46 protein-coding genes (1 of these 46 running past the window's edge) are annotated in these 57,671 nt (G+C 65.7%); 13 read left to right on the top strand and 33 right to left on the bottom strand.

The window, feature by feature from the left end:
- Both NN4_RS24135 and NN4_RS24140 read left to right on the top strand, forming a co-directional pair.
- On the top strand, positions 1-3,358 hold a 3,358-nt coding region (locus tag NN4_RS24135; protein ID WP_147135602.1), incomplete at its 5' end, for a hybrid sensor histidine kinase/response regulator.
- Positions 3,358-5,736, top strand: coding sequence for a SpoIIE family protein phosphatase (locus NN4_RS24140; RefSeq protein WP_147135605.1), 2,379 nt, complete (start codon positions 3,358-3,360; stop codon positions 5,734-5,736). The genes NN4_RS24135 and NN4_RS24140, both read left to right, overlap by 1 nt.
- Here NN4_RS24140 and NN4_RS24145 read toward each other — a convergent pair.
- From NN4_RS24145 to NN4_RS24215, 15 genes are all read right to left on the bottom strand, one after another.
- Positions 5,697-6,413 (bottom strand): TetR/AcrR family transcriptional regulator, encoded by a 717-nt coding sequence (locus tag NN4_RS24145; RefSeq protein ID WP_147135608.1) that lies wholly within the window; start codon positions 6,411-6,413, stop codon positions 5,697-5,699. The two genes, NN4_RS24140 and NN4_RS24145, sit on opposite strands and share 40 nt — an antisense overlap.
- Complete coding sequence (locus NN4_RS24150; protein ID WP_147135611.1) at positions 6,410-7,918, bottom strand: FAD-dependent monooxygenase; 1,509 nt, start codon at positions 7,916-7,918, stop codon at positions 6,410-6,412. The genes NN4_RS24145 and NN4_RS24150 overlap by 4 nt, the downstream gene beginning before the upstream one ends.
- A 241-nt stretch (positions 7,919-8,159) precedes the next feature.
- Entirely contained in the window at positions 8,160-8,873 is a 714-nt protein-coding gene (locus tag NN4_RS24155; protein ID WP_147135613.1) for a choice-of-anchor P family protein, read from the bottom strand.
- A 436-nt stretch (positions 8,874-9,309) separates the two neighbouring features.
- Entirely contained in the window at positions 9,310-10,479 is a 1,170-nt protein-coding gene (locus NN4_RS24160; RefSeq protein ID WP_147135616.1) for a glycosyltransferase, read from the bottom strand.
- A gap of 11 nt (positions 10,480-10,490) precedes the next feature.
- On the bottom strand, positions 10,491-11,834 hold the full coding sequence (locus NN4_RS24165) for a glutamate-1-semialdehyde 2,1-aminomutase (RefSeq protein ID WP_371865695.1): 1,344 nt from the start codon (positions 11,832-11,834) through the stop codon (positions 10,491-10,493).
- A gap of 17 nt (positions 11,835-11,851) precedes the next feature.
- Positions 11,852-12,442, bottom strand: a complete 591-nt coding sequence (locus NN4_RS24170) for a YdcF family protein (protein ID WP_147135622.1) — start codon at positions 12,440-12,442, stop codon at positions 11,852-11,854.
- A 4-nt stretch (positions 12,443-12,446) separates the two neighbouring features.
- Entirely contained in the window at positions 12,447-13,817 is a 1,371-nt protein-coding gene (locus NN4_RS24175) for a glycosyl hydrolase family 28-related protein (protein WP_147135626.1), read from the bottom strand.
- On the bottom strand, positions 13,814-15,148 hold the full coding sequence (locus NN4_RS24180) for a polysaccharide biosynthesis tyrosine autokinase (RefSeq protein WP_147135629.1): 1,335 nt from the start codon (positions 15,146-15,148) through the stop codon (positions 13,814-13,816). Before NN4_RS24180 ends, NN4_RS24175 begins: the two co-directional genes overlap by 4 nt.
- Positions 15,139-16,524: a hypothetical protein gene (locus NN4_RS24185; protein ID WP_147135632.1), complete on the bottom strand. Its 1,386-nt coding sequence runs from the start codon at positions 16,522-16,524 to the stop codon at positions 15,139-15,141. The genes NN4_RS24180 and NN4_RS24185 overlap by 10 nt, the downstream gene beginning before the upstream one ends.
- Before the next feature lie 63 nt (positions 16,525-16,587).
- Complete coding sequence (locus NN4_RS24190) at positions 16,588-17,592, bottom strand: CgeB family protein (protein ID WP_147135635.1); 1,005 nt, start codon at positions 17,590-17,592, stop codon at positions 16,588-16,590.
- Positions 17,589-18,836, bottom strand: coding sequence for a lipopolysaccharide biosynthesis protein (locus NN4_RS24195; RefSeq protein ID WP_186818612.1), 1,248 nt, complete (start codon positions 18,834-18,836; stop codon positions 17,589-17,591). The genes NN4_RS24190 and NN4_RS24195 overlap by 4 nt, the downstream gene beginning before the upstream one ends.
- Positions 18,837-18,903: 67 nt before the next feature.
- Entirely contained in the window at positions 18,904-20,049 is a 1,146-nt protein-coding gene (locus NN4_RS24200; RefSeq protein WP_147135638.1) for a glycosyltransferase family 4 protein, read from the bottom strand.
- Positions 20,046-21,128, bottom strand: a complete 1,083-nt coding sequence (locus NN4_RS24205; protein WP_147135780.1) for a glycosyltransferase family 4 protein — start codon at positions 21,126-21,128, stop codon at positions 20,046-20,048. Before NN4_RS24205 ends, NN4_RS24200 begins: the two co-directional genes overlap by 4 nt.
- A gap of 20 nt (positions 21,129-21,148) precedes the next feature.
- Positions 21,149-22,003 carry a glycosyltransferase family 2 protein gene (locus NN4_RS24210; protein ID WP_147135641.1) on the bottom strand — a complete coding sequence of 285 codons (855 nt, stop codon included), beginning with the start codon at positions 22,001-22,003 and terminating at the stop codon, positions 21,149-21,151.
- On the bottom strand, positions 22,000-23,097 hold the full coding sequence (locus NN4_RS24215) for a class I SAM-dependent methyltransferase (protein ID WP_147135645.1): 1,098 nt from the start codon (positions 23,095-23,097) through the stop codon (positions 22,000-22,002). Before NN4_RS24215 ends, NN4_RS24210 begins: the two co-directional genes overlap by 4 nt.
- A 74-nt stretch (positions 23,098-23,171) precedes the next feature.
- Between NN4_RS24215 and NN4_RS24220 the strand changes: the two genes are divergently transcribed.
- Positions 23,172-23,744, top strand: a complete 573-nt coding sequence (locus tag NN4_RS24220; protein WP_147135648.1) for a dTDP-4-dehydrorhamnose 3,5-epimerase family protein — start codon at positions 23,172-23,174, stop codon at positions 23,742-23,744.
- On the opposite strand, the gene NN4_RS24225 is transcribed toward NN4_RS24220, so the two are convergent.
- Genes NN4_RS24225 through NN4_RS24240 form a run of 4 tightly spaced genes read right to left on the bottom strand, consistent with a single transcriptional unit; the run spans position 23,728 to position 27,423 of the window.
- Complete coding sequence (locus NN4_RS24225; RefSeq protein ID WP_147135650.1) at positions 23,728-24,756, bottom strand: NAD-dependent epimerase/dehydratase family protein; 1,029 nt, start codon at positions 24,754-24,756, stop codon at positions 23,728-23,730. The two genes, NN4_RS24220 and NN4_RS24225, sit on opposite strands and share 17 nt — an antisense overlap.
- Positions 24,757-24,758: 2 nt before the next feature.
- Complete coding sequence (locus NN4_RS24230; protein ID WP_147135652.1) at positions 24,759-25,409, bottom strand: PIG-L deacetylase family protein; 651 nt, start codon at positions 25,407-25,409, stop codon at positions 24,759-24,761.
- Positions 25,406-26,203, bottom strand: a complete 798-nt coding sequence (locus tag NN4_RS24235; protein WP_147135655.1) for a sugar phosphate nucleotidyltransferase — start codon at positions 26,201-26,203, stop codon at positions 25,406-25,408. Before NN4_RS24235 ends, NN4_RS24230 begins: the two co-directional genes overlap by 4 nt.
- On the bottom strand, positions 26,200-27,423 hold the full coding sequence (locus tag NN4_RS24240; protein ID WP_147135658.1) for a class I SAM-dependent methyltransferase: 1,224 nt from the start codon (positions 27,421-27,423) through the stop codon (positions 26,200-26,202). Before NN4_RS24240 ends, NN4_RS24235 begins: the two co-directional genes overlap by 4 nt.
- A gap of 584 nt (positions 27,424-28,007) precedes the next feature.
- Between NN4_RS24240 and NN4_RS24245 the strand changes: the two genes are divergently transcribed.
- The 3 genes from NN4_RS24245 to NN4_RS24255 all read left to right on the top strand — a co-directional run bounded on the left by NN4_RS24245 (position 28,008) and on the right by NN4_RS24255 (position 31,337).
- Positions 28,008-29,504: a sugar transferase gene (locus NN4_RS24245; protein ID WP_246181055.1), complete on the top strand. Its 1,497-nt coding sequence runs from the start codon at positions 28,008-28,010 to the stop codon at positions 29,502-29,504.
- A gap of 66 nt (positions 29,505-29,570) precedes the next feature.
- Entirely contained in the window at positions 29,571-30,905 is a 1,335-nt protein-coding gene (locus NN4_RS24250) for a polysaccharide pyruvyl transferase family protein (RefSeq protein WP_246181056.1), read from the top strand.
- A gap of 120 nt (positions 30,906-31,025) precedes the next feature.
- Positions 31,026-31,337 (top strand): hypothetical protein, encoded by a 312-nt coding sequence (locus tag NN4_RS24255; RefSeq protein WP_147135661.1) that lies wholly within the window; start codon positions 31,026-31,028, stop codon positions 31,335-31,337.
- A gap of 271 nt (positions 31,338-31,608) precedes the next feature.
- Here the strand turns inward: NN4_RS24255 and NN4_RS45150 are convergent, their stop codons facing one another.
- The 4 genes from NN4_RS45150 to NN4_RS24275 all read right to left on the bottom strand — a co-directional run bounded on the left by NN4_RS45150 (position 31,609) and on the right by NN4_RS24275 (position 37,227).
- Positions 31,609-32,328: a hypothetical protein gene (locus NN4_RS45150; RefSeq protein WP_186818604.1), complete on the bottom strand. Its 720-nt coding sequence runs from the start codon at positions 32,326-32,328 to the stop codon at positions 31,609-31,611.
- Between the two features lie 1,285 nt (positions 32,329-33,613).
- A complete protein-coding gene (locus NN4_RS24265; protein ID WP_186818605.1) occupies positions 33,614-34,027 on the bottom strand; it encodes a GNAT family N-acetyltransferase in 414 nt (137 codons plus the stop codon).
- Positions 34,028-34,336: 309 nt separating this feature from the next.
- Complete coding sequence (locus NN4_RS24270) at positions 34,337-36,559, bottom strand: sensor histidine kinase (protein ID WP_147135668.1); 2,223 nt, start codon at positions 36,557-36,559, stop codon at positions 34,337-34,339.
- Entirely contained in the window at positions 36,541-37,227 is a 687-nt protein-coding gene (locus NN4_RS24275) for a response regulator transcription factor (protein ID WP_246181057.1), read from the bottom strand. The genes NN4_RS24270 and NN4_RS24275 overlap by 19 nt, the downstream gene beginning before the upstream one ends.
- Positions 37,228-37,634: 407 nt before the next feature.
- Here NN4_RS24275 and NN4_RS24280 point away from each other — a divergent pair, with 407 nt between their 5' ends.
- Both NN4_RS24280 and NN4_RS24285 read left to right on the top strand, forming a co-directional pair.
- The gene (locus NN4_RS24280) at positions 37,635-38,198 is read left to right on the top strand and encodes a hypothetical protein (protein WP_147135671.1); all 564 of its coding nucleotides are present in this window, start codon (positions 37,635-37,637) and stop codon (positions 38,196-38,198) included.
- A gap of 482 nt (positions 38,199-38,680) precedes the next feature.
- The gene (locus tag NN4_RS24285) at positions 38,681-38,962 is read left to right on the top strand and encodes a DUF262 domain-containing protein (RefSeq protein ID WP_186818606.1); all 282 of its coding nucleotides are present in this window, start codon (positions 38,681-38,683) and stop codon (positions 38,960-38,962) included.
- A gap of 5 nt (positions 38,963-38,967) precedes the next feature.
- Here the strand turns inward: NN4_RS24285 and NN4_RS24290 are convergent, their stop codons facing one another.
- The 5 genes from NN4_RS24290 to NN4_RS24310 all read right to left on the bottom strand — a co-directional run bounded on the left by NN4_RS24290 (position 38,968) and on the right by NN4_RS24310 (position 43,929).
- Positions 38,968-40,152: an SNIPE associated domain-containing protein gene (locus NN4_RS24290; protein ID WP_147135676.1), complete on the bottom strand. Its 1,185-nt coding sequence runs from the start codon at positions 40,150-40,152 to the stop codon at positions 38,968-38,970.
- Positions 40,149-41,312 (bottom strand): hypothetical protein, encoded by a 1,164-nt coding sequence (locus tag NN4_RS46250; RefSeq protein ID WP_147135679.1) that lies wholly within the window; start codon positions 41,310-41,312, stop codon positions 40,149-40,151. Before NN4_RS46250 ends, NN4_RS24290 begins: the two co-directional genes overlap by 4 nt.
- Before the next feature lie 355 nt (positions 41,313-41,667).
- Positions 41,668-41,805 carry a GNAT family N-acetyltransferase gene (locus tag NN4_RS24300; protein ID WP_147135682.1) on the bottom strand — a complete coding sequence of 46 codons (138 nt, stop codon included), beginning with the start codon at positions 41,803-41,805 and terminating at the stop codon, positions 41,668-41,670.
- Between the two features lie 241 nt (positions 41,806-42,046).
- Complete coding sequence (locus NN4_RS24305; RefSeq protein ID WP_147135684.1) at positions 42,047-43,258, bottom strand: cutinase family protein; 1,212 nt, start codon at positions 43,256-43,258, stop codon at positions 42,047-42,049.
- Between the two features lie 221 nt (positions 43,259-43,479).
- Positions 43,480-43,929, bottom strand: a complete 450-nt coding sequence (locus tag NN4_RS24310; protein WP_147135687.1) for a hypothetical protein — start codon at positions 43,927-43,929, stop codon at positions 43,480-43,482.
- 403 nt (positions 43,930-44,332) lie between these two features.
- Between NN4_RS24310 and NN4_RS24315 the strand changes: the two genes are divergently transcribed.
- Together NN4_RS24315 and NN4_RS24320 are read left to right on the top strand one after the other, a co-directional pair.
- Positions 44,333-46,495: an outer membrane protein assembly factor BamB family protein gene (locus NN4_RS24315; protein WP_186818607.1), complete on the top strand. Its 2,163-nt coding sequence runs from the start codon at positions 44,333-44,335 to the stop codon at positions 46,493-46,495.
- Between the two features lie 19 nt (positions 46,496-46,514).
- Positions 46,515-48,533, top strand: a complete 2,019-nt coding sequence (locus NN4_RS24320) for a DUF7937 domain-containing protein (RefSeq protein WP_147135693.1) — start codon at positions 46,515-46,517, stop codon at positions 48,531-48,533.
- A 112-nt stretch (positions 48,534-48,645) separates the two neighbouring features.
- Here the strand turns inward: NN4_RS24320 and NN4_RS24325 are convergent, their stop codons facing one another.
- The gene (locus NN4_RS24325; protein WP_147135696.1) at positions 48,646-49,485 is read right to left on the bottom strand and encodes an EamA family transporter; all 840 of its coding nucleotides are present in this window, start codon (positions 49,483-49,485) and stop codon (positions 48,646-48,648) included.
- 32 nt (positions 49,486-49,517) lie between these two features.
- Positions 49,518-50,381, bottom strand: coding sequence for an alpha/beta fold hydrolase (locus NN4_RS24330; RefSeq protein ID WP_147135699.1), 864 nt, complete (start codon positions 50,379-50,381; stop codon positions 49,518-49,520).
- An 85-nt stretch (positions 50,382-50,466) separates the two neighbouring features.
- Here NN4_RS24330 and NN4_RS24335 point away from each other — a divergent pair, with 85 nt between their 5' ends.
- Complete coding sequence (locus NN4_RS24335; protein ID WP_147135702.1) at positions 50,467-50,928, top strand: MarR family winged helix-turn-helix transcriptional regulator; 462 nt, start codon at positions 50,467-50,469, stop codon at positions 50,926-50,928.
- Between the two features lie 932 nt (positions 50,929-51,860).
- Positions 51,861-52,607, top strand: a complete 747-nt coding sequence (locus NN4_RS24340; protein WP_147135705.1) for a methyltransferase domain-containing protein — start codon at positions 51,861-51,863, stop codon at positions 52,605-52,607.
- 66 nt (positions 52,608-52,673) lie between these two features.
- Here the strand turns inward: NN4_RS24340 and NN4_RS45800 are convergent, their stop codons facing one another.
- Positions 52,674-53,681 carry a hypothetical protein gene (locus NN4_RS45800; protein ID WP_222595154.1) on the bottom strand — a complete coding sequence of 336 codons (1,008 nt, stop codon included), beginning with the start codon at positions 53,679-53,681 and terminating at the stop codon, positions 52,674-52,676.
- Between the two features lie 270 nt (positions 53,682-53,951).
- Between NN4_RS45800 and NN4_RS24350 the strand changes: the two genes are divergently transcribed.
- Positions 53,952-54,449, top strand: coding sequence for an HAD domain-containing protein (locus NN4_RS24350; protein WP_147135708.1), 498 nt, complete (start codon positions 53,952-53,954; stop codon positions 54,447-54,449).
- Positions 54,450-54,706: 257 nt separating this feature from the next.
- Here the strand turns inward: NN4_RS24350 and NN4_RS24355 are convergent, their stop codons facing one another.
- A complete protein-coding gene (locus NN4_RS24355; protein ID WP_147135711.1) occupies positions 54,707-56,086 on the bottom strand; it encodes an MFS transporter in 1,380 nt (459 codons plus the stop codon).
- 79 nt (positions 56,087-56,165) lie between these two features.
- A protein-coding gene (locus tag NN4_RS24360) for an acetoacetate--CoA ligase (protein ID WP_147135714.1) crosses the window boundary here: on the bottom strand, positions 56,166-57,671 show its 3' portion. It continues 513 nt past the right edge of the window; the window shows 1,506 of its 2,019 coding nt (coding positions 514-2,019); its start codon lies beyond the right edge, outside the window — the gene reads right to left on this strand; the stop codon is at positions 56,166-56,168.

The raw sequence follows: 57,671 nt of genomic DNA on the forward strand, positions 1-57,671 counted from the left end.
GGTGCGTTCGATCGCGCAGGTCACCACCGCGGTCGCCGGTGGGGATCTGAGCCAGAAGATCCGGGTCGACGCACGCGGAGAAATCCTGGAACTCAAGGAGACCATCAACACGATGGTCGATCAGCTGTCCGCCTTTGCCGACGAGGTCACCCGTGTCGCCCGCGAGGTCGGCACCGAGGGCAACCTCGGTGGTCAGGCGACCGTACGCGGCGCCTCGGGTACCTGGAAGGACCTGACCGACAACGTCAACGTCATGGCGTCCAACCTGACCAATCAGGTGCGGTCGATCTCTCAGGTCGCGACGGCGGTGGCCCGCGGCGACCTGAGCCAGAAGATCAACGTGGAGGCGAAGGGCGAGGTCGCCGCGCTCGCCGGCGTCATCAATACGATGGTCGACACGTTGTCCGCGTTCGCCGACGAGGTCACCCGCGTCGCCCGCGAGGTGGGCACCGAAGGCATGCTCGGCGGGCAGGCTCGGGTGCCGAACGTGGCGGGCACCTGGAAGGACCTGACCGACAACGTCAACTCGATGGCGAACAACCTGACCAATCAGGTCCGCAACATCGCCCAGGTCACGACCGCGGTCGCGCAGGGTGATCTGACCCGCAAGATCGATGTGGACGCGCGCGGCGAGATCCTCGAGCTGAAGACCACGATCAACACGATGGTCGATCAGCTCTCCGCGTTCGCCGCCGAGGTGACCCGGGTGGCCAGGGAGGTGGGGTCGGAGGGCCGTCTCGGTGGGCAAGCCGAAGTCGAAGGCGTATCGGGGACGTGGAAGCGGCTGACCGAGAACGTGAACGAGTTGGCAGGCAACCTGACCCGCCAGGTTCGCGCCATCGCGGGGGTCACCAGTGCCGTCGCGGAGGGCGACCTGACCCGGTCCATCACCGTCGAGGCGTCCGGCGAGGTCGCGGAGTTGAAGGACAACATCAACTCGATGGTGGAGTCGCTGCGCGAGACCACCAAGGCCAACCAGGACCAGGACTGGCTCAAGACCAACTTGGCCCGCATTTCGAGCCTGATGCAAGGGCAACGGGACCTGCACGTGGTGGCCGAGCTGATCATGGACGAACTGGCACCGCTGGTTTCCGCACAGTTCGGCGCGTTCTATTTGGCCGACGACACCGCCGCGCCGCCGGAGCTGCGTCTGATCGGCTCCTACGGCAGCCCGGAGGAGCCGGACAGTCCCACCCGCTTCACTTTCGGCCAATCTCTGGTCGGCCAGGCCGCGCGCAGCCGCCGCACGATCGCGGTGGACTCCGTCCCCGGCGACTACGTCACGATCTCCTCCGGGCTGGGGCAGACCGCCCCAGTCAACCTGCTGGTGCTGCCGATCGTGGTGGAGGACCAGGTGCTCGGCGTGATCGAGCTGGGCTCGCTGCACCGCTTCACCCGCATTCACCAGGACTTCCTCGACCAGCTGATGGAGACGGTCGGCGTCAACGTCAACACGATCGTCGCCAACGCCCGCACCGACGAGCTGCTGGGTGAGTCGCAGCGGCTGACCTCGGAGTTGCAGGCCCGTTCGCAGGAGTTGCAGGTTCGCCAGGAGGAACTGCAGCGGTCCAACGCCGAGCTGGAAGAGAAGGCGGAGCTGCTTGCCATGCAGAACCGCGACATCGAGGCCAAGAATCTCGAGATCGAGCAGGCTCGCCAAGAGCTGGAGACCCGCGCCCAGCAGCTCGCCCTCGCCTCGAAGTACAAGTCGGAGTTCCTGGCCAACATGAGCCACGAGCTGCGCACACCACTGAACAGCCTGTTGATTCTCGCTCAGCTGCTGGCGCAGAACCCGGCTCGCAACCTCACGCCCAAGCAGGTGGAGTACGCAGGCATCATCCACTCGGCCGGTTCGGATCTGCTGCAGCTGATCAACGACATCCTCGACCTGTCGAAGGTGGAGGCGGGCAAGATGGACCTGACCCCCGAGCGAGTGCCGTTGCGCAAACTGCTGGACTACGTCGAGGCCACCTTCCGGCCGATGACCACTCAGAAGGGTCTGGGATTCCGGGTGAGCACCGCGCCCGAGTTGCCGCTCGAGTTGCTCACCGACGATTCCCGACTGCGCCAGGTGCTGGGCAATCTGCTGTCCAATGCGGTGAAGTTCACCGAGACCGGGTCGGTGCAGCTGCGCATCAAACCAACGCAAGCCGACGACGTGCCCCCCGTCGCGCGCCGCCACGGCCCGACCCTCGCGTTCGAAGTGATCGACACCGGCATCGGCATCGCCGAACATCAGCTCGAGTCGATCTTCGGTGCGTTTCAGCAAGCCGACGGAACGACCAGCCGCAAATACGGCGGCACCGGACTCGGCCTGTCGATCAGCCGGGAGATCGCCTATCTACTCGGCGGTGCCATCACCGCCGACAGCACCCTCGGTCAGGGCAGCACCTTCACCCTGTACCTGCCGATCGCCCGACCGGATTTCCAGCAGGCGCCACACCACGACGAAGACACCCGGCAGCTCCAGGACGGCACCCCGCAGCAGGCTGTCCTCGCGACCTCCCCGCGGCAGCGCAGGCTGCTGATCGTTGAGGAACGTCCGCAGGGACTGTTGTCCCTGGTCGCACAGAGTGCGGTCGCTGATCTCACCGACGGCAACGACCCGCGCGGTCCGGTGCAGATCGTCGCCGCGGTCGGCGCGGAGGAGGCGGTAGCGGCGCTGGCCGTCGACGCGTTTCACTGCGTGGTCTTGGAGTTGGATATGCCCGACTGTGCCGCACTGCGATTCCTGGAGACCATGGACGGGGATGCCGCGATGCGCGGTGTGCCGGTACTGGCCCACAATCGCCGGCTCGACGCCGAGCAAGAGCGGCTGCTGCAGCAGCTCACCGCGAACCGGCCGTTGGAGCTGCTGTCCAGCCTGGACGAACTGCGCGAGCGGATCGTCCTGCACGTCACCGCCGCCGCACCGGAAGATGTGCTGCCCCTGGTGCGCCGCGAGGACGCCGTTGCCGCGGCGCCACAACGCCCGGAGGGCAAACTCACCGGCCGTACGGTGCTCATCGTCGACGACGACGCCCGAAACCTGTTCGCGCTCAGCAGCATTCTCGAACTGCACGGCATCAACGTGCTGCACGCCGAGAACGGGCGGGAGGGAATCGACACCCTGCTCGCCCGCGCGGAGACGGACCTAGTCCTGATGGACGTCATGATGCCCGAGATGGACGGCTACGCCGCGACGGCGGCGATCCGCCGGATGCCGCAGTACGAGGATCTGCCGATCATCGCCGTGACGGCCAAGGCCATGCTGGGCGACCGGGAGAAGTGCCTCGCCGCGGGCGCCAACGATTACGTCACCAAACCGGTCGACGCGGACGCTCTGCTCGCCTGCATCCAGCACTGGCTCGACGCCTGATGACCGCCTCGAACACCGCTGACGACACGACTCCCGGCAACAGTCCAGCCGAAGGGCCTGCGGTCAACCGCCTCGCGGCCACCGTCGAGCGGCTGCGCAACGAGATTCAACAGGCCCAGGCCACCGCCGACGGCCGTGCGCTGATCGAAATGGCCAAGGGCGTCCTGGTCGAACGGTTGCGGTGCGGGCCGACCCAGGCGGCGCAACAACTCGAGGTGCTTGCCGCGCAAGCGGGTGTCACGCCGTTGGAGCTGGCCGCGGAGGTGGTGAACCAGGCCGCACAAGACAAGGTCAGTGCGGCAGCGGGCGAATTCCTGCTACGTGCCGCCGCACCGGGCGATTTGTCGGCCGCGGTACGGCTGCGCACGGCGGAGAGCGGGTTGCTCGCCGCCGGTGATACCCAGCGGGTGGCCGAGGCGCTGCTCAACCACGCGCTTGCCCCGCTCGGTGCCTCGGCGGCGGCGATTTGGGCCGCAGGTACCGACGGATCGCTCTCGCTGCGCGGTTTCGTCGGTATCAGTGCGCACGAGGCTCAGCGGTGGCGATATGTGCCACCCGGGGTGGCCACCCCGGCTCGGCAGGCGCTGACGGAACGAAACACGCTATGGATCGAGGACATGGGCTCGTCCCGGTTGCCCTCGATCGGCGACCGCGATGGTGGCCGGGTAGCGATCCCGGCGGGCACCAGCGGCAAACTGCTCGGCGTGCTCGAGGTGTGCTGGCCGCAACCGCTCGAACCGCAACGGCCGCAAATACAACGGCAGCTGGAGGCGTTGGCCGAATTGTGCGCCCACACCTTGGAATCGGACCTGGCCGGTGCGCCGGTACCCAACGGGCCCGACGTCGCCGACCTCGTCCGGCTGGCGGAGGCGCTGTTCGACTCGGTCCTGGTACTACTGCCCCATTTCGACCACGACGGTGCCGTCAGCGACTTCCGCATTCATCACGTCAATTCCCGCTTCGTCGATTTGGCGGGCCGCCCCCGCAGCCGGATAAACGGCGCCCTGCTGCTTGAGGCGTACCCGATGGCGGCAGGCGCAGGCCAGATATTCGAATTGATCGAGTATGTCTTCGCCACCGGAGAGACTTACCGCGCCGACCGGGCGGTGCTGACCGAACTGGTCGACCAGATACCACTGACCGTCTCCGCGGCACTCAGTATCAGCCGCCACGGTGACGCAGTGCTCATGGTGTGGCAGGTCGAAGACGAAACAGTGCGGCTCGCGGCGCTGCTCCAGCACGCGCAACGCCTCGGCCGCGTCGGCGGATTCGAGGAAAACCCCGACATCGGTGAAATCACCTGGAGCAGCCAGCTATTCGACCTCTACGGGCTGGCACAGACCGCCAACCCGATCCCGCTGCGCCAACTACCCGACCACGCGCACACCGACGACGCCGACGCGGTCCGACGGTTCCTGCGCACCGTCCTCCGCTACGGCAACGCCGCCTCCACCGCGTTCCGCCTGATCCGTCCGGACGGCGTAACTCGCCATATTCGGATCATCGCCGAGCCGGTACTCGACGCGGTAGGGCATCTGCTCGCCATCCGCGGTGCCTACCAAGACATTTCGGCACAGCACTGGACCGAGGTCGCGCTGTCGGCCACCCGGGATCAGCTCGCCCACACCGAGCAACACGCCGCCGAGCAGAGCCGCCTGGCGCGCCAACTCCAGCAGGCGATCATGCCCGCCGCGCAGCCGTCCATCGACGCATTCGGGCTGCACATCGCGGTGCGCTACCAGCCGACCGAACAGGACCACCTCGTCGGCGGCGACTGGTATGACGCAATCGTATTGCCCTCCAAGCAGATTCTGGTCTCGGTCGGCGACATCACCGGCCACGGCATCACCGCGGCCACCGACATGGTCGTGCTGCGCAACGCGCTACGCGGTCTCGCCGCCACCGGAGCGGGCCCCGGCCAACTGCTCACCTGGCTGAACCTGGTAGCCCACCACCTGACCACCGATATCTATGCCACCGCCATCTGCGGCCTCTACGACCCGCAGACGCGCGTACTGAGCTGGGCCCGCGCAGGCCACCTTCCCCCCGTGCTGGTCCGCGGCGGGGAGGCGACCGCCTTGCCGCTGCTCAACGGAATAATCCTCGGCGCGCTGGCCGAAACCACCTATGAAGAAGGCGAACTCCAACTGGAGCCCGACGACGTCCTGCTGCTCTACACCGACGGCCTGATCGAACGCCGCGGGCGGCACCTCGACGACTGCGTGGAACGCCTACTCGCAGCGTCGGCTCGCTTCAGCGGCAGCCTCGACGACCGCCTCGACGACCTGCTCCACAACAGCGACTCCGACACCGACGACGACACCTGTGTGGTGGGGATTCAGGTGGGACCAGGTCTCGCACCTCCGAGCGGCTCGTAACCTGGAAGCCCGGGGTGAACTTTTCCCAGGTCTGAATGGTTGGTGTCGGGCAACGCGAAGCCGGTTTGGCGCAGCAGTCTGCGCAGGTATGCGGTCAGCTCTACAGGTTGTAGGCCGTCGGTTGCGTCAGATGCAGCGGGTTCCATCAGCAGGTGGTGGATGATGGCGCCGTTGAGCATGTCGAGCAGTATCTCGAGGTCGGCGGTCTGGGAGAGGATGCCGGCATCCTGGGCTTGTTGGAGCAGGACTCGCGAGCGTTCGCGCCGGGGCAGTACATGGTGGTGCCAGTAGGCGTTGAGCAGGGCCGGGTGGCTGGGTCCTGCTCCGAGCAGTCGTGCCGCGAGCAGGCGATACTTGGGGTCGGCGAGGGCCGCGCCCCAGTGGGGCAGCAAAGCTTCGATCAGGTCGGGTAGTGCCGTGGCAGCGATGCTCGTTGGCACGGGGGGAATGTCTGCGCGGGCCTGCTCGATGGATTGGGCCAGTAAGTCCTCCTTCGACTTCCACCGTTTGTAGACGGTGACCTTGGCGACTCCGGCGCGTTTGGCGATGGCTTCCATGCTGGTGTTGTCGATGCCGCGTTCGATGAGCAGGTCGGCGGCGGCGCGCAGGATGGCGGCGTCGGCGTTGGGATCGCGAGGGCGTCCCGGTCCTTCGCGTCGTGGCTTCTCTGTGCTCATGTCCTGATCCTGGAGTAGAGGGTGTCGGCGAACCACTTGTGTAGCGCATCCGGATCGTTACCGCGCCAGGCGAGGTGCCCGTCGGGACGGGTCAGCGATGCGGGGTGCGGTGCGGTTGGGTCGGTCAACACTGTGAGGTTTGGGCCGAGATGCTTGCCTGCCACGCTTTCCAGCGCCGCGGTAGACGCGTCGGGGCGGGCCAGGAGCACCCAGTTGGGTTGCAGTTCGACAGCCAACGTGGTCGAACCGCCTTCACTGCGCATGCATTCGCGATCGGGTACGCGGTCCCCGGGGCGCGGCGCGGGGCCTCGACGGCTGCCCAGTGGGCCCTTCCGGTAGGTCACCCACAGCTGGGATGCGGTACGTGTCGCCTGCTGCTGCACCCTCGGGGAATTGAGAAGCGGGATGAAGATCCGGTCCCGCACGAAACGCGCCAGAATACCTTCTCCGACAAGAATTTTCGTGTTCGTGGTGGTGGTGCGGAGCACGTCGGCGGCTAGTGGCCGCCGCTCGGCGGTGTAGGTGTCGAGCAGTTGCGCGTCCGCGCGACCGCCGACAACCAGGGCCAGTTTCCACGCCAGGTTCTCGGCATCACCGATTCCGGTGTTCATGCCCTGCCCGCCGATCGGGCTGTGGATGTGGGCAGCGTCGCCGGCGAGCAAGATGCGACCGGACCGGTAGTCCACGGCGAGTCTGCGGTGAATCCGGAACACCGACGTCCACACCGCTTCTCGGATACGCACCCCGTTCTCCCCGGCCCGTTCGGGCAGCAACTGCTCGAAGCGGGCGACGATTTCCGCGGCCGAAAGATGTCGATCCGCAGCTGGGATATCTGCCATGAGCCGCCACCGGTCGCCAGAATCGCCGTTGGCACGCATGGGAATAGCCAACAGCAGACCGCTGCGGTGATAGAAGCCCGCCGATGTGGAGCGGTCGCGGTCCCAATCGGCGTTCACATCGGCGAGCAGGAACTGCTCCACCACCGGCACGCCGGGGAACTCGATTCCCGCGGCGCCGCGCACCACGCTGCGCGCTCCGTCGCAACCGACCAGCCAATCCGTTCGCAGTCGAGTCCCGTCCGCGAATTCCACCGTCATGCCGTCGGTGTCTTGGATCGCGGCGGTGACCGTCCGGCCCCATTCGATGTCCACACCCAGCTCGGTAAGCCGTCGCCGCAACTGTTCCTCGATCTGAGCTTGCGACACGAACAGTGCCTGCACCGACTCGCGGCCGTCCGGTGCGAACCGCATCGTCGCGAGAGGACGCGACCGCGCATACATCCGCATACCGACCGGAGCCAACGACCTGTCCCGCAGATCACCCATCGCACCCAATCGCTGCAAAACCTCCACACCACGCGCGTGCAGGATATTCGCTCGCGATGTCACCGCCGGACCGCTCATCGCGTCGACAACGCGAACCGCTACTCCTTGCGCGGCCAAGCCGCACGCCAGCACCAGCCCGGACGGGCCCGCTCCGACCACCAATACAGCTGCTCGTTCCATTCCAACCCCAATTAGCATACGACTACGTTTGCGTATGCTAATTGGGGTTGAGGTTCTTGGTCAACCGGCTGAGGACAACCCTCTCCCTTGGGTATAGATGCACCCTCGTGGTGCGGAGTCGCTCCGGCCGGTGCGGTCTTCCGCACTATCGGCAGGTGATAGACGGTGAAGTGGTCGATCGACGGCCGAGCCGGGTGTGCGTGCCGTGGTTTGCCGGCCCGCACACCCGGTTCTTATGGCATCAGTGCCCGTGACCGCCGGTAAGTTCGCCGACCGTCACGGTGTCGCCGCAGGTGGATGAGGCGAAGTAGCCATCGAGATTGCCTTGCACGATGGTCTCGAACAGTGGCGTCGACTCGATCGCCAGCGCCTGCACCGACAGTGCGCCGGTCGCTGTCCGGGTCTGCTTGTTGAAGGTGACGTCGATCAGGCCCGGCACGCTGATCTTGAAGTTCGGCGGCGGGCTGGCCGGGATGTCGGTCTGCTTGCCGTTGATCGTCACGTGCGCCCCGGTGAGGCTACTGGTTGCCGTGGTGCCGGAAGCGTCTGCGCGGCAGCTGGATTCGAGCGAATCGGCGACAATGGTGAGCACGCCGCCGGGCAGGTCGATGGACGGATGGACATGGAAGAGATCGATGCCGAGTTCGGTCAGTTTGGCCTTGGCCCAACTCGCGCCCGTCGTGCCGTCGCCATTCGAGTCCGATTCGCCGCCGCCGACCACGACCAGGTCATGGTGGGTGTCGACCAGCGAGGCATGGGTCGGGCCCTGCGGGTAAGCGGTGGTTCCGATCGGGCCGTGGTTGACGTCGTGGGCACTCAGGTACCAGCCGAATGCGGTGGACTGATGCTGGATCGCGGCTGCGGCCGGACCGGCGGTGGCGGCGAGAACGCCGGCCGTCGCGGCAAGACCGACGACGGTGGCGCCGACGCGCTTGGTGAAGGAAGCCGTCTTCATCAGTTGTACCTTTCATAGATCAGTTGATTTGCTGATGCATTGCTGGAACGGCTAGAGGTTTGCACGGAATTAACAAAGCCGTCAATAGATAAATGCATAAGATCCGCTCGAATCTGACGTGCGTCAGATCACATATGCGCCCGGTAACATTCCCATCCGCATGGCCGATGCCGGGCGCAATCGATGATCAATCGAATTGACCTATTTCTCGATCAGCGTATTTGGGCGGCTAATAAGTTGGACGCCTGACCGAATAGCACTGCGAGCAGGCACGACCACAGTCGGCGATCCGGCATTCCAGAGCAATCTCATGACGACGCAGCGTTTCGCAACGAGACCTGCTATCCAACCATCTCGACACGCACTGTTAACCATTTATCCAGCAATAACTACCTAATAGCTAGTTGCATGGGGAATATCTGACTACGCGAGTATTTCAACCTGCGGCCCGAGCGACCACATCGGCGATGCGGGCCCGGAACGCGGTCGGCGCGAATGTCCCCGCGTGCCGGCTGATCGCCGCCGGATCGTAGCGCGACGTGTCGAAATCGCGGATCAGGCCCGCCATTCCCTCGACCACGGCTGTGTCGTCACCGAATTCGACGTACTCACCCGTGCGGCCGGGGCGGACGGTGTCCAGCGCGCCGCCCTCCCCGACCGCCAGAACCGGTGCGCCACAAGCCATCGCCTCCACCGGAACGATGCCGAAGTCCTCGACTCCCGGCATGAGTACGGCGCGGCAGCGCCGATACATGTCCAGCAGGACGTGATCGGGCGCGGCGCCCAGGAAGGTGGTTTCGGATCCTGCGATCGACTCGAGGTGCTGGCGGTGTCTGCCGTCGCCGAGCACCACCAACCGGCCGCCGGCGCGCTGCACCGCGCGGATCGCGAGGTCGGCCCGCTTGTAGGGAACGAGCCGACCGGCGAACAGGAAGAAGTCCTCGCGCGGGATCGACGGGTCGGGGGTGAAGCGGTCGATCCGCACCGGCGGATTGACGACGGTGGCGGGCAGGCCCCACCAATCGCGCACCCGGTCGGCGACGGCGTGCGAGTTGGCGATCACGTGCGCCAGCCGCGGGGCGGCCCGCAGCTCGGCGCGGCGCGCGAAATGGCCCAGACCCGCCAGCGCCAACTGTCCCGGCTTGCCTCCCGCCTCCTGGGCGCGAAATACCCCGTCCCAGGCCCACCGTGCCGGACTGTGCACATAGGCGATCACCGGTGCGTCGGTCGCGAAGACGGCCTGCGTGGCGAACGCGTGATGGCTGACGACGACCACGTCGAAGCGTTCGGCCAGTGGCAACCGGCGCAGTGTCCGGGGCACGAAGGGCAGCAGCGGTGCATGCGAGCCGCCACCGATCGCGGCGTGGGCCCGGCTGAGCCAGCTGTGGTGAATCGAAACACTCTGACCCGCACCGGTTTCCGCAGTCCCTTCGGCGCGTCGCACCGATCCGACGGCCGCCGCGAGCGAGCTGTGCCCCTCCCGGCTGACGATCGGCGCGAATACCGCCGCGCCCGGCCAGGTTTTGATGAACTCCGCGACCACCGCTTCGGATCCACCGTATTCGGTGAATCGCTCGTGCACGAGGGCGACCCGTGGCGCTGTCATGAGATCTCCGTTCAGGTGCGCGGCAGCGCGATGATCTGCCGTGGTGCGGCGGTCCCCCGGATCGCGGGTGCGACCGGTCGGCCGGCCAGAAGTCCGGTGACACTGCCTTGTTCGAGTGCCTGCCGATAGACGATGGCGGCTGCCCGGCACGCCTCGACGGTCGCGTCGATGTCGTCGTCGGTGTGCGCGGCGGAGGTGACGAACGACTGCCCGAGGACACCGCGCGCCAGCAGCTCCTGCAGGAACAAGGTCCGAAATGCCTGGGACGGTCGGCCTTCGGGATTCCGGGTCAGGTAGATCAGGCAGGACGGCCGCCCTACCACCTGCAGGTAGTCGGCGATACCGAGCTCGGCGGCGATCGTGTTCACCGCTCCGGCCAGGCGCCGCCCGGCCCGTTCCATCTGCCCGACCGGATCGCTGTTCGTATACGCGTGCACCACCGCGCGGAAGGCCGCCAGCGCGGCGGTCTCGGCCCCGTGCGTGGTCGACAACAGGAACACCCGCTCCCGGTCGGTCCGCAGTCCGCCCAGTTCCATGAACTCGCGTTTACCGGCCAGCGCCGAGATCGGGAATCCGTTGCCCATCGCCTTGCCCCAGCACGACAGGTCCGGACGCACCCCGTACACCTGCTGCGCGCCACCGGCGGACCATCGGAAGCCGGTGATCATCTCATCGAAGACCAGCAACGCACCGTACCGATCGCACAGAGCCCGAACTCCTTGCAGATAACCGGGTTCCGGCTCGGCCAGCGCGGTGGCCGCCTCCATGATCACGCACGCCACCGGCACCGCGGCCAACACCTCGGCGAGTGCGCAGAGATCGTTGTAGGCGAACTTCACCGCGGCGGCGTCGTCGGTGCCGCTGTTCATCTCGGTGGTGCCGATGAACCAGTCGTCGATGGAGAAGAACGGCTGATCACACACCGCCACCACTGCGCGCCCGGTGGCGGCGCGGGCCAGCCGGACCGCCGCGGTGGTGGCGTCGGAGCCGTTCTTGGCGAACTTCACCATGTCCGCGCCCGGCACCAACGACAGGAAGTCCTCGGCGGCAAGCAGTTCCAGTTCGGTGGGCCGGGAGAAGTTCACCCCGTCGGCGATGGCGGCGGTCACCGCGTCGAGCACCGGGCGGTAGCCGTGCCCGAGCGTCACCGACCGCAGACCCATGCCGTATTCGACGTATTCGTTGCCGTCGCAGTCCCAGACGTGACACCCATTGCCCCGCAGCAGCACCGGCGCCATCTCCTCGGGATATTGATCGGCCCCGCGGGCATAGGTATGCGCGCCGCCGGGCACCAGATCGTGCAATCGGGCCTGAAGCGCGTTGCTGCGCGCAAAGTTACGTTCGGTAGTCGGCACGCTCGTGCCCCTCTCGCTCAACATCCGCGTTCGGTGAATGCTTTGAGGTACCCACCGGACTGGCGCAGGTACATCCACGCCCAGAACGCGGGCCCCGACGGACTGGGGCTGGCGACCATCGTCACCTCGCCGCTGAAGCACTTCTCGACGATGTACCGCGCTCTCGACACATGCGGGGTGAAGGTGACGACGATGATGTGGTGCCAGCCGAATTGCTTTGCCCTGCGCCCGATCTCCTGTGCTTCCCCCTGCGTCGTCCACGGGTCCGGCACGAAACAGCTGACTTGGAAGTCGAAGCGGCCGTCGCAGTACTTGTCCATGGCGGGATCGTCGGCACCGGTGGAACGCGAAATCAGCAGTTGCCGCGCATAACCGCGCCGCGCGAGATCCAGGCCGAGGTCGAATCGTTCGTAGGGCGTGCCGCCGAGCACGACGATGGCGTCGGCGGGACGCAGCGGATCCACCTGCGGTCGCACGTATACCGGCCAGCCCAGTGCGACCACCGCGGCGACGACGGCGATCAACGCGCCCGCGCCGACGAGCATTCGCCGATACGTGCGCCTCGGCCGCCGGGTGTCGGGCGGCGCGACTACGACCGTGTCGTGCATGCCATCACCTCGTCGGCCTGTTCCGGCCCAGCGCCGCTGCGGTGACCGCGCCGGAGGTGGATACCGACAGCCGCCAATATCCACCGTCGGTGTCCTTCAGCACGATCCCGCCGTCGCTACGCTCGGAAAGCCAGGCACCACTGGCCAGCACGGCGGCCGATACCGCGCCGCCGGCCGCCTGCACCTGCAGGACGTCGGTGTCGGGGCCGCCCGCTTGAGCGACGGTGGTGCCCGCGAGCCGCGCACCCAGCATCCGATCGCGCCCCAGCACCTGCCAGCCGCCGGGAAAGACCCTTGGATCGATATCCCGGCCCGAGCTCGAAATCAGGTTCACCGCAGTGCCTTCCGGGCACCCTCGGTAGTCGATGCGCAGCTCGGTCGGTGGCTTGTCCAGGTCGGGGTCGAACTGCACGTTCGCCAGATACGGCTGACGGCAATACAACAGGTCGAGGCAGACGGTCCTGGCCGCGATCTTGCAATTGACCATGCCGAACTGGGCAGGCCCACCGCGTTCGGGGCTGCCGATCGACAACGCCGTATCGGCGCCTTCGAACCAGACGTTGGTGAACCACCAGGCATTGGCGGCGCCGTCGACGAGCACGTGCCGGTCGGTGGTGCGCGGATCGGTGTCGGAGACGAATTCGACGTTGCTCGCGGCCAATCCGGCATTGTGGTCGTTGCCGGTGCCCAGCACGCTGACCCGGTTGTTGGTGAATTTCGACGAGGTCACATAGTTCTGGATGCACGAGGTCACCAGGCCGTAGCCGAAATTGTTGATGTCGCAGTTCACGAATGCGGTACCGCCGGTGTTCTGGTCCAGCACGACGCCGCGTTGTTCGACGTAGCGCGGGAAGTTGCTGCTGAGGTGATTGCCGCGCAGCACCACCGATTCGAAAGAGCACCGGAAACATTCGGACAGCGATACCGCGGTGACGGTCGGGTTGGACACGAAGACGCCGACGCGGGTGAAGCGCACTCGCTGCCGCTTGTGCAGCGCGATGAGCGTCTGGTCGCCCGCGTAGTTGATCATGCTGATGTCGCCGCCGTCACCGAGAACTGTGGCGTAGTCGGGTAATTCGGGCCAGGCCGTCACCAGATACTGCCCGGCGGGTAGATACAGCACCAGCGGTCGGTCGCCGACGTCCGCCGCCTTCGCGATGGCGGCGGTGTCGTCGGTCTGCCCATCCCCCACCGCGCCGAAATCGCGAACGTTGCGGGCCGCGGGTGCGTCGGTCACCCTCGGTGACCGGAACTCCGGATCGGAGTCGGTCGGAGCTGCGCACGCGGCCAGTGGCACTGCGGCGGCAAGGCCGAGCGAACCGGCCAGCAGCCGACGGCGATTCACCGCGTCATCGAGCCCACCCGATACTGTCATTTTCGCCACCTCGCGATCTGCTGCCAGGGCGAGTCGGCCGGTCTGGAGACCGCGATGACGCCGACCATGGACGAACCGGCGGAGCCGAATGTCGCCAGCGCGCCGCGCACCTGCGCCGCGGTGCTGGTGCCGAGTTCGACGACGCCGACGGTCGCGTCGGCTCTGGGCACGATCGACAGCACGTCCGCGGCGGCGGTGACCGGCGCTACCTCCACGACGACATAGTCGAAGCCGCTCCGCAGGTCCGCCAGGATCACGCCGAAGCGTGCGGTGGTCAGCGCGTCCGGGGTTTCCGCGTCGCTAGACCCCATCGGCAGTATCTGAATACCGGTGTCGGGCAACAGCACTACCGCGTCGTTCAACGCGACGCCGCCACGCAACAGCTCGGCGAGCCCGGGACCGGTGTGCGCGAGCAATTGGCTGGAGCTGCCCGAGCCGGTGGTGTCGGCGTCGACGAGCACCACCCTGGCGCCCGCGTCGGCGAGCGACCGGGCCAGCCGGACCGCGATGTCGGGCGCCGACCGCGGTGAGAGACTGGTCAGCACAATAGTTTTCGGTCTCTTTCCGGCGCTGGCACCGGTCAGGCGGGCGCGCAGCCGCCGCGTCTCCCCCACCTCTCCGGGCAGACCGACGTCGAGAATTGCCAGAATCGGCACCGCGGGCGACGCTTCGCCGGTGGGCCGAACCGTACCGGCCAGGACCGCCTCCAGATCGTTGGAGGTGCGCAGCCTGCTGTCGGTGCGATCGCGCAGCAAGGCCGCCGCGAATCCCAGTGCGAGGCCCGCCAGCAGGCCGAGGGCGAGTAAACGGGTACGCCGGGGTCCGGTGGGCGCGGTCGGCAGCTCGGCCCGGTCCACCACCGCGACCCGAGCGGCGGGCGCGGCGCCGAGCTGGGTGGTCTCCAACTCGTCTACCAGGCGCCGGAATTGAGCCACCACGGCGTCGGCGAGGTCGCGGGCCTCGACGGCAGTGTCACCGGTGACAGCGATCTGGAGGATCGCGGTCGCCGGCGGCGAGCTCGCCGAGATCCGGCCGCGCAGCTCGCCCGCGTCCATTCGGAGGCCGCGATCGTCGATGACGCGTTGCGCGACGGTGGCGCTGGTGAGCAGGTCCAGATACGACCGCACTCGTTGTTGAGCGGCCAAACCGCCCTGGTACGAGTCGTTGACCGAGGTCCCCGTCGACATCGATACGTACATGCTGCTCGACGCCCGGTACGTCACGGGAATTGTCTGCGCATACCCCGCCGCGGCCCCCAGGCACACCAGCGCCGCGACGGCAATGATGATCCAGCGCCGCCGGACGATTCGCCAGTACTCCATCAAGCCCATTGGCCAGTCCTTTGTGTCACGGGGACAACGGATTCGGCCCGCTCCCACGATTGGTGCGCCGACGGCCGGCCGCGCGCACCGCGGTACCAGCCCACCAGCAGATAGACGAACCACACCAGCACGACGGCCTGGAGGTACTTGCCGAGCATCTCCATGCTGCCGAGAATTCCGCGCTCGAAGATGACCGGTATCTCGATGAGCGCCAGCCCCAGCACGACGAGCGCGATATGACGCGAGTACAGCGCTCGCGCCCAGGCCACCAGCAGCAAGAAGGTGAATCCGGCTCCCGCCACGATCCCCGGGTAGCCACCGAGCAGGTAGCCCTCGCTGATGCCGCCCTCGGCCAGCGACACCGATACCTGCGTCATATCCACCGAGGCACCCCGGACCTCGGCGGCCCAGGCGGTCCCGGATCGCAACTTCGGCTCGCCGAGCAGCTGCGCGGGAATCAGGCTCCGCACCGCGTTCTCGGCCGCGTGTCCCGGTGACAACCACGAGCCGGGTGGCGTGTAGTACACATCGGTCGCCGCCTCGAGCAGATCGAACCGGCGCAGCACACTGAGCATCGGACGAACGCCGGCGGGGTAGGCGGAGTCGGTAACGGCGGCATCGGCCTGCACCTCCCCGCTCGCTTTGAGCGACTGGAGCCAGCCGAAGCCGCCGATACCCATCAGCGAGACCAGCACAATGGCAACGACTTTCGTCCGGGTCCAGCCGCCCAGCGCGAACCGCACTCCGATCGCCAGCGCGGCGCCCATGATCGGCGTCTTGGACTCGACGGCCATGGTCCAGAGCAGTTCACCGGCCAGCAGCAGGCCCACGGCGAGCGCGGTTGCCCGTGCCCCCGCGAGCCGGACGAAGACGATCAGCCCCACAGCGCCGACCGTGCCGAGCATTGTCACGAATGTCAGTGCCGGACTGCTGCTTTCGACCTCACCGGCCTTTCCGGCGGTGCCGGTGGCGAGCATGGCCAACCGGCCGAGCGCGCCGAGGCAGTACAGCACGCACAGCGTCGGCAGGAAATCCGGATCCCCGGCGATCGCGGCATCCGGCCTGCGACGGCGGCGCACCCAGAATGCCAGCGCGACAACGAAACCCGCGTACACCCACAATCCGAACACGACGGGGCGCAACACCATGGCGATGCCGTAGTCGTAGCCCAGCGCGGCCAAGCGCGGGTCGGCGACGTTGTCACCGAAGCGTGGTTCGGGCTGCACCCATAGCAGCACAACAGGTCTGACGAGATAGGACATCGCCCAGTACAGCGCCTGCGCGATCAGCAGGACCCTGGCAACACCGGGGATGACCGCGGCGGCCACGACCATCGTCACCAACGCCCCGGCTATCGCCATCAGTTCGGGAACGGCGCCCGTCATCGGGTGTCTCCCGCGGCAAGTCGCAGTGACCGCGCGACAGTCTCGGGTTCCTGCGCGGCGAACTCAGGTGAGCGCATCGATGATCTCCTCCGCTCGGTCGACATAGCGGTGCCGCTCCCCGGTAATACGCCGGTATCCCGCCGCCGCGACCCGCTCGGCCGCGTCCGGGCGCCGCGCGCACCAGTCGAGGATCTCGCCGAGCTCGGCTCGATCGGAGAACAGGAAACACTCGGTCCGATCGTCGAGCAGCTCGGCATGCTCGTCGGTCCGCTGGCCAACGAAAAGCCCACCGGCAGCTGGTATTTCGAACGACCGACAGGTGTGCGTGTCCCGGTTATCGGAATTGAGCAGCACCAGGTTCGCGGTGATCGATGCGACGGCCGCGGCGAAACGCTGGCCGTACACCGCCGCACCGACCTCGGCCGAGGTGGCGCGCAACGGTGGTACCCGCCGCCAACCCGGGCCCCGCACCAGGAACTCGCGTCCGTACTCGCGGGCCAGCTCGATCATCAGCTCGGTGCGGTCGGGCCTGCGGGCCCCGATGAAGCCGGCCAGGAATCGCTGGGCGCTGCGACGCGCGGTGGGATGATGCCAGGCCGGATCGTAGGCGCTGCGCACGAACTCGACCTTGCGCACGCCCCTGGCACGGAGTTCGGGCACGTTGTGGCGCTTGGTGGTGACAACCAGATCCCACCCGGATTCGTGCGCGAGATAGTCGGGGCTCGTGTTCGCAGGATTCGACACATCGTCGGGGCTGTAGTGGACGTGCAGGGCGGCGGGTGTATCGAGCAGGCGCCGCTGATCGAGGTGGACCGCCTTGAAGGCGAACTGCATGTCGGGCTTGAATCTCGCAGTGGCGCTTTCGATCCGATCGTGCACAGCCGCCGTCGTCCAGGGCGCCCGCCGACCGGCCGCCTTCGAATACAGCCAGCCGGGCGACAGCCGCGCGGGCAGCGTGACCGGGGTGGAGTCGATCACGACCACCTCGTGCCCGGCCTGCCGGAATCCGTCGGCCAGCGATCGGGCATTGCTGCCCACCCAGTCGTCACCGATGTAGAGGATCTTCATCGCACCCACTCCTCCGCGACCAGGCGTGCCGCACTGCCGCGCCGCTCCCGCACGACCAGCTGGCGTATCCGCACCAGGTACCACAGCGCCACGGTGAATTCGGTGAGCACCGTGCCGTACGCCAGCGCCCACACCGAGTTGTTCCGGAAGGCGACGGCGAGCGCGGACGCCGCCACACAGGTGCCGATGATCGCGCCGATCAGCACACCCGCCGTGTCCTGCCGGACCGGCAGCAGTGCCGTGGTGATGAACGACGTCACCGTCATCGCCGGCAGGATCAGCACCTCAACCCGCAGCAGCGCGACCGTGCCGGTGAATCCGCTGCCGAAGATCAGCTGGATCAGCGTCGGCGCCAGCACCCACACCGCCGCCGCCGCGAGACCGGCGGCGCCAACGCACGCCGTCAGCACCTGCACTGCGTTGCGCCAGAACTGATCGTGGGCTCCGCGCTGCGCCATCCGGGGCAGGAATGCGAAACCGATGGTGTCGAGCAAGGATTGGATCGCCCGGACCAAACGGTCACCGGCGGAGTACAAACCGAGCGACGCCGCATCGAGCACCGCCGCGTAGACCACCGGGGCACCTTGGCCGTAACCGGTGACCAGCATGCGGGACACGAACACCGGGGCCCCCATCCGCAGGATCGCCCGCACCGCGCGCGGGCGGGCAGGCGGCCCGAACCGGTGCCACGCATCCACCCACGTCGCCGCGACCGGCACGGTGGCCGAGGCGAGCAGGCACAGCAGCGCGACCGACGCGCTCGGCCACCGCGGCAACAGCACCACCAGCAACACGAGGTAGACGATCCGGCCTGCCCCCTGATATGCGGCCGATGCGCCGAACCTGCCCTGCCCGATCAGCAGCCAGTCCTCCGAGATCGACCAGAAGCCACCGGCGAACAGACCCAACAGCACCATGTGCAGCTGCGCAGGCACGCCGATCAGCAGGCTCGTCACCAGTACCGCGCCGAGGCACCCGAGAACCGTCAGCCGGATGGCCAGGTAGCCGCCGCGCATCTGGCCGAGTTTCGTTGCGTGCGTTCGCAATTCGGGAACTCGTGCGGCGAGGAAGGACGTGATACCCAGGTCCACCGCCAGCGAGCCCAGGAAGTATGCAGACATGCCGATCGCGAGCAGGCCCAGGCCCGCGGCGCCGAGCACCCTGGCGATGATCGGCAATGTCACCACAGTGATGAGGTACTGGCCGTACTTGCCGAAGCTGACGAAGCCGATATCGCGCAGCACGACGGCGAAGTCGCGCCATCGGCGCGGGCGCGAGGTGCCTGCGTATCGGACACCGGTGTCGTCGATGTCAACCACGATGCGCCCGCACTCTCGTGGCCAGGAAGTTCGCGGCTGCCCGTGCAGATTCGGTGATGTCGAACGCGCGGGCCGTCAGTTCGCCTGCCGCGGCGAGTGCGGTGCGCAGTGCGGGATCGGCAATGAGGGTATCCAGCGCGGTGGTGAGCTGTGCCGGGTCACCGCCGTCGACCAGCAGGCCGTTCACCCCGGGTTCGATGATTTCCGCGGGACCGCCCGGCCGAGTGGCGATCACCGCGCAGCCCGCCTGTATGCCCTCCACGACGACCTGGCCGAAGGGTTCGGCCAGTACCGAGCAGTGCACCAGAATGTCGGCCTGGCGCAGGTAGTTCCGCGGATCGTCCACATGGCCGGTAAAGGTCACATCCAGTCGCAACGTTTCGGCCAGCCGCACCAGCTCCGCCCGGTACGGCTCTTCACCGAAGTGGCTGCCGCCGACCAGAAATACTTGGCGCGGACGGACTTTCAGTTGCGCTATGGCGCGCAGAAAGACATCCTGCCCCTTCCATCGGGTCAATCGGCCGACCACAGCGACGATCACCTCGTCGGGCGGCCGCTGCGGTGACCGGGCGACCGGCGCCGGATCGGCCTCGACCCCGGGGTACACCACCGCCACCGGCCTGCGCCAATTGATCAGCGAACTCGCGGTCGACCGGCTGTTGACCAGATATCCGGCACTGACGAGCCAGCCGAGCAGCCGGATCACCCCGGCGAGCGGGCGCCCGAAGTATTGCGCCGAGATCCGGTCGTGCACCGACCAGATCAGCGGGACGCGCGCTCGCCGGGCGGCCACCGCACCCATGAGCATGGCCTTGGTACTCCCCGCGACCAGGACATCGACCTCGAGCCTGCGCGCCTTCGAGCCGAGCCTGCAGCCCAGCCGCACCAGCCCGACGCCGCCGACGAGCAGACGCCGGACACCTGCCGCGTCGATCGTCATCGAACGACTGTCGAAGTGGTTGGGCAGCACCAGTGTTCGGATGCCGCGAGCCCGAAACCGGCGGACCATCGGACCGTTCTCGGTGAACATCATCACGGGTTCGACGGCCCCCGGGTCCAGCGCCGACAGCAGGCGCATGGTGGCAAGCTCGGCCCCCGACGGCGCCGCGGTGTGCGAGAGGAACAGCGCGCGGATCATCCGCGTAACTCCGTGTACAGCGCATGGTGCCGGTTGGCGGCCACCGCCCAGGAGAACAATTCGGCGTGCGCGCGGCAGCGGTCTGGCGCAGGTAGCGCTCCGTCCAAGGCCGCAACGATCCGCGCCGCGAGCGCCTCGACATCACCGGCGGGCACAATCAGTGAGGGATCCAGCCCACGCACCGAATCTGGCAGCCCGCCGCAATCGGTGACGATCGGCGCTCGACCGCTGGCCAAAGACTCTAGGGCGATCAGTCCGAATCCCTCCAGTGCCACCGACGGCACCACCGTGCACTCGGCCTGCTCGTACCGGGCGGCCAGCTGGTCGTCGGTGAGCCGGCCCGCAAAGCTGATGGATCGCTCCAGACCGCTCGACCGCACCTGCGCACGCAGTTCCGCTTCGGCGGTCCCCGTTCCGATGATCAACAGCCTGGTGCCGGGGTGCGCGGCCAGCACCGCGGGCCAGCCCTGGATCAGCCGGTCGATGCCCATCCGGCGCTCCAGCCGCCGGATGCACAGCACGACACGCTCCCCTGTCCCAGTGCGCCGCGGTGCTGCGGTGAAGCGGTCGAGATCGACACCGGGCGCGATGATTTCGATCCGTTCCGCGGGGACCCGGTAGTCCGCCACCAGCGCATCGCGAAAGTGCTGGGACAGCACCACGAATCGTTCGGCCCCCGCATAGCGGACCCGCTCCACGACGTATTTGGCCCGCGCGATCACTTCGGATGCGCCTGCCATCCGACTCTCCGCCGCCCACGGGCCATGAAAATGAACGACCAACCGATTACCCTGCCGCGCAACAACTTTCGAGGGGCCATACAGGCAGAAGTGTCGATCGAGAATAGCGAGGCGGGCAGTGCCGCCCCACGCTGTGCCATGGCCCGCCATGACCGATCTGCTCGCGCGGTGCAGCGTGGAGCCCCCGATCGGTCCCCACGATCGGCCACCGGGTGGCGGGTCGCCGAACGCCGCCGCGGACACCTTCGTACCCGGATGCTGCCGCAAGGCGGCGAACAGATCGGTGAAGTACCGGTTGAGTCCGCCGGGCACCGACCCGAACCATTCGGCCCCGGTCATGTGGACGTCGACCGGCTGGGTCATGTCCGTCTCCTTTCGGAGTGGCCCCGGGCAACGAGGTCCCCGGTCACCGCCCTGGCCCGCACATTCGCCCGATGCAGCGCGGTCCGCAGCAGACGCCCATCGGCGGCCAGCACATCGCGGTAGCCGATGTGCTGCGGGTATTCGCCCGCGATCCGGTGATGGAAGCGGAACAGCTCGACCAGTTTGCTGACCGTCGAGGTCTGGCTGCACAGGTTGAACGTCGAATTGCGCCAGGCGGCAAGGACTCCCGCCATCCCGAAGAACTGGCCGATCGACGCGATCCGTGCGAAAAGGTCCACGTCCATCGGGAACACCAGGTCGCCCCGGATGCCGCCGACCCGATCGAAGTGCTCGCGACGGAACATCGCCGCGGCCGTCGGACCGAATTCGGCGGGGCCCTCGCGCACGATCGTGCGCAGGACCACTCGTGCGGGGTGGGCACCCACCAAGCCGGGTAGGCCTAATCCCGACTCGACCACGGTCCCGCCTTCATCGATCACCTGAAACTTGGCGGAGCTGATGGAGACAGCGGCATCGGCCATGACCTCGAGCTGTGCGGCAAGCGATCCCGGTAGCAGGACGTCATCGGCGCACACCACTTTCACCAGTCGTCCGGTCGAGCGTTGGATGCTGGCATTCCAGTTCGCACCGATCGGGAGCACCACGTCGTTGCGGAAGATCCGCACCCGCGGATCGTGGAAGGACCTCGCGATAGCCTGCGTCTCGTCCGAGCTGGCGTTGTCCAGCACGACGAGTTCGAGCTCGAGATCCTGATCCAGAATCGACTGCATGGTCGCCGCCAGGGTTCGGCCAGCGTTGTAGGCGGGCACGCAAATGGACAGGTCGGTCATCGGCGCAATCCCTCAGCAGGTCGGTCGTATTCGGCGGACATCCAGCGGCCGGACAGTTCCGGGAAACGGGCTTCGAGCTCCGGCAGCAGATCCGGCAGGGTGAGCAGCACTCGATCGGGGCGCGCCGGCACCAACTGCGACGGCGAGATGATCGGGACATCGGTACCCGGCATCCGCCTGCCCTGCTTGGCGGGTGACGCGTCGGCAACCGCTCGCACCAGGCCGCGGTGGATACCGGCGAGGCCGAACAACGCGACCGCTCTGGACGCCGCACCATAGCCGTAAACCACTCGGCCACCGGCGCTTTCCTGCTCGAGTCGGCGGCGCAGCGAATCCACGTGCCGGTCGGCGGCAGACTGCAGCTCGCCGACCACCACCGGATCGGTGAGTCCGGCTTCTGCGGCGAGGACGGCGCGCACCGCGGCATCCGGCTCCCGCACGCCGTGCACGGCCGCGATCAGCACGGTGCCGCCGTACAGATCGAACTCCCATGCGGTCGCTACGCTCATCCCGGCCGCGCGCAGCAACCACCGCAGCGTCGTCAACGAGTAGTAGGCGAAGTGACCGTGGCGCAGGGCATTCCACTGTGACTTCCGGACGATCGCGTGCAGCGAGTGGAATTGCAGCAGCAGCACGCCGCCCGGCGCCGTGGCCTCGGCCCGCCGCATGAACGCGGCGCGCTGGTCGGGCTCGTGCATGATGCCGAAGCAGTCGAGCACGACGTCGGCTTGTTCGGCCACCGTGCGGAAACCATGCTCCGTCAAGAGGGGCAGCCAGCTGCCGCCGTGCGGGCTGCCGAATTCACGCACCGTCGCGCCGGATAACCAGCCGTCGGACCGGACGCGGGCGACGGCGGCGGCGGCCTGATCGCGCAGGGCCAGCGGTTCGATACCCCGCGGTTCCGCGGTATGAGTGTCGTCCTCGGCGAGCTGCGCCAAGCCGCAGGTCACGCACTGGTCCATGGCCAGCGGGTATGCGGCCTCGTCCGGCCGAACGAGCGTTTCGGCGGGCGGGAAGTCATCGGCGGCGGGCATCGCGCCCAGGTCGAGAACTCGGCGCAGGTCAGTTTTCCCGCACGCTCGGCAGCCGTTCATCGACGGCCTCCCGCCGAAGCGCGAATCGGACCGTGCGATCGCACGCGAGGGCCGCCGTCGGGCACTATGGCGTCGTGCGCATCGAGCCGACCGACCTCGCCGACGTCCTGGTTCTCACTCCGGAGCCGTTCCGGGACGATCGCGGCTTGTTCACCCGAACCTTCGATGCCCTCGAGTTCGACGACTATCTGGGCGTGCCCGGTACGGCGGCGGCGTTCATCCAGGACTCCCAATCGCGCTCGGTGCGTGGCGTGGTCCGCGGGATGCACGGACGCTCCGGGCCCGGCGAGGCGAAGCTGGTGCGGTGCGCGCACGGTGCCGTGCACGATGTGCTGGTCGATATCCGGCCGCAGTCGCCGACTTTCCGGCATCAGCAGGCATTCCTGTTGGACGACAAGGAATTTCGGCACCTGTACGTGCCGCCCGGGTTTCTGCACGGATTCCAGGCACTCACCGAGACCGCTGATGTGTGCTACCGGATCGACCGCCCGCATGATCCGGCGCAGGACATCGGCGTCGCCTACGACGATCCCGACCTGGCCATCGCCTGGCCGGAACCGGTGACGGTGGTCTCGCCCCGCGACGCGGCCGCAGGGAGTTGGCGCGAGTTGCTCGCCGCGCTGCCGCACGCTACGCACCGATCCTGACCCGATACAGGGAATCGTCCAGCACCCCAGTGTCTTTCAACAGGTTCAGCCGCGCGAGTCGAGTGAACTTCTGAAAAAACGTGTCGGCGGTGAGGCCACGCGCGACGTATTCGCGGTAGAGCTGCGCGGCACCGTCGGGAATACTCCACCTCGCCTCGAAGCCCAATCCCGTTCGCGCCTTGTCGAAGTCGACTCGGTACGACCGCGAGTCGGCGCCGGACGTACCGGCGATGTGCAGCCGCGCGCCGGGCACGGTGTCGACGACGACCTGCGCGATATCGGCGACGGTGCGATTGTTGATCTCGGTGCCGACGTTGTACGCCTGGCCATGAATGGACTCGACGGGCGCCACGAGGCAGCGCGCGAAGGCACGCGCGATGTCCTCGGCATGCACCAGGGGCCGCCACGGCGTGCCATCCGAGAGCACCTTCACCTCGCCGGTCAGCACCGCGTATCCGACGAGGTTGTTGAGCACGATGTCGGCCCGTAACCGCGGCGAGAACCCGAAAGCCGTTGCGTTGCGCAGGAATACCGGCGCGAAGCCGGAATCTGCCAGGGCCAGCACATCGTCCTCGACGCGGACCTTGCTCTCCGCGTAGGGGGTCAGTGGCCGCAGCGGCGCGTCCTCGGTGACCAGCTCATCGCCCGCCGCGCCGTACACCGAGCAGGTGGAGGCGTAGAGGAACCGGCGGACCCCGGCCTGCTTGGCCAGCCGGGCCAGCCGCACCGAGGCGTGGTGGTTGATGTCGTGGGTGACCTGGGGCGCCAGCGCGCCCAGGGGATCGTTCGACAGGGCGGCGAGATGAACCACCGCGTCGAATCCGGCGAGCTGATCGGCCGTGACATCGCGCAGGTCCACGGCGAGTCCGGGCGGGTCATCCGGCGCGGCACCGAGGACGCAGTCGGCGAAGTAGCCGATGTCCAGTCCGGCCACCTGATGCCCTTCGGCCCGCAGCACGGGCACCAGCACGGTGCCGAGGTAGCCCTGATGACCGGTGACGAGCACACGCATCTTCACACACCTCCGAAGCTGACAACGGCCTTCTCGACCACGAACGCTTCGGCGTACTCGGCGCGGCACTGCACGCCACGCAGCCTTGCCGACGCGAGGAAGGCGCGTTCGTCGAACCAATCCCGATCATGTTGCGACGGATAATGTTTCAGCAGCAGCCGAGCTTTTTCTTCGGCGACCCCCGGTGGCAGCGGGTGAAAAACGGTCGGCTGTGGGGTGTCGGTCTCCCACTTGAGGATCTCGTACCCGAGGGTCAAATGGTCCCGGAATTCGGTGGGCACGAGCTCGGCGAGCAGCCGGTGATCCTGGTGCGCGTCGCCGCGATGCGGGGCGAACACGAGATCGGGATCGCAGCGACGGCGCCAGGCGGCCACCTCATCCTTGATCCGATCCGCATGCGCGGGAGCGCGGCCGTCCGGCACATCCAAGACGGTGAGCTCAACTGTCGCGGTACCGCAGAACGCCTCGAGTGCCCTACGTTCCTCGATTTCCCGGCGGGTGCCCGCGCCGCTGAGTACCAAAGCGCGAACCATCAGTGCCGGAATGCTTTTCACCAGGGTGAGCAGTGTCCCGCCGAGACCGATCGCGATGTCGTCGCAGTGTGCGCCGAGCACCGCGACCTCGCTGATCCGTTCCGGGGCCAGCGCTTTCACGACACCGCCTCGAGGGTGTCGCCGTTCTCCCAGATCATCCAGGGGCGGTCGCCGCGGTGGTAGCCGTCGTCGAGCTCGGCGCGTTCTTTGAAGGTGTCGGCGGGTTTCCAGAATCCGAGGTGCCGGTAGCCGAAGAGTCTGCCCTGGCTCGCCAGGGCACCGCAGGCGTCTTCGACCAGATCGCCGCCGGGCGGAAGTAGGTCGAAAACCTCGGGGGTCAGCACGAAATAGCCGCCGTTCTCCCAGATCGGTAGTCGCGCGACGGGTGTGATGTTCTCGACCTCGCCCGCAGCGTTGATGTCCACGCAGTGGAACGACGACTGCGGCGGCACGATCAGCATCGACGCCGCCGCGCCGGTGGCGGTGAACGTGTCGATCATCCGATCCAGTGGCGCGTCGGTGAGGACGTCGGCGTAGTTCGCGAGGAAATGCCGCTCGCCGTCCAGATGCCCGCGGACTCGGCGCAACCGTTCACCGATGGCCGAGTCGACGCCCGTGTCGACGAAGGTGATGGTCCAGTCGCTGATATCGGATTGCAGCAGCTCGACCTGTCCGTCGCGGATGACGAAATCGTTGGAGACCGACTCCTGATAGGTCAGGAAGTAGTTTTTGATGTGGGCGGCGCCGTAGCCGAGACACAGGATGAAGTCCTTGTGCCCGTAGTGCGCGTAGTAGCGCATGACGTGCCAGATCAGCGGGCGTGGCCCGACCATCTGCATGGGTTTGGGGATCACATCGTCGGTGCCGTTACGCATGCGCATGCCGTAGCCACCACAGAACAGGACAACCTTCATGAAAGCTCCGCAGTATGCAGGGTGGGCAATGGGTAGACGAGTTCGCCGCCCCAGTCGCCGATGTGGCGCAGCTGGGCGGTGAGCTCGGTTTCGAGATTCCAGGGCAGCACCAGCACGACATCGGGTTTGTCGGTGTCGATGCGCTCGGGCGGGTGGATCGGGATCCGGGTGCCCGGGGTGAATCGGCCGTGCTTGTAGGGGTTGCGGTCGACGGTGTACTCGAGCAGGTCGGCGCGGATGCCGCAATAGTTGAGCAGGGTGTTGCCCTTGCCCGGTGCGCCGTAGCCGACGACCCGTTTCCCTTTGTCGCGCGCGTCGAGCAGGAACCGGAGCAGGTCGTGGCGGACCACCTCGGTGCGCGGGCGTAGCGACAGGTAGCCGTCGGCCTCGTGCAATCCGGCCGCGGTCTCCGCCGCGAGGGCTGCGGCGACCCGGCGACCGGGCAAGGCGACCGGGTCAGGCCGAGCCCAGATCCGAATGGACCCACCGTGGGTGGTCAGGTGTTCGACGTCGACCACGGTCAGGCCGGCGGTGGCGAGCGCGCGCTGGGCGGAGAGCACCGTGTAGTACTGGAAGTGCTCGTGGTAGATGGTGTCGAACTGGCCGAACCGCACCAGGTTCAGCGCGTGGTGCACCTCGATGGCGAGCCATCCGTCATCGGCCAGCAGTTCGCGCAGCGAGCGGGTGAAGCCGAGCAGATCCGGGATGTGGGCGTAGACGTTGTTGGCGACCACGAGATCCGCGGGTCCGTGTTCGGCGCGGATCTGCGCGGCCGATTCCTCGTCCAGGAACGTGGTGACCGTCGGGACCCCCCGCTCCCGCGCCGCCGCGCCGACGTTCACCGACGGTTCGATACCCAGACACGGCACGCCGGCGGCGACCACATGCTGCAGCAGATAGCCGTCGTTGCTGGCCACCTCCACCACCAGCGAGCGCGCGCCGAGCTCGAAGCGCGTAACCGCCTGGTCCACGAACAACTTCGCGTGCCGTACCCAGCTGTCGGAGTAGGAGGAGAAGTAGGCGTACTCGGTGAAGGTGTCCTCCGGCGTGATCAGGGCCGGAATCTGCAGCAGCAGGCAGCTTGCGCACAACCTCAAATGCAATGGATAGTTCATTTCCACTTCATCGAGTTCATCTGCCGTTAAGAATTTCTCACAAGGTGGGCAAGCGCCCAGATCGAGCACACTCACCAAGTTCGAATCACAAAGCCGACAAAACATGCGAGCTCCCACTCGGATCGACCGAAAAGTTAATCTGCTGAAGCTGGAACATTCTCTCCTACGTCGTAATGAATCGACCGACCGTTACAGGCCATGCTCACACGAATCCAGCTGGACGGGCAATACCTTCATGCCGCTATATTGCGGCGCAGCATACCCTCGGCAACAAACGCCCGCCAGCGCCGCATTGCGGTGACCATCGATCGGCCCACACACTGCCACCAGCGCTTATCGAACAGCTTACCGCCGGTGGCCGTTCACCATTCACCGCTTACCCGCACTGGAACTACACCCTTGTAAGTTCCAGGACCACGCCGCCTTTATCGACATAACTGCTGATCATAGTAATGATGGCAAAGTTATAGCTACCAGCTAGCAATGTGATGGGAGTCTCAGTACCGGCGCGCCGGTTTTCATTTCCGGATCAATCTGCAACACTCGCTTTCGCGCTTTAGTTCAGGCTCTATTTCCCGGCCGTAGCCGGGAAATCTTTTTTGTCCACGGTCGGGATTATCTGCCTCTGCGAGCGCCGGTTTCCACAACCGATATCGCCACGCTCGTCGATGCAATAGGAACGTGTGTCTATGCGATTGGATATGCACCGGCCAGGCGTCGTCTTCGGACCGCCGCCGGCCGTTCAGCGGGGTCGGCGCAGGCGCGCCGAGTACATCCGACTGCTGCGCGCGACGGATCTCGCGGCTGTCTGCGTGGCTGTCCTTGTGGCACATCTGGTTCCGCTGTTCGAGCCGTTCGAGCAATCGGTCGCCGATTCCTTGCCGGGCGAGCTGCTGCACGTCACGATGTCCCTCGGCCTCGGTCTCGGGTGGGCGACCGCCCTCCAGGTGTCCGATACCCGCTCACCACGCGTAATAGGTTATGGCACAGAGGAATACCGCCGAGTGCTGACGGCGACCCTGTACCTGTTCGCGGTCATAGCGATCGCGTCGTTCGTGCTCCGGCTCGACGCCACCCGCGAGTATTTCGTAGTCGCCCTACCGCTCGGCCTGGTCGGTCTGCTCGGTACGCGCGCGCTGTGCCGCAAACTCGCCACGTACTACCGACTCGGTGCCCTTTACCCCACTTCGGTACTGGTCGTCGGCAATCGTGCCGCAGCACAGGCGATCACGTCGGCCTTCGCCGACGATCCGACCTCGAGCTACCGGGTCATCGGCGTATGCACCCCGACCCCGGTCGACACCGCTGACCTCGACATCGATGCCGCCGGCCGAAGAGTGCCGAGAGTCGGCGATCTCCGATCGGTGACCGAAGCGGTACACCGCACCCGCGCCGATGCCGTCGTAGTGACGGCAGGCGACGTGGGCGAACCCGACGACTTCCGCCGACTCGCCTGGGACCTCGAAGCGCTCGGCGTCGAGCTCATCGTGGCTCCCGGCCTCGTCGACGTCGCAGAACACCGGCTGACCAGGCGGTCCGTGTCCGACATGACGATGTTGCACATCGGCAAACCCAGGCATCCACGAACACGGTCGCTCGGCAAGACCACCTTCGATCTGAGCTTCGCGCTCCTCGCGATCATGGTGACCGCGCCGACCCTCCTCGCCATCGCGCTGCTGATCAAACTCACCAGTCCGGGCCCGGTGTTCTATCGCGCCGAACGAATCGGTCTGCACGGCAAGCCCTTCCCCATGATCAAGTTCCGAAGCATGTACGCCGACGCGGACAAACATGTGGGCGTGCTGATCGAGGAGGCCGGCGGCAATCCGGTCTTCTTCAAGCTCCAGAACGACCCGCGCATCACGCCGCTCGGCCGAGTCCTGCGCAAGTACAGCCTCGACGAGCTCCCCCAGTTCTTCAATGTGCTGCGCCGCGAGATGAGCGTGGTAGGCCCGCGGCCTCAAGTGCGACGTGAGGTCGACACCTACGACGCGGTAATGCGACGGCGGCTCCTCGTCAAACCAGGCATCACCGGACTGTGGCAGGTCAGCGGCCGGTCGGACCTCCCGCCGGAAAAGGCGATGCGGTTGGACCTCTTCTATGTCGACAACTGGTCCATGCGGCTGGACCTGATGATCCTTGCCAAGACGATCACCACCGTGACGAGCGGTCACGGGGCCTACTGAAAACATGACGCGGCCATCGTTCGAGTTCTCCGGCGATCCGCCGGACCTGCGGAAGGCATTGCCAGCGTGAGTGAATTCGGCGCAGTGCGCGGCACCGACCAGATTCGAGTGCTGATCGAGAACGGCGAGTACGCGCTGCGCAATCGCGGCGACATCGCGATGATGGCGGTGACCGTCCGGCGGTTGCGGGAACACTGGCCGGACGCGCGCATCGGAATGCTGACCGACCACCCCCGGGTGTTGCGGGCGCTGCTGCCCGATGCGGAGCCGATCTGCGCCGAATCAGGCGGGCAGTGGAGACGCGCCGGGTCCACCCGAGTCGGGTGGATTGCCGGGACGGCGGCACTGCGGTGGCGGGCACTCACGGATCCACCGAAAGAGCGACTGCGTCGGCTGCGTGCCGCAGCGAAGCCGGCTGCCCCCGCCCAGGACGACATACCGGCGGCGGACTTCGATGGGCCGCAGGTGCCTGCCGCCATCGCGGCGGCGAGCCTGGTGATCGCCCAGGGCGGTGGGTATCTGACCGACATCGACCTGTACCAGGCGCATCGCACCCTGACCTTGCTGGAACGCGCCGTCGCTCTGGGCATTCCGACCGCGATGATCGGCCAGGGCATCGGCCCGATGCGGGATTCCCGACTCCTGGAACGAGCTGCCGCGGTGCTACCGGATGTCGATGTCATCGCACTGCGCGAAGGCAGGCGCGGACCACAACTACTCGCCGACCTCGGCGTAGCCCCCGAACGAATCCTGGTAACCGGTGACGACGCAGTCGAATTCGGTCACCGACTGCGCCGCCCCGACATCGGCACCGACATCGGGCTGAGCCTGCGGGTAGCGGACTACTCGAAGATCAGCGCGCAGACCCGCGCCATCCTCGGTACGGTATTACGCACGTGCGCCAGGAAATTCGATGCGCCGCTGGCACCGCTGATCATCTCCGAATACGACTCCGAAGACCGCCGCGCCACCCAACCCCTGCTCGTAGGTGCCCCACGCACCCGTCGCGCCGTCGGCCGCAGCGGCACACCGCACGACGTCGCCCGCCAGCTCGCCCGGTGCCGCATCCTGGTCACCAGCACCTACCACCTAGCGGTGTTCGCTCTGTCCCAAGGCATTCCAGCGATCGGCCTCTCCTCGTCGCAATATTACGACGACAAGTTCCACGGCCTGGCCGACATGTTCGGCACCGGTCTGTGCATCGTCCACCTCGACGATCCAGAGCTCGAGCAGCAGTTGGCCCGCGCCGTCCAGGAGCTATGGACAGCAGCGCCGAGCCTGCGTAACCCCCTGCAGCACAAGGCCACCGAACAGATCGCCGCCGGTCGAACCGCCCTGCAGCGGGTTTTCCAGCTCATCGACAGCGGCCGCTGTACCGATGGCCTACGCCACTCCGACTGATCCGACGATCATCCGGGTCGTGATGTGGCGCTGGTATCGGTGCATCCAACCGATGCTCCACCAGATCCCGCCTAGTCCTGCAACGAGCACGAACGATAGCGAAGTCGCGGTCCACGACAGGTGGGCAACCCCAACGCGGCGTCATCTGCATGGCCCGAAGCCGCTGCGACGTCGTGTCCAGATGAATTGGCTGACACGGTTTTCCACGTACGCAATGCCGAATTCGGTGCACTCCTACTTGGTTACGCTGGACTGTGCACGTCGTTGTCCGAGGATAGCGAACGTGGCAGCGGCCAGCATGATGACGCCTTCGATGGCGTGCACGACGTTGTCGAAGGTGTCGACGGCCATCATGTGCAGCGCATGGCCGCCGCCGTGGAATCGTTGCGTGCCACGATCGACCAAATCAAGGCGCTGGTCACGGCCGCCTGATTTGGCCTACACGGAGCGAACCGCACTTCGAGACCCGGAGAAAGTAACCGAGCTCTACGCGGTGAACAACGCCATTCGTCGAAGCAGCCAAACGCTCTTGCTGGTCACATCAATCGCAGCGCCGCGATTCGTAATGTCCAGTTCGACCGAGTCCGACCGAACCGGACAGTTGCCCGGGGTCTCATACAGCCCGCCGGCCCCTGGGCGCCCAGAGCAAGGCGAGTCCTGCCGCGCTAGAGCGGTAGGACTCGCCGTGTTCAGTTGCGGATAGTCAGCAGATACCACTGCCGCTGCCGTCGGCACCTGGAGCGCCGGCGACCAGGCCTGCGCCACCGATGCCGCCGCTGCCACAAGCACCGATCATGCCGGTGCCCGTCTTGGCGCCACCGTTTCCACCGTTGCCGCCCGCCCCACCGGTCCCGAGAACCCCGGCACCGCCGTTGCCCCCGCGTGCGCCCGCGCCACCATTGTTGTTGGCGCCAGATGCATTGCCGCCGTTACCCGCACGCCCACCCTGCCCGCCGGTAGCGACAGCTATAGCGACACCGCCGAGACCGCCCGCCCCTCCCGGAGCTCCCGCACTACCTGAACCGCCGGTAGCGCCCGCACCGCCGTGGCCGCCCGCACCGCCCGCGCCACCGGAGCCGCCGATCGGCCCGCCGGACCCGCCGAGGCCACCGGCCCCGCCTACACCCGAGGCACCGAGTCCGCCGCTTCCGCCGTTACCGCCCGCGCCACCGGCTCCGCCGCCGAAGCCGGCACCCCCGTTGCCACCCTTGCCACCTGGGCAGTTCGGGGCACCGGGGCTACCGTTGCCACCCGCACCGCCTGCTGGGTTGGAGGCGGTGCCCGGGGCGCCGTTGGCACCATTGACGGTGACACAGGCAGCCCCGAATGTCGGTGGTGCCACGGCGACCATGGTGCCGGTGGTCAGGATGAGGCCGCCGAGGATGGCGGCAATGCGGGTGCGTGTGGTCAGAGTTGTGTTCATGGTCGTACTCCATCGCTGATGCGCAGAGGTCGATGCGTCGGCATCGACCGCGGGTTGGCGCGCTTTTGTAGCCTCCGGTCTGACCTGAAGGAATGTGAATACGCTTCGCGCCACACGGCGTATTCACCGGCTCATCGATTCAATCGATAAGTCAATTACTTCGCCGTCTTCGTCAGCGTTGGAGAAAATGAGATCAAGCAGTGGGGTACGGTCTGCGAGATTCCGGGCGACCCGTCAAATCCTATGCCGCCGAGGGCGTTCCGGCCGTATATTTCGACGGCCAGCGCCTATGAAATCGCCTCGATACGCGTATCGAAGCGCTGATAGCTTCGCATAATCACCCATGCTTTGACTCATCTGCCAGCAATCGAAACATCGTTGATGTCACTCGGGCTGAGCAGTGAACTCAGCCTACGCCCCTCGGGTGCCGATTTCTACGCAACGGATAATCGATCGGCGAATTCGAGACGTGCCGAATTATCGACGATCTCGCCGGCACGAGGCAGGAGCCGGAGCGCAAACAAACGGCGGTACACGTTCGGACGAAGCGATCTGGAGGTATCCGCCCCTCCTGTTGCATGTCAACGCCGTGCAGTACCGAAATGTGAAGAGTCCACGGGCAACTCGACGATAGCTGACCCGTCCCTCGCTTGCGGAGATGCTCGGCGTCCCAACCGGCTACGACAACGGGGGCGACTCCCCACATCGCGCTCATCAACCAAACCCTCAGCCGGAGTTATCCTGCGCGGTGGACGATCTCAGATCCGTCGTAGACGGCGAGTACTCGCATCCCGCTGCCGCGAATGCTGCTGTCCCCGAACAGGTGGGCGGCCACTGTGAAGTCCAACGAGGCGCACTCGACCGCAGCGAGGCAGACCTCAAACCCACGACTCCGCCCTGGCCCATCGGGAGACACAGCAGTCGGGCAGCCGAAACAACAGTTCAGGGCCGTGAGCAGACCGCTTACCGCCGCGACGCCGTTCCGACCAGGCGCGAGGCCGCAGTCGTCACCGAAGAGGCCGCTGCTGCGAAAAGCGTCTTCGGGAAAGATGTCTGGCCGGTTGAGCAGGAGATGGAGCGAACTCCATCTGGATGGATCCTAGCCGACGAGACGATCCTCCGACCTCCGGCGAATCCTGTTCGTGCCCAATATCTTTCACCGAGGAAATCATAAATCGCTTCCCAGCAGCGCGACGGATGCCGGAACCGCAGCTACTGGGCGTAGGCGGCGACCAGCAGCGATCCGAATAACCGACCACGTGTCCTGCTGCTAGGGGCAGCCACCCTACGGCGATGACTTCAGTAGTGTGGCGCAGCGGATCTTCGGCCACGCCAGGGAACCGTCCGCCTGTTCACTCAGCGCGAGCAACGTGCGATCGGAGTGAGCGGCGGCGAGACGTTCGATGACGGCCGCCGCGACACCTTGGCCTCGAAACCGTTGCGCCACATCGAAGAACTCAATCTCGATCAGTTGCACTCTTGGCGGCGGCGCCCAAGAGTACTCGCTGAAGTCATCGGGGCGGTCCCGAAGGCGGAGACGGCCGACTTCAATCCCATCGCATAGGGCCTTGATACACCACCAGTTGCGGCATTCGAGCTGGCTTCGCCACCGATCGTTGAAGTCGTCGGATTCTTCGAAAGAATGCGAAGAGAAGCCGTCGCAGCGACCCACCGGCCGGTCTATGAATTCGAGCGTCACTCTTCCTTCTCGGTGCTGAACTCGTCGTCGGCCTCCGATGCGGTCGATCTCCCACCACGGTATTCGCGCCCCCAGGCCGCCTCGCCGCCATCGAGTGGAACTCCGAGCGAACAAAGCCGGAGCGAATTCCTGATTCTTGCAATGGAGTTAGTAGTGCATGTATGAGATGTCATGTGCCGGAGGCCAACTGCGGTGAGTACATCATCGGCACGAGCGGAGATCCCTCCATCGAACGGATTGGAATCTCATAACTCAGCGGACAGAACCCCAGGACAGCCCAGAGCGGCCCCGACTCGTGACGGTTCATGGTCAGCTGGCCGTAGATGGTTGTCTAGTGGTGGTTTCCCCCTCAGGACCGTAGGTCTTGCGGCTGTGGTGAGCAGCGGTTGTGGCCACGACAGTGGCCAAGTGGTCGCGGCCGGGTGGAACCAGCCGGATGGTGATTCGGCCGTCGGGGGTGGTGTTGATGTCGTTGGCGAGCCAGGTCAACAGTTGGTTGTCTATGTCTTGGGGAAGCAGGTTCTCGGTGCCGCGGTCGTCGTAGAGCAAGACCTCCACTCCGCGTTCTCGGGCTGCGTCAGCGGCGGCGTCAAAGTCTCGGCTGGTGAGGTTCGCACCGCGTAGGCTGCTGCGGAGTCGTTGTTCGGCCACCGAGCAGGCGTGCTGCTCTCGCGCTGATAGTGGTGGGGGTCGACTGATTCGCGTGAGCTGCGGGCACACAGTCTCTTGTAGTCGATGTAATTGCGTTTGGCTGACTTCGGCGGCGGTGTGTGCGGCGGCGGCGACCTTCCGCATGTGGATTGCTCGGTCACGTGCGCGGTGGATCTCTGTCAGCGTGGGCCGGAAAGTCACGCTGAAATAGGTGGCGGCCAGCAGGGGTGCGAAGTCAGCGATGCGTCCGATGACGGCGATTGGAGCGCTGATCTGGTGTTGTACTGCCCAAACCGCGCAACAGGCAACGATTGCCCCCTGCGCGGCCCATGCTGTTACGAGCCGGCCGCGCATCATGACGAAGGTGTATATCGCCGCTGTCGCTGATCCTGGCCACAACTGCTCCATGCTGTCGAAATTGTTCGGGCCCAACAAAACAATTATCGCCCCGACCGGTCCAGAGGCGGCTATCACGAGCGTGGCCGGCCACGGTAGCGGGTCCCCCGATACTCCGAGGACGATGATGATCGCTGCGGCGTTGAGGGCGAGCGCGAGGATGGTCGGCGCCCAAGGCGAGCCGTGATTGGACATGCTGGCCAGCGCGACGATCGCACTGAAATAGAGCCCGCCGACAATCCACGCGGCGGGGGTCCGCAAGCCGAAAAAGGCCCCAGCGTCGGGTAATTCGACTTTCGATGGTGTGGGTTCGGTCCAGCTCAACTGGACCCGCACTCCCGCTCCGGGGCTGGTATCGACTGCCGAGCGGCCGCCCGGGACGTGATCGAGAGCGTGGATGGTGCCAGCGACACCGTGGCGGTCCGGCGCCACGGCGGTGGGGTCGAAACCGGGGCCGTCGTCGGTGACGGTCGCAGTAATTCTATTGTCGGTCAACCGTATTATGATGTCGCATTGCGCACCCGGGGCGTGGTGGCGGCTGTTACGGACAGCTTCGCCGAGTGCAGCCGTGAATGTCGTGAGAACGTCATAGTCGTACACGGCATTCGGAGTGCTGGTGTCATTCACACAGACTGGTTGGCTTTCGGGGATTCCGTCATGCAGCAGCCTCAGGGTTGCAGCCGCATCCAGCTTGGTCCCAGCGGGATTCACGCCAAGGGCGGCGATCTTACGAAGCGCGGTGAGAGCCTGCGCGCGCAACGCAGGCAGGTCGGGATGGCGGGCAGCGGTCAGCAGCGTGGACAGCACCCAGTCGTGCACGACACCGGTATAACGACGGTGGCGCTCGGCGCGCGCCTGCGCGGCACCGGCGATAGCGGCCTGCTGCTCCGCGACTGCCCGGGTGTCATCGAGTTCGCGTGCTGCCGCCAGACCCACGACCAACGCGGCGACGAACACCAATGAGAAGCCGAACGAGTACACCCACTCGGGCAAAAAGGCGAAATTTGCGTCCGGAGAACGGTTTTGGTTGATCAGCTGAGAGGCGGTCACTGCGATCACCAGATGGGCGATCGCGATGCGCGCTGACCACGCCAGGACTGCGGCCATCGCAGCCAACCCCGGAAAGAACGACAGCCACACCGAGTGCGGCAACGCCGACCCGGTCCACGCGGGCCACCACAGCAACGTGGCCAGCAAATATGCCACTGCTACTGTCGCCGCGGCCGCGCGCACCGCGGCGAGCGAGCCGCGCCACGACATCCACGCCAGCACCCCGGCGGGGCCGAACGTCAGCACCAGAGCCGTCGGCGGCCACCACGGTTGCATATACGCGGCTTCGGTGTGAACGCGCGCGGCGAGCAACAATAGATATCCCGAGTAGCCGCCGGCGATCATACGAGCCGACCACCGCGTGAACCGGTGTCGGGTCTGTGCGGCAGTCGCGAGAGGTGCGGCCCCAGTGCTGATCAGCGTCGTCGCCACCATGCTCGAGGTGTGTAGCCGTCATCGATGGCTGCCTGTCGCAGTTCGGATTTAGTGTTCGCTGGACGCTGAACGGCAGCGTATTTCTCACGGATCCGCGACAAATAAAGCTTGACCGTGTTGGGGGTGATTCCCATCAGCGCGGCCACTCCGCGCGCGGACTCTCCCGAGGCATACAGGGCTAGTGTTTCCTCTTCACGCGGAGCGAGGCCGGCGCGATTCGGATCGGCGTCGATGGCGGCGGCCCAGTCAATCGAACCCACGGTGTCACCTGCGGCGACCGCGCGGATCGCCGCACGGATGGCCTCGGACGTCTCGGATTTGCGGATCACAGCGAGCACTCCGGCGCGGGCCGCGTCACGGACGAGGTCAGGCCGGTCACCCGAGGTGAGCACGAGTACGCGATGCACCCCGACCGCAGCCAATCGCATCACATTTTCACGCGGGCTGGATTCATCGGGTAGCAGCAAGTCCAAAATCACCAAATCCAACACGGGCATGCGGGTGATCAACGCCTCGACCGTGGCCGCACTGGCGACGACCTCGAGATCGGGTTCGTCGGCGAGATTGCGGTGCAACCCGTCGACGAACACCTCATGGTCCTCGACCACTCCGATCCGGATCATGCTCGCCCCGAAACCTCTTGGCTTGTCAGTAGAGGTGTCCATCATCGCAACCTCAGCGCTGGCGCGCTGTCACGCCGCGAATCTCCCACTATGACACTCAAAACTGAATCTGTCGCCGGAACAACGTTGCTGGCTACCGTCGTACGTACACAGCCCTTAGCAGAACCAGAAATGTTGCAGGAGTTAGCCATGCCCGCTCGCCGCAGTTTTGCCGCTTGCCGGGTTGGATCCGACGAACCACCCCAAACTGCGCCACTCTTGCGGCGCTCTCGAGGTCGCTCCCACCCGGGATAGACCCGTATAGGCCTTAGTTCTCACTGCGGCCCCGTGCAGCGTCCGGCTTTTCGCCGCGCAGACATTCAACTTTGAACCGATAGGCGCGTACCTCGCGCGCACAGCAATCCCACTCCACTTCCCCCGGCGCGGCCAGACTCTGGCCGAGCTTACGAAAGGTGACCACTATGTTCCAATGCGGGGCGCGCGCCCTCATCGTGTCTCTGATGGTGATCCTCGGCGCTGCCGAGACGACCGCCTGTGAAACGAACGAGACCACTATTGAGGTCGGCTGCGACCTCACCGGTCCGCTGATCAAGCTGATCGCGCTGACGCTCAAGATGCATCCCACAACATCGTTGGGCTCACTCGCCCTCGACGCCGCGAGCATCCCCGTCTCGGCCGCCTGTAAGCGCTGGATGGGCTCGAAGACCGAACCCACCACCGCCGAAGAGTTCCTCAGCCACACCGAGGAGCTTGCCCCCATTTTCCGACTTCCGGTCGGCGTCGGAGTCTGCGGCTCGGGCAGCAGCGAGTTCGCCTCCGTAGCGGCAGTATTCGGCACCACCAGCTGCCCGTTCAGCCTCAACGTCCAGAGCGCGTTCCTGCTTTCCAGCCGCGACACCCCGCTGACCGTGCAGGCATGGAGCCCAGTCACCAACCACACATACACGATGACGTGTACCGGCCAATACCCCGTCGTGTGCCGCGGAGGCGACAACGCGGGTATCTACATCTACTGACACTCCGACAACGTCAATCCGGACCCGCCGCCGGCGACAAGCTCAACCGGGATTTCACCGCCACCGCACCGAAACCGGGTGTGGGGTAGCCGATTTCACCTACCTCTTGACCTGGACCGGATGGGCCTATGTGGGTTGGTGTGCGACGCCGACCCCCGTGCCATCGTCCGCTGGACCACAGTCGCCACGAAAACGACCACGCTGGTGTCGAAGGCACTCAACATGGCCGTGTGGCGGTGTGGTCATTGCGGACATCCGATCGAGCTCGACCTGATTCATCACAGCGACACCGGGTCCAATCACACAGCGCTCCAGGAGGGGCACGGTGCTCAGGCGGCGAGCGTCGCCGCGAGTTGATGGAAGCCGCGTCGATCGCGGCACTCAAAGCGGCAGGGAGTGTCGCTCCTGGCGGATAGGGTCAGGCTCGCGGCTTTGGACAATGTCCTATCGGTGCCGCAGCTTTCGAGGGGCGGGCGTTCAGCGTGCCGGACTACCAACGCGGCTACGCCTGGGATTCGCAGCAGCGAACGGAGTTCCTAGAAGACCTCGAAATCCTTGGACCCAACCGTGAGCACTTCACCGGCTTGGTGGTACTGCACGATCAGGGTGACAAGCTCGATTCTGAAGGTAAGAGCTACCGCGTCTATGACGTAGTGGACGGGCAACAACGGCTGACCACCATCGTGCTGCTTCTCGACGCAGTGCGGCGAGCTGGACAGACCCATGCCTCCAAGCTGCGGCGCTGCAATCAACCAGCTTCGTGACGTTGTCAGGGAGTGCTGACAGGCCAATAGCTCTTCGATTGGAAGTACTGTGTTGCCGCGGGTGAAGCGTTGTAGTCCAGCAGGTTTCCGACTTTCTTCATCAACGTTTGACGTACTTCGTCAGGGGTCGCGAAGAAGAACTCGCGCCGGAGGTTCGCGTGGTTGAGCCGACGTGAACCGAACTCCTTGTGCAGCTCGTTTTCCAGCGAAACCGCGTCGTCGGAGAAGTACACGGCGTGTACATCGAAGGGGAATGGCACGGAGGCGCCGCCTAGTTCGCGAACTCTGTCCAGTGGTTCGAGTCGGCGCGTCAGTCCGATCTTGATCACGTTCGGGCCGAATGCGCCGATGTTGGAGATCACATAGACGTAGCCGGCACGAATGTTCGCGGCACGAAAGTCGTTGTGCGCGATTGCCTCGCCGATTCGGCTCAGCTGAGCCTCGATCTCCACGGTGTCCTGCCCCGAGGCTGTGAGCCGCGCGAGCACCGCCCGATAGTGTGCCTTTTCCTTGTCGAGTCGTTCCCGCTCTGCGGCGAGCTCTTGTTCGACCTTGCGTTGTTCGCGCAGTCGTTCTCGTTCTTCCCGCGCCGCTTCTCGCTCGTCCTGCACCTTCATCATGTAGTCGGCGGTGAGTTCGAGCTCCTGGATCCGCAGTCTGTGATAGTCGGGCGCTACGACCATCTGCATCGCCGCGCCTAGCTTCTCAATATCCTTGGCGGCCTTGTCGAGTCGCCGTTTGGCGGTGTCCAGGTTTCCGGCGCGGATGGTCCGAACGCAGTTCTCCGCTTCGGAGTTGTACGCCCGCAGCATGAGCTTGGACAGGTCGACGGTCAAACGCCGGCCTTCGGCAAGGGAGTTGTTGAAACTGAACTTCTTCGCCACAACGATGGCTTCGCTCGTCCTGACAGCATCACGCACGGCGCCCCGCAGCTGCATCAAAGCCAGTTTGTAGCATTCGGCATTCTCCAAGGGATGGTGATATTCATAGATCCCCACCTCCTGAAGGACCAAAGCGTCGTCTACCGTGATTACCCGAGGATCTGTCTGCGGCTGCGGGACTACTGGAGTTGTGGTGGTTAGGAGCTGTTCGCTCAGTTCTCGCACTCGATCTTGCAGATCGGCAGATTCTCGCTCCTTCACGACGAGCATCTTCCGCAACCCAACGATGACAGACTGCGGGTCGTTCATCCACGCACCCCTTGAGTCGCCAGGGGCGCCAACCCATATGAGTTCTTTGAGACCGCAGAGGCCAAGTGGGCCAAAGTCGACGCAGGCTCCACTCGGGCAAGCTGGATTGCGAGGAACTCAGCCCGGTCGGTGGCCAGCTGGATGAGGTCTATGCGAGTGTCATGCCCGGTCGCGCTGTGAACGGCGTCGACTGCGACCGTGAGCGCGATGCTGTCGATAATTTCTTCCCGATCGGCTTCGAACACTTCGTGCGCCGTCCGCAAGGCGGTCTGCGCGATCGCAGACGCGTAACGCCGTTTCACTTCGGCGACCGGGAGGCTAGTCGAGGTGATCTCGTCGTTGGCCTTGTTGTAGCGGAAGGCTTTCGTCGTCGGCAACGTCTCGGGATCCGGAGCCAGAACGGTGATGTGGAGTTCACGATCGGCGGCGTTGAAAGCGTGCTCGTAGGCCACTTGGAAGGTTTCTGGATAGATCGAGTTGGCCAGCACGACACCGACGTACTCATCCATCGCGTCGGGTTGGCGCTCTAGAAGTCCTGCGATCAGTTTGTCCAAGCTCGCGTTCGAGTCCGCGGCTCCTTGCTGGAGCTCAGCATTCTCTCGCTGGTGACGTCTTCGAGCGTCCTCCAACTCCGCAGCACGTCTCCGCTCTTGCCGGCGCCAGCCGGCACGGAGCTCAGCGTTCAATTCGCATACATGAACCATGCTTTGCTCCCACTGGTGCACCAAGTGGAGGTATTCCTGTCGCGTCGCCGCCAACCGTGCGGCGTGCTTGCGATTTCCGCTCAACGCTCCGCTGAGACCCGTCGGCATTGCGGGCGGCACGAAAACTGGGCGGGTAGCTGAAAGGTGGTAGCGCGGCGGCGGAGTGGGTGGGAGCAAGTCTGGACGATCGAACGGAAGGTTCTCGGCCTGCTTGCGTAACGACTCCAGATCGACCCAGTCATCGACATCCAGGGTTGCTTTGAGAAGGTTGTCGATCGCGTCATAGGTCATCGTCAGCTGGGCGTTCTTCTCCATGACCTCCGCTTCGCGAGCAGCTGTGTGCGCGGCTGTGGCAGCCTTGTCGGCCGCGGCCCGGTCGGCCGCCGACGCACGCATCGCCGCTGTCGCGAAGCGTTGTTGCTCCCTCGCGAACCGTTGTGCCTCGCGGACGGCCATGTTGTGCTCACGTGCCGACGCCCGCTGCTGCTGTGCCTGTCGTTGCTGCGCTAACCGCTGTTGATGCTGTAGCTCAGCGAAGAAACCCCTATGCCGCGTCACGTCGGTCCCGCCCTCTCTGATGGCTTGGAGACACTAGGCGGATAAAAGAACGCCTGCCCCTTTGTCGTCACCACGCTCGGCCTGTTACAGCCATCACATGGAGTAGCCGCACGGCGGCATCCCCTGGCCCATCATGCGCAGGAGGCCACGATTCGAGCAGGCTCCGCTCCTAGAGTTCGTTGACCGGGTGCGTCCAGCCACGCGGCACCAACAGTTCCAGCTGAATGATGGTGGCACCTTGTGCGGCGCACCATCATTCAGCGAAGTCCACCAGCGCCCGGCCGAGGCCGCTGCCTCGCTGTTCGGGCGCGCACACCAGCATGCCGAATTCGCCTATACCGTCGCTGAATTGCTGCACCCCGCACAGCCCCGGCGATCCGATCATTCGCACCGCGAGCCACGATGATTTCACTTGCTCGGATCAGCGATGCCAGCTCGGAACTTGTTGTGCGACTGTAACCGTCGCGCCAGATCCCATGTTCGGCCACCGCGTACACACGGTTGACCAGTCCGGTCAGCTCCGCCACCAGCGCGACGTCGCCGCCGCCGCCACGGGGAGCACCTCGATGGACACCATCGGTCCCTCCGTCGACCCCAAGACTGTAGTCGAGGGACGGGATCAGGCGACCGTACTATCGCCATTGGATCGGCGCGGACCATCGCCAATTGAAGAACTCGAGGGAGAAGGTGCCTGACTTCGGGGCGGTGGGGCAGGTGACGGTGAAACTGCCGGAACGAGGGATGGTCGCCTTTGTCTCGCCCAGGTAGTTCTCGCCCCACTTGTGGGTAGCGTCCGTCGCGTTCCAGCAGCGGATGGCCCGATCACCGGCGCCGCCTGCTTCGGTGACGGTGACCGTGACGCTGCGGGGTCCAGCTTGGGTGATGGTCACGGATTCCGCTGGTTTGGCGGGGGGCGCCGGAGCGGGGGCAGGGGCTGGAGCGGGGGCAGGGGCGGCTGCGCTCGGCACGCCCGCCGGTTTGATGAGCCGAGCCGCCTGTACCGCCGTCCAAGTGGCGAAGTCGCGCTCGCCCTCGAACCCGTGGCCGAGGTAGAGACCGTGCATCCACACATTGAGCAACGGCTTGAACTTGCCGTCCTGGCCACCCAAGTCGGCGCCATCGCACACCGGATCGCCGTACACACACACCGAAACGACCGGATCGTTGTTCACGAAGTGCGCGCGTTGACCGAGCCCACCGCCGATCTTCCAGTGGTCTTGGTCCTGGGTCAGTTTGCCATCGGTGTAGACCGCTTCAGTAGTGCGCGGCGATGGGCCGTTATAGGCGGGGTCGGCGAGTAGCACAACCGCGCCGATGCGGGAGCGATCGACCGGACCATTGCCGTGGAATACCGATTGCGCGAGATCGCCCATGATGTGGGCGCCCTGCGAATATCCGACGAGCACGAACTCGGCCGTCGCACATTTGGCCGCTTGCTCTTTCAGCATTTTGTAGGCAGCCGAATAGCCGGCGTCCTTGCTCCACTTGTACAGCGACAAGTCATAGACCACCCGAGCGTCGATCGCATGATCCGGCCGCGCTCCGACGGCCGGATAGTCGATCGCATAGTCCTTGATCTCCACCTTCTGGCGCAAGGCCGCGACGACGGCGGCGACATGCTCACCGAAACGAATTTTCTGGTCGGATTTATCGGCACCGTCCTTGGGGTGCGAGAGTCCTTGGAAGGTACCGGGCGCGCCGAGCACAATGGTGGGACACGTTGCGGCAGAAGCAGTCCCGCTGCCCTCGAGCCCGACAGCTGCCGTCGCCAGTAGGAGGGAGCAGACCCCGGTTCGAGCAATCCACGTTGCTATCCGGGCTACGGGCCAAAGTGACGACCGCATGGGTTTTCCTCGATCCGCTATGCATTCTTCGATGCGTATTCATGGTCGCAGCGATTTCCGTCAGCAGGTATCGGCTTTTCGCCCGACACTCGCTGGTCATGTGGGCGGCAAGCGTCGTACTGACGTACCTTGCCACCCACATGGTTGGCTCACCCACTAAGCCCGACGCCGTACCAGGACGTGATCGGGTGGGGTGTCTGTCGCGTTCGTCGCTGCTCGAATCAGATTGATCCGAATGAACCGCTCGGTGGGCGCTGGGGCGCTGGATTCGGCTGTGCCGGAGCGGGATTGGCCGGTGCGGGATTGGCGGGTCCCTGATGCGGTTTCGCGCCCTCGAGCTCGGCGCCGACGACCGTGACCGAAAGGTCGCCCTGGGAGAACGCGCGGCAACCCCAGGTCACGTGATAGAAACCGGCCGGAACGTCGGTGTAGGTGACAGTTGCCGAGGCGCGTGGTGGCACGCGCAGCGTGATGGTGTCGAAGTACACCGGCCCGTCGGCGTGTGCCGCGCAGGTGGTGGCCTCGATGTCGTTGTTCTGGAAGGTGAACGTCAGTGCGTTGGTACCAGGTGTCGCGGTCAGTGGCACCACCGCCGCGGCAGTTCCTGCCCCGAACAGCACCATCGCCGATGTGGCGATGCCTACGACAATTGATCCGGCATACGCTCTCATTTGCTGCATCTTCATCCGATCGGAGAAATCGATCATTCGATATCGTCACAGCTCGGTCAATGTTGGGCTGCAATCGGATTCGACGGTACGCGACTCGAATACAGCGGGGTGTCGGTCGTTCACCCGACATCACGACCTTCGCCGCCTGGCAGATCCATGGTCGAAAACCGTTGGTGTCGTGCGAACAATGGATACCGGGCGATAGCCGGCCGCTCCTACACTTCGGTACACCTTGTGCACATCGTTCGTCTGTGCAGGGCACCGGCAATGACGAATGCGATGGGTGGACCGGATGATTCGCGGCAATACCGGAGAGGTTCGACGGGGTTTCCCGGAGCCGCCTCCGCCGACGGTCGCGCGCTTTTCCAGAGCGACGCTGGTTTTCCTGGTCGCGTCGGCGCTCATGCTGACCTGCAGTGTGGTGGTCGTCTTCTTTACTCGGCATACGACCGATTCCGGCGATCCGTCAGCAGGACAACTGCGCGGTACCTACCCGACCGTACCGGCGCAAGGGTGGACGGTCGACGCCGATGACGTCGTGACCGGCGGAAAGTTCGTCCGACCCGACCCGACCTCCTATCAGTACCTCCAGCCCGGTTTCATCGACCTGGGCGACACCCTGATCAGCACCGTCATTCTGCCGCGTACCGATATGACGCCGGTGCTGGTGGCGATCGACTCCCGAACCGGCGCCCTCCGATGGCAGACGCCGATCGATAGTTACCCGAGCCGTCCGTCGTGCGCGACCCAAACGATCGGCGGCCTGCTGCCCTGTATCGGCGGCGAGTCCGTTCAATTCTTCCGCATGTCCGACGGCCGGCTGGACCACACGCTGGCGGCCGGTGACGTCTCTCGCGTCGAGGTGATCGACGGCGATATCGTCACCGCCGGGTATCGCGAAATGTCCCGTGGGACAACGGAGGATCTGACTGCCCGCTGGCACAAAACCTACACGATCGATCCCCTCTGCCCCGGTTCTGGTGATTCGCAACAATTCGGGGTCTCCCGCCGCTTCGTCTATTTCGGCAGTGATGCCGGTGCGGTCGTCGCCGACGCGACCGATGGACGGCGGGTGATCGACAGCGAATTGCAAGGCGTCGCAATCTATCCCGGTTTCGGACTCATCGGCCGCCGCTGCACCCGCAGCACCATGGAATCCGTCGTGGTCGACGAAACCGGTCGGCAACTGCGTACCCACGACGGAAGGTCCTGGCCGGCCGCGCCGTGGCTAGTGCGACCAGACGAGGACGACACCTACATCGTCGGACGCACCGCATACGACTTCGCTACCGGCGCAGGGCAATGGACCGCGTCCGGCCGCGAAATCAACCACATCGTCGGCGATATCGCGATCAGCAACAGCCTGGATGCGATCACCGGCTACGATCGGCGCACCGGCGCCACATTGTGGACCAGCGCTGCATCCGGAATCATTGTGGCTTCCGATGGCGAGCGAATCCTGTTGGCGGACCAGAACATTCTCACCGCCGTCGACTTGCGCACCGGCCGGTCGGCGTGGGTGCTGCACAATCCGGCGTCGAGCCACGTCGAGCCTGCCGGTCAAGGCTTCGCCGTTGCTACCGTGGACCGGATCAGCCACTACCCGCCGACCGGCGGACTCGCAGAGGCGCCGGGAACTGCTGGGACGCAACAGAAGTCGGGACTCGATGCGGCTGCGGGGAGCAGGCAGGTGACCAAATGCGGGAGCGTCCCCACTATACGGCCGGTCGAATACCGCACCGACAGTGGCGGACTCATCGTCAAGGCGGAGATCAAGGCGACCTGCCCCGGTGGCGATATCGTCTCCTCTGACCGGATGCGCATTACCGTGACCGCCAGCGGACAGACGGTCGCCTCGGGATATTTCGACTTCGCCGATACGCCGATGTATTTGCCGCGGACCGACACCGCGAGCGGCGGTGTCACGATAACGCGGGAATTCAAGTATCCCGTCGGCAGCTTCTGGCGGTTACCGAATTCGCTCGGCCCGTCATCGGGAACTTCGAGTGCCACCTCCACGGTGACCGCGGCCAGTGACCAACTGGTCGAATGTGAGGAACAAAGCCAAGGTCACGGTCCCGGCAGCGCCGAGATACCAGCCACGTCGACTGTGGTCAGCCCACTCGCCGCCACCGCTGCCGCTCCCCCGTCGCGTATCGATACCGAAGCCGCGAGCCTGGACGCCCTGCGCGCACAGGCCGATGCCGACCGCCCGTTCGTCGCAGCACGTCTCGCCGATCGATGGGTCGCGCAGCTCTCCGCGAAACGTCCCGGGCTCGTCGCGCCCGATGTGGACGGACGAATGGTGCAGTGGAACGCCACCGAAATTCTGAACCAGCATTTGCGATTGCGTCTGATGTATCCCGATGTGCGGCTGGTGTGGAGCGACGAGTGGCGCACCTTCGACCTCGACGGTTGGTGGGTGACGATCGCTGGTGTCACCTTCGCCGATCCCGACGCCGCGAACGGCTGGTGCGACGGCCACGGGATCGCCGTGGACGAATGCTTCGCCAAGCTGGTCAGCGATACCCGCGGCCCGTCCGGCACCACCGCATACCGCCGATAACAGGCACTGGAGGAATACCGTGCACCCATCCGAACCCGCCGGGCCCCCGTCCAGTGGCGCAACCGCGATTCTGGCGGCAATCCTGGCACTGCTCGGCGGTCTCGTCTCGCTGCTAGGTCTCGTCGCATTCCTTGCGCTGGCCGCGCAGATCGGCATGGAAAACGCGCTGCGGATGTCGAGTTTATTCGGCCCGCAGTGGTGGCGGGAACTAGTCGTCGGCGGTCAGATCAGCAACGCTGTCACCGCTTGGCTGCTTCTCGGTGGCGCGGTCCAACTGCTGCGGCACAAAATGTCCGGCCGCACCATGATCATCTGGGGTTGTCTCGTCGTCATTGCCGGGTACATCGTCGGATGGATCGCCGCGCAATCGGCTAGCAGCGAGTTGCGCGGCGCGCTCGACGATATGACCCAGGGCACGGATTCGAGCGAACTCGACTCGGCATTCCGCAACGCCACGCTGATCGCCGGCGGGCTTTCCCTTGTCCTGCTGGCGTTTCCGGTACTGACCTTGTTGCTCGCGGCCGCGCAGTCGACGCGCAAGTGGTGCCTGGCCGGCCCTTATCGACCAGTATCGCCGGCCACCGGGCAGCACAGTGTCGTCTCGCCACCACGTGCACCCGCCATCCCTTACCGACCGGTCCCGCCTCGTGTCGCGCTGCGTCCGGTCCCACGGGTCAACCTGCGCAAAGCCCCGACGATCACACCGCGCACACCTTTGACAACCTTGCTCGCCGACATCCCCCTTGCCGATCGCGTGCGCGACGGCGCCGCACTGACACTGCTCATCGGCGCATTGTTTCTCCGATGGAACCGCGACGTCGCACTGTCCACCGGTGATGGCTCGGCCTACCTGCTCACGCTGATCGTGCTCTCGACCGGCCTCGCGATCGGTGCGGTGGCACTGCCGTATCTGTCCAGGGTCGGCGCGCTCGGTGCCGTCGGCGACATCGCACCGATGCGTACCCTTCGAATACTCGCGATCACACCGTATCTGGCTCTCCTCGTGCTGCTTTCGATCACCGATCTGATTGCCGCCGGACGCTTCCTCGTTGATTCCGCACCGCAGAATCCCGGCGTCGGACCGGCCGTCTGGTGGGGAGCGGCGGCGACAATTCTCGCTCTGCAACCACGAGCCGCCATCCCTGGGAGCAGTTCGACGCGAACGTGGTTGGTTGTGTTGCGACCCGCGATGTGGGTTGCGGCAGCGTTGAGCTTGTTCTCCGGTCTGCTGGCGCTCGCCGCTCTCGCGGTCGATACCGGGGCGCAGGGTATCTCGGAGCCAACTGTGCAGGCTGTGGCGTTCGCGTTGACGACGATGCTCGCGGTCACCGTGGCTGCCCTCGCCGGTACTGGGTTGCGGGTGGACTTCGGGGCATGGCGGCTCACCGTCGCGGCCTATGGTTCGACGGTTCTCGTTGCGGGACTTCTGCTCTCGCATTCAGAGCGTGGTGGGGTCGAACGATTCGGCAGCGGTTGGTATTTCGCGCTCGCGGCGTGGTGTGTCGCGGCAGCCGTCGCGTTCGCGGCGGGTGGCTCGCCGTTCGATTCGGATGACGGTACGCACGCCGGTTACACCTGGCTCGTGGCAGGACGCAATACGCTCGGGATAGTCGGAATCTGGACGATGGTCGACGGTTTCGCAACGGTGATCCTGTTCTCGTTCGGATCGACCGACGTTGTCACCGCCGTCGTCGTCGCGGTCACAGCCGCGATTTCCGGTGCGGCGGCACTTATAGGCGCACAAGCGATTCGAGTGCGGCGGCAACCCGGTGTCGATCCGCGGCCGTCACGCGAAGTCGTACTCTGCTGGTGCGCCGCCGCAGTCATCGGCACCGCAATCCGACTGATCGGACAGTCACTGGCGGGCGGCGTACCGGTCACCACACCGGATCTGATGATCGCAGGCTTACCGATCACCGTCGCCGTCGCGGTCCTAGTAGCCGGCCCAGTCCGGGACCTATACGCCGGAATCCCTTTGTTCGCAGGTGCCCTGGCGATACCGGGGACCACGAGAGCACCCGGCGCGAACCTGCGGTGAGGTTGCGGTGTTGCAAGGGCTTTGGTACACGATGCCGTTCGCACGCCCGAGCGTTCTGCCCCTCGGGGTCAACCGCCCGGCTGCTCGGATAACCTGCGAGCCCGCGTGCGCGTCAACCGCTCGCGATCGCGAGCACGCCGACCAGCGCCGCCCCGACACCCACCTGTTGCGGGCGACCGAGCCTCTCGTTCAAGAAGATTCGAGCCAGCGCGATGGTGACGAGGGTGTGCAAGGCCCCCAGTACGGCGACGATGCCGACCATGCCGAGGGTCGAGGCGGTCGCGTAGAGGGCGTCGGCGGCCACTATCAGCACACCGATGAGTGCGATCGAGGGGATGTCTTCGGACGGCACCGAAACCCGCTGCCGTCCGACGAGAATGACAACGCCGATCAGTCCGACGGCGGTGAGCCGGGCGGTCAGCAGTGCCCAGCCGATATCACCCGTGCTCGCGGTGTCCATGGCCAGGAAGAACGTCCCGAAGCCGACTGCGGCGAGTAGGCCGAAGCCGATGCTCGGCAGCACCTGACCAGCCTTGCCGCCCTGCTCGGACTTCAACGACGCAACCACCAAACCGACGAGAGCCACTGCGAGACCGGCCAATTGAAGTGCTCCCGGCACCTCGCCGAACAGCAACCCGCCCAGCAACGGCACCACCGGCGCGGTCGAGGCAACCGCCGCGACAATGCTGATGCTGCCGACCGCCAACCCGCGATACAGCGCGGCAACCGCGGCGGTTTCGGCGAGACCCGCCAGCGCGGCATAACCGAGCGAGGCGGGTTCGGGCGGGCCGCCACCGCGGACGAGCGTGAAGACCGTCACCAGCACCAGCGCGGTGGACTGCGAGATCAGCAGCACTGAAAGTAGCGGCAGAGTACGGCTTTTCAAACCCCCGAGGAAGTCCGAGGTACCCCAGCCGAACGCCGCCCCGAGGGCTAGCGCGATCGCGATCATTAAACAGCTGTCCTTCTCTGAATTCTCGGATCTCAGGCGGTGTGGGCCAGCAGTTCGGGAACGACCGCACTCCAGGTATGCGGCGGGAAGACCTCGTGGCCGGTCTGTTCCAGCGCTACGAAGCGCGAGCCGGCGATTTCCGCGGCCAGTGCCCGGCCATGTCCGATCGGGAAGAGCGGATCTTCGGTGCCGTGCAGCACCAAGGTCGGTACTGCTATCTGCCCCAGCCGATTCCGCCAGGGCGCGCCCGGGTCGAGCAGGTACGGGTTAGTCAGTTGCGCGCCGATATTGTTCGCACGGTCCACGACGCGCCGAGCCTGCTCCCGCTGCGTCTCGAGGTCGAACGGCCGGGTGGCGGCGGCAAACGGACGCATCGACTCGGCCAAATACTCCACCACGGCGTTCCGGTCGTGCCAGTCCGGGGTCGGGGCTTCGGCAGCGAAGTATGCCGCTAGCTCCGGTGTCATCCCCGGCAAGTCGGACTGCTCGTGGCCCGGCCCACCCGGCGTGCCTGAGGCAACGGCCAGGGAGGCGACCAGTTCGGGATGGTCCAGTGCCAGTAGTTGAGCGACGGCCGACCCCTGCGACATGCCGACCAGATGTGCTTTGCCCAGTCCGAGGACGGTGATCAGCTCGGCCGCATCCGCAACCAGATCGCGCAGCCCATATGCCGGAACGCCGACGGGATAGGTGGTCGACCGGCCCGCGTCGCGGCTGTCGTATCGGACGACGTAGCGTCTGTCCGCCGCGAGCCGCTGGACGAATTCGACATCCCACGCCAGCATCGATTCCCCGGCGCCGTGCAGCAGCAGAACCGCCGGATCGGCTGAATTTCCGAAACCCTGCACACACAGGTTGACGCCGTTCACCGTGGTGGTCCGCTCGTTGGTACCCATAACCTCATCCCAAGTTCGTTACATGTAACGATAACCCTAGACAGGTCTCCGTTACATGTAAACAAGATTGGTTAAACTCGCAGATATGCACCGGAATCCGGATTCGAGGACCGAACGCCAGGCCCGTGCGGCCTGGCTCGCCTATCGGCGGCTCCACGAACGCGTCGACGCCGAGATCGCCCGAGATCTCGAACGGGAGTGCGGCCTGTCGATGCCGGACTACGATGTCCTCGCCGCGCTGACCGAACTGGAGAGTCCGGACACGTGCATCCGGGTGCGGGGGCTGGCGGCGCATCTGAGCTGGGCACACAGCAGGTTGTCCCGACAGCTCGGGCGCATGGAACAGCGCGGACTGATCGCGCGCGAACCCTGCGAGCGGGACGGCCGCGGAGACGACGTCCTACTCACCAAATCGGGCCGGGAAACCGTCGAAACAGCGGCACCCACGTACAACTCCTCGGTGCGCGACCGTTTCACCGTGCGACTGACGCCACAACAGCTCGCCGCACTCATCGAGATCGAGCGAGCGATCGCGAAAGGGCAATGACATCGTCGGTGATGCCTCTCACGGTCGGTCAAGCCAGGCCTTCATTCATCCACGGTGCCCGGTCGTGTCGTCCGCAGGTGCGGGCGGGAGAGGTCGATCGCCGTGACTGCTATTCCCTCTCCTGAGCGAGGAACCCGTCAGCGTGACGGCCGGGCGAGATCGGTGACCGTGGCCCGCTCGCGGCAATGTAGGCGGGGATCGGTCCGCGCACGCGGTGGCGACAGCAACGATCAAGGGTGCGGAGCGAAGATCATTTCGTTCGGGCGTTGGGCTCGACGAAGTTCCACCCTGCGCCGCAAGGTGCGTAAGAGGATTGGGGATTGCCCTGGACCCGCCAAGGGCCGAAGAAGTTTTCGTAGTCGAAGCTGCCAGAAGGAGTGAGATACCGACAGCGGGCCACCGCCCTGAACTGGGTGCCTGAAGCAGACGTATAGCAGTAGGCCGTCGCCCCGTTGCCCGACTGCGAGGCGCGGCAGCCAGGGGGAGCCGCGGACGCGGGCGACGCCATGGAAATAGACAACCCGACGGTCGTCAGCGTCGCGGCGAGCATGATTTTCGCGGTCCGATACTTCATGAGATTCCCTCTGTATCGAGAGGTGATCTGGTGCTCGAATGAGCCTTTCCGCAGCCCCTCTCGGACATGATGGCACCGTCGCGCGGCGAAAGTCCAGGGCACCGATCCAGCGTCGATGGCGTCCACCACTCCAGCTACTGCACCGCCAACAACAGGTGCTCGGCACAGGTCGAGGTGGCAAACCGTCAGTTCAACGCATTGCCGCCGAGTCTCTACCGGAAACGATTTCGGCTGCCTCGCTTCATGCTGGAAGACGAATCAGGTTATGGCACAACTGGTCTTGGACGCCCCGCGCAGTTCGGACTTAGGGTCCAGTCGTACCGGCCACGATCCGCAGTCCATCACAGGAGATGACCGCATGAGCGTCACCATTTCACCTGCCGTGCAACGAGTTCTCCCGCTACTCACCGACCCGCCGCGGGTTCCGACCACGCCGAACGGCTACCTCGACCAACTCGGCTCGCAACCCGGCGCCGACGGGCAAGATGTCAACAACGGTGTCGTGCAGTCGCTGTGGAGCTCGCGCATCGGTGCGTTGTTGTACGACTACGCATCCACGGCCGCCAGGCGCGTCGTCGGCTTCCTGCAATCCCCCGCTGAACGACTGCACCTTCGGCCGGGCCAGACGGTGCTCGACATCGCTTGCGGCCCAGGAGAAATCACCGCATCGCTCGCCAACAAGGTTGGTCCGGACGGGCTCTCGATCGGCATCGACATCTCCGAGTCGATGCTCGTCCGCGCCGCCCATCAGCACCCCGCCGACAACACCGCCTTCCTGCGCGCCGATGCCCAACGAATCCCGTTGCTGGACAACACCATCGATGCGGTGACCTGCATAGCAGGGCTACAGCTCATCCCCGACCCGGATACCGCCCTGGCCGAGATGATCCGCGTCTTGCGACCCGGCGGTCATCTCGCGGTGCTGGTGCCGACCGTGGGTGCCGGTCCGCTCGAACTGCTCGGACGTTACGTGCCAGGCTTCGGCGGCGCACGCATCTTCGCCGAGTCCGAAATCGCGGACCGCGTCCGGGGTTTCGGACTCGGCGACGTAACCACTCGACGCCTTGCGACGATCCAATGGACCTGCGGGCACAAGATCGGCTGACGTAGCTCGCACGCTGCAGTGCCATGCGCCGATGAGTTTCCGGTCTGGCTGCCGCGCAACGCGCGGCTAGCGGCCGGTCGATCCAGGTGCCCCGTCGCCACCATCCGAACCGGGGCGTTGGTTCCTACCGCCCGGGGCGTTGTTACTCGACGGAAAGTTCGGAGTCCTCGATCGATTCGATGATTCCGGCACGCTGGTCGACGGTGTCACTGACTTCGGCACACTCGTCGACGGTGTCGATGACCCCGGCACGCTCGCCGACGGTGTCGAGCCATTCGTCGTCGACTGTTTCCCTCCCTCGGTGCCGTTCTGCGGGGTCGTGGTCGTCGGCACGCGGCTCTCACTGGGCTGCACTGTCTCGTCGTCTCCGCTCGTCGAGGGGTTGTCGGGCTGGTCGCCGCCGCCACTCCACAAGTGCCCCACTGTGGTGACCTCGTCGCCCGAGATCGACTTCCCGGTGACGCCCTCGAAGCCGGTGATCATCAGAATCGCGATGAGGAACCCGACCACGCTGGTGCCGACGATCAGCGGCCAGTGCAGGCGATACCCGCGGCGTACCTGCTCTTCGCCGGATTCGGCACCGGGAGACCGGAGATTCAGCTGGGGAATGACCACAGTGGGGTCCCCGCCGACGGACCGCCCGGCACCCAATCCTGGCACCCTGTTGTTCGGGGGCTGCCGAGGTTGATATCCGGTACCGACTCCAGGCCGCATGTCGTTCGCACGGCCCGCCCACGACTGCGTGGGCGGATGGTAATTGTTCGTGTGCTGTCCGGACACCTGCCGCGGTTGCCGGCCCGGCCCGGCCTGCTGCCGGGTACTCGGATCTGCCAGCGCCAGCGCCGCCTCCCTGGTGCGCTGCGCCGCCTCTTTCGTCTTGCGCATCGAGCGCAGGTACAGCTCGCCGCCCACCGTGGACACCACGCTCGCGATCCCGGCACCCGCCACGGTGCCGGCCACCCCCAGCGTCGATCCCAGGAAAGCCGCAGTGACCGCCGCCAGGGCTGCCGCGGTGACCTGCGACGGTTTGATGCCGTCCTTCTTGTCAGAGGTACCTTCCCGCTCTTCGCCCATTATCCCGATCTGCTCGCATCGTCACCGTTTCAATTTCCCAACGCTACGCGCCGGGCCGAACGATCGGCTCGCCGCCGGGACTACCTGTGACACAACGCATTCCAGCCGCTTAACGAACATGAAGTCGACCTAACAATCACGAACAATCCAGCCTCGACAATCCGGGGCCGCCGCCCGGGCGACCGAGCTGAATCACCGCCTCGAACCCCCTCAGCCCCACCGCAACTACGTCTACGCCAAAGGATTTCAGGTTCTGGCACGATAGAGATCATGCGGCCGCTTCTGCTTCTCGATATCGACGGCCCGTTGAACCCGTTCGCTGCCAAAGCAGACGCCAAACCACTCGGCTACCGCGAGCACAAGTTCAAGATCTCCGGCTGGAGCAGGCGGCACCCGTTGCGCATGTGGCTCAACCCCACCCACGGTCCGGCCCTCCTGCAAGCCGCCGGTCCTGCCGAACTCGTCTGGGCAACCACCTGGGAGCACAAGGCCAACACCATGGTCGGCCCCGCCATCGGCCTGCCCAACCTGCCGGTGATCCGGTTCGGCGACTCCGGCCCTGCCTGGAAGTTCCCCGCCGTCGCCGCCTACGCCCGGCAGCGCCCGCTCATCTGGCTCGATGACGACTTCGGCATGTACCCCACTGCCCGCGACGAGTTCCTGTCTTCCCGCGGCGACACGCCCACCACCTTGATCTCGGTCGACCCCCGGACCGGCCTCACCGAATCCCACTTCGCCGAGATCCGCGAGTACTGGCTCACCGTCTAGGGCCTGTCGCAAAGGGTGGCTTTTCGACGACTGCCACCGAGTTCGTTAGGCGTTTCGAGGCCTTCTGGGCGAGCACGGTCCCTTCGATTGTGCACATCCGGTCTTCAGCAGCCATGCTGCCCGCATCGGTTTCGATGACCGCGGACTTTTCGCCGGACAACGCGGTGAAGTGGACAGTTCGCTCGGCACGTCCGAGCCAGTCGCCTGGGCGAGACCGTTGCAGGCGACCATTGATGCGCAGCTGTCAGTGCATTTCCTCATCGCATTTCTCTTTCTTTGTTGCGGGTGAGTTCGTCGGCCCGGTCGACCTCGGCCAGATCGATCCCTTTGGTTTCGCGGGCGCACAGCACCGCGATCACCGTGACGCCGGCGGCTAGGGCTAGGTAGATCGCGATCGGAACTGACGAGCCGTACACGTCGAGCAGCCGGACCGCGATGATCGGCGCGAGGGAACCGGCGACGATCGACGTGACTTGATAGCCGAGGGACACACCGGAATAGCGCATCCGGGTCGGAAACATCTCGGCCATGATCGCGGGCTGAGCCGCATACATGAAGGCGTGGAACACCAAGCCGATGACGATTGCTCCCACGATCGCCGCATTGTGTCCGGAATCCATCATCGGGAAGGCGAAGAAGCCCCAGCTCGCCGCCGTTACAGCGCCGACCAGGTACACCGGTCGGCGGCCGTATTGGTCGCTGAGCCGTCCGGCGAGCGGAATCGCCAGGAAATGCGCGATGTGTGCGGCCAGCAGCCACCACAGGATCACCTTGGTGTCGGTGCCGACGTGCACCTTCAAATAGGTGATGGAGAAGGTGACCACCAGGTAGTACATGATGTTCTCGCCGAGGCGCAGGCCCATGGCGGTGAACACGCCGCGCGGATACCGCCGCAACACCTCGAGCGCGCTGAACGAGGCAGCCTTCTCCTGTTCGGCGATCTGTTGCGCGGCAAGGAAAATGGGCGCGTCGGTGATCTTTGTGCGCACGTAATAGCCGATCAGTACCACCACCGCCGACAGCCAGAAGGCCACCCGCCAGCCCCAGCCCAGGAAGTCCGCGGCCGAGAGGGTCGAGGTCAATGTCAGCAGTACGACAGTCGCGAGCAGATTGCCGACGGGTACGGCCGCTTGCGGCCAGGACGACCAGAAGGCCCGGCTGCGGCTGGGACTGTGCTCGGCGACCAGCAGCACCGCCCCGCCCCACTCGCCGCCGACCGCGAAGCCCTGCAGGAATCGCAGCGCCACCAGCAGCGCGGGCGCCAGGTAGCCCACTTGCCCGAAGGTCGGCAGGCAACCCATCAGGAAGGTGGCGACACCCACCAGGACCAGGCTCAGCTGCAGCAGCTTCTTGCGGCCGTACTTGTCGCCGAAGTGGCCGAATACCAGGCCCCCCAGCGGGCGCGCGGCGAAGCCGACGGCATAGGTGACGAAGGCCGCCAGGATGGCGTCGAGATCACTGGTGCCCTTGGCGAAGAACACCTTGTTGAACACCAGCGTCGCGGCGGTGCCGTAGAGGAAGAATTCATACCATTCGACCACGGTGCCCGCCATGGACGCGGCAACGACCCGGCGGAGTCCTTGTGGCGCCGGTTCACTCGCCGAAGCCTTGTCGAAATCTATTTTGCTACTTGTCATTTCACTTACTTTCGGCATTGCTGGGTGCGACCGCGCACAGCGGTTCGGCCCCTGACGGATTCGAGGGGGGCGGCAGGTATCAACCGTCGATGGCCGCGGCGATCGCCGGCGCGCCGGTCCGGTGCGCGTGCAACTCGATGAAGGGGGCCAGCGCGTCGGGGTCGGCCAGAACGCCCGGGGCGGAGACGGTTTCGGGAAGCTCCCCGCGCAAGATCCGTTTCACCGGCACCTCGAGCTTCTTTCCCGACAGGGTGCGCGGAACCGCACGGACGCAACGAATTTCGTCCGGCACGTGCCGCGGCGACAGCTCGTCGCGGAGCCGAGCCGCGATCCGCTCCCGCAGGCGCGCATCGAGGACACAGCCCGCGTCCAGCACCACGAACAAGAGCAGCTCGTCGGTCCCGGATTCGTTGTCGGACAGGTGGATGACGAGGCTGTCCCGGATCTCGGGCAGCGACTCGACGGCGCTGTAGAACTCGGCGGTGCCCAACCGGACCCCACCCCGATTGAGGGTGGCGTCGGATCGTCCGCCGATCACGCAGCTGCCGTCCTCGGCGATGGTTATCCAGTCTCCATGCCGCCAAAGACCAGGGATCGCCGCGAAGTACGCACTACGGTAGCGAGCCCGGTCCGCGTCACCCCAGAACCCGATCGGCATCGAGGGCATCGGTTTGCCGATCACGAGTTCGCCCTCCCGGCCGATGGTCTGCCAGCCTTCCTCGTCGATCGACTGCACGGCGGCGCCCAACGCCCGGCACGCCATGACCCCCGCCCGGACCGGCAGCACGGGCGCGCCGCCGATGAAGGCGGTGCACAGATCCGTCCCGCCGGAGATCGAGGCGAAATAGATGTCCGGGGCGACGTGCTCGTAAACCCAGCGGTAACCCTCGGCCGGTAGCGGCGCTCCGGTCGATCCGAGGCCGCGCAACGCGGACAGATCAGCGGCAGCGCGCGGTGAGACGCCCGCCTTGCGGCACGCCAGCAGAAATGGCGCGCTGGTGCCGAGATAGGTGGTGTGGCTCATCGATGCGAGCTGCCACAACCGGGTCGGATCCGGGTAGGCGGGATCACCGTCGTACATGACTACCGCGCTGCCGACGGCAAGCCCGGACACGAGATAGTTCCACATCATCCAGCCGGTCGTGGTGAACCAGAAGAATCGGTCGCCCGGCCCCAAATCATGATGCAGGGCAAGCGATTTCATGTGCTCCAGCAGGATTCCACCGTGCCCGTGCACAATCGGCTTGGGTAGCCCGGTGGTGCCCGAGCTGTAGAGCACATACAGCGGATGCTCGAACGGGACCGGTTCGAAAGTCAGCTCGCCGGAATGCGCGACCAGCTGATCCCAGCTGATCGCCCCTGGCCCCGGTGCGGCCGCCGGATCCAGGTAAGGCAGCACGACGAGCTGGCCCAACCCCGTCAGCGCAGTGCGGATTTCGCGGATCTCCGCCGAGCGGTCGATCGACTTCCGGCCGTATCGATAGCCGTCGACGACCACGAGTACTTTCGGATCTATTTGGCCGAGGCGGTCGAGCACCGATCTGACGCCGAATTCCGGTGGGCAAGACGCGAAAGTCGCCCCGAG

It is taken from the genome of Nocardia ninae NBRC 108245 (genome assembly GCF_007990755.1).
Taxonomy (GTDB): Bacteria; Actinomycetota; Actinomycetes; order Mycobacteriales; family Mycobacteriaceae; genus Nocardia; species Nocardia ninae.

Excerpts from the sequence above, each read along its gene's own strand:
- NN4_RS24140 (WP_147135605.1), top strand. The coding sequence starts at position 3,358 with ATGACCGCCTCGAACACCGCTGACGACACGACTCCCGGCAACAGTCCA.
- NN4_RS24145 (WP_147135608.1), bottom strand. The coding sequence starts at position 6,413 with ATGAGCACAGAGAAGCCACGACGCGAAGGACCGGGACGCCCTCGCGAT.
- NN4_RS24150 (WP_147135611.1), bottom strand. The coding sequence starts at position 7,918 with ATGGAACGAGCAGCTGTATTGGTGGTCGGAGCGGGCCCGTCCGGGCTG.
- NN4_RS24155 (WP_147135613.1), bottom strand. The coding sequence starts at position 8,873 with ATGAAGACGGCTTCCTTCACCAAGCGCGTCGGCGCCACCGTCGTCGGT.
- NN4_RS24160 (WP_147135616.1), bottom strand. The coding sequence starts at position 10,479 with ATGACAGCGCCACGGGTCGCCCTCGTGCACGAGCGATTCACCGAATAC.
- NN4_RS24170 (WP_147135622.1), bottom strand. The coding sequence starts at position 12,442 with ATGCACGACACGGTCGTAGTCGCGCCGCCCGACACCCGGCGGCCGAGG.
- NN4_RS24175 (WP_147135626.1), bottom strand. The coding sequence starts at position 13,817 with ATGACAGTATCGGGTGGGCTCGATGACGCGGTGAATCGCCGTCGGCTG.
- NN4_RS24180 (WP_147135629.1), bottom strand. The coding sequence starts at position 15,148 with ATGGGCTTGATGGAGTACTGGCGAATCGTCCGGCGGCGCTGGATCATC.
- NN4_RS24185 (WP_147135632.1), bottom strand. The coding sequence starts at position 16,524 with ATGACGGGCGCCGTTCCCGAACTGATGGCGATAGCCGGGGCGTTGGTG.
- NN4_RS24190 (WP_147135635.1), bottom strand. The coding sequence starts at position 17,592 with ATGAAGATCCTCTACATCGGTGACGACTGGGTGGGCAGCAATGCCCGA.
- NN4_RS24200 (WP_147135638.1), bottom strand. The coding sequence starts at position 20,049 with ATGATCCGCGCGCTGTTCCTCTCGCACACCGCGGCGCCGTCGGGGGCC.
- NN4_RS24205 (WP_147135780.1), bottom strand. The coding sequence starts at position 21,128 with ATGACCGGGGCCGAATGGTTCGGGTCGGTGCCCGGCGGACTCAACCGG.
- NN4_RS24210 (WP_147135641.1), bottom strand. The coding sequence starts at position 22,003 with ATGACCGACCTGTCCATTTGCGTGCCCGCCTACAACGCTGGCCGAACC.
- NN4_RS24215 (WP_147135645.1), bottom strand. The coding sequence starts at position 23,097 with ATGAACGGCTGCCGAGCGTGCGGGAAAACTGACCTGCGCCGAGTTCTC.
- NN4_RS24225 (WP_147135650.1), bottom strand. The coding sequence starts at position 24,756 with ATGCGTGTGCTCGTCACCGGTCATCAGGGCTACCTCGGCACCGTGCTG.
- NN4_RS24235 (WP_147135655.1), bottom strand. The coding sequence starts at position 26,203 with ATGAAGGTTGTCCTGTTCTGTGGTGGCTACGGCATGCGCATGCGTAAC.
- NN4_RS24240 (WP_147135658.1), bottom strand. The coding sequence starts at position 27,423 with ATGTTTTGTCGGCTTTGTGATTCGAACTTGGTGAGTGTGCTCGATCTG.
- NN4_RS24245 (WP_246181055.1), top strand. The coding sequence starts at position 28,008 with ATGCGATTGGATATGCACCGGCCAGGCGTCGTCTTCGGACCGCCGCCG.
- NN4_RS45150 (WP_186818604.1), bottom strand. The coding sequence starts at position 32,328 with ATGAACACAACTCTGACCACACGCACCCGCATTGCCGCCATCCTCGGC.
- NN4_RS24270 (WP_147135668.1), bottom strand. The coding sequence starts at position 36,559 with ATGGTGGCGACGACGCTGATCAGCACTGGGGCCGCACCTCTCGCGACT.
- NN4_RS24275 (WP_246181057.1), bottom strand. The coding sequence starts at position 37,227 with ATGATGGACACCTCTACTGACAAGCCAAGAGGTTTCGGGGCGAGCATG.
- NN4_RS24290 (WP_147135676.1), bottom strand. The coding sequence starts at position 40,152 with ATGAACGACCCGCAGTCTGTCATCGTTGGGTTGCGGAAGATGCTCGTC.
- NN4_RS46250 (WP_147135679.1), bottom strand. The coding sequence starts at position 41,312 with ATGGCCGTCCGCGAGGCACAACGGTTCGCGAGGGAGCAACAACGCTTC.
- NN4_RS24305 (WP_147135684.1), bottom strand. The coding sequence starts at position 43,258 with ATGCGGTCGTCACTTTGGCCCGTAGCCCGGATAGCAACGTGGATTGCT.
- NN4_RS24310 (WP_147135687.1), bottom strand. The coding sequence starts at position 43,929 with ATGAGAGCGTATGCCGGATCAATTGTCGTAGGCATCGCCACATCGGCG.
- NN4_RS24315 (WP_186818607.1), top strand. The coding sequence starts at position 44,333 with ATGCTGACCTGCAGTGTGGTGGTCGTCTTCTTTACTCGGCATACGACC.
- NN4_RS24325 (WP_147135696.1), bottom strand. The coding sequence starts at position 49,485 with ATGATCGCGATCGCGCTAGCCCTCGGGGCGGCGTTCGGCTGGGGTACC.
- NN4_RS24330 (WP_147135699.1), bottom strand. The coding sequence starts at position 50,381 with ATGGGTACCAACGAGCGGACCACCACGGTGAACGGCGTCAACCTGTGT.
- NN4_RS24335 (WP_147135702.1), top strand. The coding sequence starts at position 50,467 with ATGCACCGGAATCCGGATTCGAGGACCGAACGCCAGGCCCGTGCGGCC.
- NN4_RS24340 (WP_147135705.1), top strand. The coding sequence starts at position 51,861 with ATGAGCGTCACCATTTCACCTGCCGTGCAACGAGTTCTCCCGCTACTC.
- NN4_RS45800 (WP_222595154.1), bottom strand. The coding sequence starts at position 53,681 with ATGGGCGAAGAGCGGGAAGGTACCTCTGACAAGAAGGACGGCATCAAA.
- NN4_RS24350 (WP_147135708.1), top strand. The coding sequence starts at position 53,952 with ATGCGGCCGCTTCTGCTTCTCGATATCGACGGCCCGTTGAACCCGTTC.
- NN4_RS24355 (WP_147135711.1), bottom strand. The coding sequence starts at position 56,086 with ATGACAAGTAGCAAAATAGATTTCGACAAGGCTTCGGCGAGTGAACCG.